This window comes from Flavobacterium sp. 38, assembly GCF_057799715.1.
Genome location: NZ_JBYNWZ010000010.1, coordinates 1 through 57,671 on the forward strand (window position 1 = coordinate 1; position 57,671 = coordinate 57,671).

Annotated in this window: 45 protein-coding genes and 1 tRNA gene (1 of these 46 running past the window's edge); 24 read left to right on the forward strand and 22 right to left on the reverse strand. The window is 34.5% G+C overall.

The genetic code is table 11. The features are described from left to right. Positions 1-217: 217 nt before the first annotated feature. Positions 218-290 (reverse strand) — tRNA-Met (locus AC3E9W_RS19235). A gap of 117 nt (positions 291-407) precedes the next feature. Here AC3E9W_RS19235 and era point away from each other — a divergent pair. From era to AC3E9W_RS19255, 4 genes are all read left to right on the forward strand, one after another. Beyond that, positions 408-1,289, forward strand: a complete 882-nt coding sequence (gene era / locus AC3E9W_RS19240) for a GTPase Era (protein ID WP_488769638.1) — start codon at positions 408-410, stop codon at positions 1,287-1,289. Positions 1,290-1,344: 55 nt separating this feature from the next. Next, a complete protein-coding gene (locus tag AC3E9W_RS19245; RefSeq protein ID WP_488769639.1) occupies positions 1,345-1,938 on the forward strand; it encodes a CHAP domain-containing protein in 594 nt (197 codons plus the stop codon). A 286-nt stretch (positions 1,939-2,224) separates the two neighbouring features. Then, positions 2,225-3,538 (forward strand): ribosome biogenesis GTPase Der, encoded by a 1,314-nt coding sequence (gene der, locus AC3E9W_RS19250; protein ID WP_306158481.1) that lies wholly within the window; start codon positions 2,225-2,227, stop codon positions 3,536-3,538. 157 nt (positions 3,539-3,695) lie between these two features. Further along, positions 3,696-6,449, forward strand: coding sequence for an outer membrane beta-barrel protein (locus AC3E9W_RS19255; RefSeq protein ID WP_488769640.1), 2,754 nt, complete (start codon positions 3,696-3,698; stop codon positions 6,447-6,449). Positions 6,450-6,688: 239 nt separating this feature from the next. On the opposite strand, the gene AC3E9W_RS19260 is transcribed toward AC3E9W_RS19255, so the two are convergent. From AC3E9W_RS19260 to AC3E9W_RS19300, 9 genes are all read right to left on the reverse strand, one after another. Then, positions 6,689-7,429 (reverse strand): DUF2490 domain-containing protein, encoded by a 741-nt coding sequence (locus tag AC3E9W_RS19260; protein WP_488769641.1) that lies wholly within the window; start codon positions 7,427-7,429, stop codon positions 6,689-6,691. A 121-nt stretch (positions 7,430-7,550) separates the two neighbouring features. Then, positions 7,551-8,105 carry a hypothetical protein gene (locus AC3E9W_RS19265; protein WP_488769642.1) on the reverse strand — a complete coding sequence of 185 codons (555 nt, stop codon included), beginning with the start codon at positions 8,103-8,105 and terminating at the stop codon, positions 7,551-7,553. A 167-nt stretch (positions 8,106-8,272) separates the two neighbouring features. Continuing rightward, positions 8,273-10,819: a TonB-dependent receptor gene (locus tag AC3E9W_RS19270; RefSeq protein ID WP_488769643.1), complete on the reverse strand. Its 2,547-nt coding sequence runs from the start codon at positions 10,817-10,819 to the stop codon at positions 8,273-8,275. Positions 10,820-11,066: 247 nt separating this feature from the next. After that, positions 11,067-11,480 (reverse strand): RrF2 family transcriptional regulator, encoded by a 414-nt coding sequence (locus AC3E9W_RS19275; RefSeq protein WP_125722517.1) that lies wholly within the window; start codon positions 11,478-11,480, stop codon positions 11,067-11,069. A gap of 109 nt (positions 11,481-11,589) precedes the next feature. After that, positions 11,590-12,432: a TPM domain-containing protein gene (locus AC3E9W_RS19280; protein WP_306158491.1), complete on the reverse strand. Its 843-nt coding sequence runs from the start codon at positions 12,430-12,432 to the stop codon at positions 11,590-11,592. 3 nt (positions 12,433-12,435) lie between these two features. Next, on the reverse strand, positions 12,436-12,873 hold the full coding sequence (locus AC3E9W_RS19285; RefSeq protein ID WP_306158493.1) for a TPM domain-containing protein: 438 nt from the start codon (positions 12,871-12,873) through the stop codon (positions 12,436-12,438). A 67-nt stretch (positions 12,874-12,940) separates the two neighbouring features. Further along, positions 12,941-13,525: a LemA family protein gene (locus tag AC3E9W_RS19290; protein WP_488769644.1), complete on the reverse strand. Its 585-nt coding sequence runs from the start codon at positions 13,523-13,525 to the stop codon at positions 12,941-12,943. 33 nt (positions 13,526-13,558) lie between these two features. After that, positions 13,559-13,891: a MerR family transcriptional regulator gene (locus tag AC3E9W_RS19295; protein WP_125722513.1), complete on the reverse strand. Its 333-nt coding sequence runs from the start codon at positions 13,889-13,891 to the stop codon at positions 13,559-13,561. A gap of 47 nt (positions 13,892-13,938) precedes the next feature. Next, the gene (locus tag AC3E9W_RS19300) at positions 13,939-14,916 is read right to left on the reverse strand and encodes a peptidoglycan DD-metalloendopeptidase family protein (RefSeq protein WP_488769645.1); all 978 of its coding nucleotides are present in this window, start codon (positions 14,914-14,916) and stop codon (positions 13,939-13,941) included. Between the two features lie 268 nt (positions 14,917-15,184). Here AC3E9W_RS19300 and alaS point away from each other — a divergent pair, with 268 nt between their 5' ends. Next, complete coding sequence (alaS, locus tag AC3E9W_RS19305; RefSeq protein ID WP_488769646.1) at positions 15,185-17,815, forward strand: alanine--tRNA ligase; 2,631 nt, start codon at positions 15,185-15,187, stop codon at positions 17,813-17,815. A gap of 385 nt (positions 17,816-18,200) precedes the next feature. On the opposite strand, the gene AC3E9W_RS19310 is transcribed toward alaS, so the two are convergent. Beyond that, positions 18,201-19,946 carry an ABC transporter ATP-binding protein gene (locus AC3E9W_RS19310; protein ID WP_488769647.1) on the reverse strand — a complete coding sequence of 582 codons (1,746 nt, stop codon included), beginning with the start codon at positions 19,944-19,946 and terminating at the stop codon, positions 18,201-18,203. 266 nt (positions 19,947-20,212) lie between these two features. On the opposite strand from AC3E9W_RS19310, the gene AC3E9W_RS19315 reads away from it, so the two are divergent. The 5 genes from AC3E9W_RS19315 (at position 20,213) to AC3E9W_RS19335 (ending at position 30,649) form a co-directional block, all read left to right on the forward strand. Further along, entirely contained in the window at positions 20,213-20,989 is a 777-nt protein-coding gene (locus AC3E9W_RS19315) for a hypothetical protein (RefSeq protein WP_306158503.1), read from the forward strand. 105 nt (positions 20,990-21,094) lie between these two features. Beyond that, positions 21,095-22,051: a GSCFA domain-containing protein gene (locus tag AC3E9W_RS19320; protein ID WP_488769648.1), complete on the forward strand. Its 957-nt coding sequence runs from the start codon at positions 21,095-21,097 to the stop codon at positions 22,049-22,051. Positions 22,052-22,422: 371 nt separating this feature from the next. Further along, the gene (locus tag AC3E9W_RS19325) at positions 22,423-27,534 is read left to right on the forward strand and encodes a translocation/assembly module TamB domain-containing protein (RefSeq protein ID WP_488769649.1); all 5,112 of its coding nucleotides are present in this window, start codon (positions 22,423-22,425) and stop codon (positions 27,532-27,534) included. After that, positions 27,518-29,833, forward strand: coding sequence for a translocation and assembly module lipoprotein TamL (gene tamL / locus AC3E9W_RS19330; RefSeq protein WP_488769650.1), 2,316 nt, complete (start codon positions 27,518-27,520; stop codon positions 29,831-29,833). Before AC3E9W_RS19325 ends, tamL begins: the two co-directional genes overlap by 17 nt. 186 nt (positions 29,834-30,019) lie before the next feature. Then, positions 30,020-30,649, forward strand: a complete 630-nt coding sequence (locus AC3E9W_RS19335) for a DUF4230 domain-containing protein (RefSeq protein ID WP_488769651.1) — start codon at positions 30,020-30,022, stop codon at positions 30,647-30,649. 557 nt (positions 30,650-31,206) lie between these two features. On the opposite strand, the gene AC3E9W_RS19340 is transcribed toward AC3E9W_RS19335, so the two are convergent. The 3 genes from AC3E9W_RS19340 to AC3E9W_RS19350 form a co-directional block, all read right to left on the reverse strand. After that, the gene (locus AC3E9W_RS19340; protein ID WP_488769652.1) at positions 31,207-32,964 is read right to left on the reverse strand and encodes an aromatic amino acid hydroxylase; all 1,758 of its coding nucleotides are present in this window, start codon (positions 32,962-32,964) and stop codon (positions 31,207-31,209) included. A 138-nt stretch (positions 32,965-33,102) separates the two neighbouring features. Continuing rightward, the gene (locus AC3E9W_RS19345) at positions 33,103-33,546 is read right to left on the reverse strand and encodes a hypothetical protein (RefSeq protein ID WP_488769653.1); all 444 of its coding nucleotides are present in this window, start codon (positions 33,544-33,546) and stop codon (positions 33,103-33,105) included. A gap of 75 nt (positions 33,547-33,621) precedes the next feature. After that, complete coding sequence (locus AC3E9W_RS19350; protein WP_488769654.1) at positions 33,622-34,032, reverse strand: group III truncated hemoglobin; 411 nt, start codon at positions 34,030-34,032, stop codon at positions 33,622-33,624. A 375-nt stretch (positions 34,033-34,407) separates the two neighbouring features. On the opposite strand from AC3E9W_RS19350, the gene AC3E9W_RS19355 reads away from it, so the two are divergent. Next, positions 34,408-36,825, forward strand: coding sequence for an RICIN domain-containing protein (locus AC3E9W_RS19355; protein WP_488769655.1), 2,418 nt, complete (start codon positions 34,408-34,410; stop codon positions 36,823-36,825). An 80-nt stretch (positions 36,826-36,905) separates the two neighbouring features. On the opposite strand, the gene ilvA is transcribed toward AC3E9W_RS19355, so the two are convergent. The 5 genes from ilvA to AC3E9W_RS19380 all read right to left on the reverse strand — a co-directional run bounded on the left by ilvA (position 36,906) and on the right by AC3E9W_RS19380 (position 42,830). Continuing rightward, positions 36,906-38,150 carry a threonine ammonia-lyase IlvA gene (gene ilvA, locus AC3E9W_RS19360; protein ID WP_488769656.1) on the reverse strand — a complete coding sequence of 415 codons (1,245 nt, stop codon included), beginning with the start codon at positions 38,148-38,150 and terminating at the stop codon, positions 36,906-36,908. Positions 38,151-38,549: 399 nt separating this feature from the next. Continuing rightward, on the reverse strand, positions 38,550-39,089 hold the full coding sequence (locus AC3E9W_RS19365; protein ID WP_306158521.1) for a DUF4136 domain-containing protein: 540 nt from the start codon (positions 39,087-39,089) through the stop codon (positions 38,550-38,552). A 29-nt stretch (positions 39,090-39,118) separates the two neighbouring features. Beyond that, a complete protein-coding gene (gene hutU, locus AC3E9W_RS19370; RefSeq protein WP_488769657.1) occupies positions 39,119-41,095 on the reverse strand; it encodes a urocanate hydratase in 1,977 nt (658 codons plus the stop codon). Between the two features lie 569 nt (positions 41,096-41,664). After that, entirely contained in the window at positions 41,665-42,639 is a 975-nt protein-coding gene (locus AC3E9W_RS19375) for a 2-hydroxyacid dehydrogenase (RefSeq protein ID WP_488769658.1), read from the reverse strand. 11 nt (positions 42,640-42,650) lie between these two features. Further along, positions 42,651-42,830 (reverse strand): C1orf53 family protein, encoded by a 180-nt coding sequence (locus tag AC3E9W_RS19380; protein ID WP_095928730.1) that lies wholly within the window; start codon positions 42,828-42,830, stop codon positions 42,651-42,653. Between the two features lie 114 nt (positions 42,831-42,944). Here AC3E9W_RS19380 and AC3E9W_RS19385 point away from each other — a divergent pair, with 114 nt between their 5' ends. The 4 genes from AC3E9W_RS19385 (at position 42,945) to hemL (ending at position 46,455) form a co-directional block, all read left to right on the forward strand. Beyond that, entirely contained in the window at positions 42,945-43,280 is a 336-nt protein-coding gene (locus tag AC3E9W_RS19385) for a hypothetical protein (protein WP_306158528.1), read from the forward strand. Then, entirely contained in the window at positions 43,277-44,185 is a 909-nt protein-coding gene (locus AC3E9W_RS19390; RefSeq protein ID WP_488769659.1) for a 1-aminocyclopropane-1-carboxylate deaminase/D-cysteine desulfhydrase, read from the forward strand. Before AC3E9W_RS19385 ends, AC3E9W_RS19390 begins: the two co-directional genes overlap by 4 nt. After that, the gene (locus AC3E9W_RS19395) at positions 44,178-45,077 is read left to right on the forward strand and encodes a glucosaminidase domain-containing protein (RefSeq protein ID WP_488769660.1); all 900 of its coding nucleotides are present in this window, start codon (positions 44,178-44,180) and stop codon (positions 45,075-45,077) included. Before AC3E9W_RS19390 ends, AC3E9W_RS19395 begins: the two co-directional genes overlap by 8 nt. Before the next feature lie 91 nt (positions 45,078-45,168). Beyond that, a complete protein-coding gene (gene hemL / locus AC3E9W_RS19400; RefSeq protein WP_488769661.1) occupies positions 45,169-46,455 on the forward strand; it encodes a glutamate-1-semialdehyde 2,1-aminomutase in 1,287 nt (428 codons plus the stop codon). A 41-nt stretch (positions 46,456-46,496) separates the two neighbouring features. On the opposite strand, the gene AC3E9W_RS19405 is transcribed toward hemL, so the two are convergent. After that, positions 46,497-46,937: a DUF4890 domain-containing protein gene (locus tag AC3E9W_RS19405; RefSeq protein WP_306158536.1), complete on the reverse strand. Its 441-nt coding sequence runs from the start codon at positions 46,935-46,937 to the stop codon at positions 46,497-46,499. Positions 46,938-47,224: 287 nt separating this feature from the next. On the opposite strand from AC3E9W_RS19405, the gene AC3E9W_RS19410 reads away from it, so the two are divergent. The 9 genes from AC3E9W_RS19410 to AC3E9W_RS19450 all read left to right on the forward strand — a co-directional run bounded on the left by AC3E9W_RS19410 (position 47,225) and on the right by AC3E9W_RS19450 (position 56,770). Continuing rightward, positions 47,225-48,697, forward strand: coding sequence for an MFS transporter (locus AC3E9W_RS19410; RefSeq protein WP_306158538.1), 1,473 nt, complete (start codon positions 47,225-47,227; stop codon positions 48,695-48,697). Between the two features lie 18 nt (positions 48,698-48,715). Further along, positions 48,716-50,308: a magnesium transporter MgtE N-terminal domain-containing protein gene (locus tag AC3E9W_RS19415; protein ID WP_488769662.1), complete on the forward strand. Its 1,593-nt coding sequence runs from the start codon at positions 48,716-48,718 to the stop codon at positions 50,306-50,308. Between the two features lie 27 nt (positions 50,309-50,335). After that, positions 50,336-51,385 (forward strand): MFS transporter, encoded by a 1,050-nt coding sequence (locus AC3E9W_RS19420; protein ID WP_488769663.1) that lies wholly within the window; start codon positions 50,336-50,338, stop codon positions 51,383-51,385. A gap of 90 nt (positions 51,386-51,475) precedes the next feature. Next, on the forward strand, positions 51,476-53,692 hold the full coding sequence (locus tag AC3E9W_RS19425) for a molybdopterin oxidoreductase family protein (protein WP_488769664.1): 2,217 nt from the start codon (positions 51,476-51,478) through the stop codon (positions 53,690-53,692). A gap of 19 nt (positions 53,693-53,711) precedes the next feature. Then, entirely contained in the window at positions 53,712-54,281 is a 570-nt protein-coding gene (locus AC3E9W_RS19430; protein ID WP_144215177.1) for a 4Fe-4S dicluster domain-containing protein, read from the forward strand. 12 nt (positions 54,282-54,293) lie between these two features. After that, positions 54,294-54,803, forward strand: a complete 510-nt coding sequence (locus tag AC3E9W_RS19435) for a QcrA and Rieske domain-containing protein (RefSeq protein WP_488769665.1) — start codon at positions 54,294-54,296, stop codon at positions 54,801-54,803. Between the two features lie 18 nt (positions 54,804-54,821). Continuing rightward, complete coding sequence (locus AC3E9W_RS19440) at positions 54,822-55,076, forward strand: DUF6755 family protein (protein ID WP_488769666.1); 255 nt, start codon at positions 54,822-54,824, stop codon at positions 55,074-55,076. Positions 55,077-55,080: 4 nt separating this feature from the next. Continuing rightward, positions 55,081-56,100 (forward strand): 2-hydroxyacid dehydrogenase, encoded by a 1,020-nt coding sequence (locus AC3E9W_RS19445; protein WP_488769667.1) that lies wholly within the window; start codon positions 55,081-55,083, stop codon positions 56,098-56,100. A gap of 73 nt (positions 56,101-56,173) precedes the next feature. After that, positions 56,174-56,770, forward strand: a complete 597-nt coding sequence (locus AC3E9W_RS19450) for a hypothetical protein (protein WP_488769668.1) — start codon at positions 56,174-56,176, stop codon at positions 56,768-56,770. Between the two features lie 57 nt (positions 56,771-56,827). Here the strand turns inward: AC3E9W_RS19450 and AC3E9W_RS19455 are convergent, their stop codons facing one another. Together AC3E9W_RS19455 and AC3E9W_RS19460 are read right to left on the reverse strand one after the other, a co-directional pair. Beyond that, positions 56,828-57,322: a hypothetical protein gene (locus AC3E9W_RS19455; protein WP_488769669.1), complete on the reverse strand. Its 495-nt coding sequence runs from the start codon at positions 57,320-57,322 to the stop codon at positions 56,828-56,830. After that, positions 57,319-57,671, reverse strand: the final stretch of a protein-coding gene (locus AC3E9W_RS19460) for an AAA family ATPase (protein WP_488769670.1). The gene runs 979 nt beyond the window's last position; the window shows 353 of its 1,332 coding nt (coding positions 980-1,332); its start codon lies off the right edge, out of view; the stop codon is at positions 57,319-57,321. The genes AC3E9W_RS19455 and AC3E9W_RS19460 overlap by 4 nt, the downstream gene beginning before the upstream one ends.

Consider the following 57,671-nt stretch of genomic DNA (forward strand, 5'->3'; position numbering starts at 1 on the left):
TTTCCCGAGAAAATACAGGCTTTTTATATTTGATAAGAAATATTATAAGATTTTTCGAATCATAAAAAAAGCCTGAGAAATCTAGATTTCTCAGGCTTTTACTTTAAAGTAGTAGCGGGAACAGGATTCGAACCTGTGTCCGCTGCGGCGGATATGATCCTTCTCACAAATAAATTAAATAAAAAAGCTCCAGATTTCTCTGAAGCTTTTGTCTTAGTAGCGGGAACAGGACTCGAACCTGTGACCTTCGGGTTATGAGCCCGACGAGCTGCCTACTGCTCTATCCCGCGATGTTTCGAGTGCAAAGATACGTCGATTTTTGAGAATTCCAACGAAAATATTAAAAAATGTTTTATTTTCTGTATTAACTTGATATGACTACCTTTGCAAAATAAATTTTACATAAAATGTCACACAAAGCAGGTTTCGTAAATATCATCGGAAATCCAAATGTTGGAAAATCAACATTGATGAACGCTTTCGTTGGAGAACGATTGTCGATCATTACATCAAAAGCACAAACTACACGTCATAGAATTTTAGGAATCGTAAACGGAGAAGACTTTCAATTGGTTTTGTCGGATACTCCTGGAATTATTAAACCGGCATACGAAATGCAGGAATCGATGATGAATTTTGTGAAATCGGCTTTTGAAGATGCTGACATTTTAATCTACATGGTCGAAATAGGAGAGCAAGATTTAAAAGATGAAGCTTTCTTTAATAAAATTATCTACGCAAAGATTCCGGTTTTATTGCTTTTAAATAAAATTGATAATTCGAACCAAGAACAATTGGAAGAGCAAGTGGCTTTCTGGAAAGAAAAAGTGCCAAATGCAGAAATTTTCCCGATTTCGGCTTTGCAGAACTTCAACGTTCCAGAAGTTTTCGGCAGAATTATCGAATTATTGCCAGAATCTCCAGCTTATTATCCTAAAGATCAATTAACAGACAAGCCAGAACGTTTCTTTGTTAACGAAACCATTCGTGAGAAAATCTTATTGAACTACAGTAAAGAGATTCCGTACGCGGTAGAAATTGTTACAGAAGAATTTCATGAAGACGAAAAAATTATCAGAATCCGTTCTGTGATTATGGTCGAGCGCGATACTCAAAAAGGAATTATTATCGGACATAAAGGTGCTGCTTTGAAAAAAGTAGGAACTGATGCCCGTGCTGATTTGGAGAAATTCTTCGGAAAACAAATTCACATTGAGCTTTATGTTAAAGTGAACAAAAATTGGAGAAGTAATGCTAATATGCTGAAACGATTCGGTTATAATCAATAATTTTTGTTTAACCGTTTATTCGTTAAACGAAAATGATTTTTGAAAATGAGACTCTATGAAAATTAAAAAGATTACAATTTTAATAATTACGATTTTAGCTTTAGTTTATGCAGGAATGACAATTATTAAAAAAGTTAATCTCAATAATGATTACAAAATAGGGCAGGCACTTGACAGTTTACATGGTGTAAAAGTTTATTATAATGGCGGTGTTGATAATGTTGAAGGAAGAAACGTTACAAAAGACAATTATAATTTAGGTCTGAAATACCAATGTGTAGAGTTCGTAAAAAGGTATTATTATGAGCATTATAATCATAAAATGCCAGATGCTTACGGTCATGCAAAAGATTTTTTTGATTCTAAAATTAAAGACGGCAACTTAAACGGCAATCGAAATTTAATTCAATATACAAATCCAAGTATGTCAAAACCAGAAACAGGAGATTTGGTTATTTTTTCTAGTTCGCTGTTAAACAGGTTTGGTCATGTGGCCATAATTTCGAAAGTTTCAGAAAATGAAATTGAAATCATTCAGCAGAATCCAGGGCCTTTCAGCGGTTCAAGAGAAGTTTTTGGTTTGAAAATTCAAGAAGGAAATTGTAAAATCGAGAGCAACAGAATTTTAGGGTGGTTGAGAAAAAAATAGAAACAAAATGTTCTTGAAACCTTAAAGCCCTAGCCCTGATAGAAGTGGAAATCCTTTTTTATTGTTTTTTTTACAATAAAAAAGATTGAAACGGATAGCAGGAAATAGCTCCTAAAAAAATAAAAAACTTAGTCCCGATAGCTATCGGGATAGAAACTTGGTAGTCAACAACTTTTTTTAACTACCTTTGCAAAAAATTTCAAATAAGCATTTTGGATGGTAAGAGACAGAATTTCAAGGAAATTGAAATCTGAAATCGGAAGTCTAAAATCTAAAATTCAAAAAAATGAATAATAACATTGTTGCGATAGTAGGAAGACCTAACGTGGGGAAATCGACCCTGTTTAATAGGCTGATACAAAGAAGAGAAGCTATTGTAGATTCTGTATCTGGGGTTACCCGTGATAGAAACTATGGTAAAAGCGAGTGGAACGGAAAAGAGTTTTCTGTCATTGATACAGGTGGATACGTTCGAGGGTCTGATGACATTTTCGAAGGTGAAATTCGTAAACAGGTAGAGCTTGCTATTGACGAAGCCGATGTTATTATTTTTGTGGTTGATGTTGAAGAAGGAATTACGCCAATGGATGAAACCGTTGCAAAATTGCTTCGTAAAGTAACAAAACCAGTTTTATTGGCCGTAAATAAGGTTGATAACGCAATGCGTGAGAAAGATGCGGTAGAGTTTTATAACCTTGGTTTAGGTGATTATTATACTTTTGCCAGTATTTCTGGAAGCGGAACTGGAGATTTATTAGATGCTTTAATCGAATCTTTTCCGGTAAAACCAGAACCAGTTCAGCCAGAAGTTGTTCTGCCTCGTTTTGCTGTAGTTGGTCGTCCAAATGCTGGTAAATCTAGCTTTATCAATGCATTAATTGGTCAAGATCGTTTTATGGTAACTGATATTGCAGGAACGACTCGTGATGCAATTGATACTAAATTTGACCGTTTTGGTTTCGAATTTAATTTGGTTGATACTGCGGGAATTCGCCGTAAAGCAAAAGTAAAAGAAGATTTAGAGTTTTATTCTGTAATGCGTTCTGTGCGTGCAATCGAACACGCTGATATTTGTATTTTGGTAATCGATGCAACCCGCGGATTCGAAGGTCAGGATCAGAGTATTTTCTGGTTGGCTGAGAAGAATAGAAAAGGTGTTGTAATCTTGGTAAATAAATGGGATTTGGTAGAAAAAGATACCATGTCTACAAGGGATTACGAAGAGAAAATCAAAAAAGAATTGATGCCATTTACAGATGTGCCAATTCTTTTCGTTTCGGCTTTAACGAAACAGCGTTTGTTAAAAGCGTTGGAAGCTACGGTTCAAGTTTTCGAAAATAGAAAACAAAGAATTTCGACTTCAAAATTCAACGAATATATGTTGAAAGTAATTGAAGCATATCCGCCACCAGCTACAAAAGGGAAATATGTAAAAATTAAATATTGCATGCAATTGCCAACTCAAACGCCTCAATTTGTATTTTTTGCTAATTTACCGCAGTATGTTAAAGAGCCTTATAAGCGATACCTTGAGAATAAAATTCGTGAAAAATGGGATTTTGCAGGAGTTCCAATCGATATTTACATAAGAGAAAAATAAAAAAATGAGTCCCCTAGAGTAGGGGACTTTTTTATGTTTTGTGTCTAGATAATTACAAGATCAATTTTTTATTGGCATTATATTTGAATAAATGTAAAAAATACAATTAAACCTTTTGCATTTTTTTAAGTCTTACTGATCTAACTAACCTAATTTTATGACCAAGATTTATTCATTTCTATTGTTTTTAGCCTTTGTTTATTCGGCAAGTGCACAAAACAATATTGTCGTTAAAGGAACTGTAGTAGATATTAATTCGCAGCTTCCGCTTGAACTCGCAACCGTTTATTTTACTACTGTAAAAGATTCTACAATTATTGAATATGCTACAACAGATAAAAACGGAAATTTTATTATCAATACTAAAAAGTATGATAAACCAGTTTTCTTAAAAGTAAATTATACTGGATACCAAGCGTATTACGAAGAGCAAAAAAATCTTACTGAAAGTAAAGATTTTGGTAAATTGTATATGCTTGAAAATGCAAATGTTTTGAATGAAGTGATTATTAAGAGCGAAGCACCGCCAATTACGATTAAAAAAGACACTTTAGAATTTAATGCTGGATCGTACAAAGTGCGTCCAGATGCCAATGTGGAGACATTGCTAAAACAGCTTCCAGGATTTGACGTAGATAATACAGGAAAAATTACGGTAAATGGGCGAGAAGTCAATCAGGTTTTAGTAAATGGAAAAGCATTTTTTGATAAAGATGGCGCTATTGCCATAAAGAATCTTCCTGCCGATATTATTAAAAAAGTTCAGGTTTCTGATTTTAAAACCAAAAAAGAAGAGCTTTCCAAACAAGAATCGACTTCAGATTATTCGAGTATAAATATTACCATTGACGAAAAGAAAAATAAAGGATATTTCGGTAAAGTCCTTGGCGGGTATGGTTCAGACGAACGTTACGAAAGCAGTTTGATGATGAACTTCTTCAAAAACAAACAAAAAATTAGTGTTTTGGCTTCGTCAAATAATATCAACTCAACCGGATTTTCTATGGATGATGTTTTTGATAATATGGGAGGCGGTCGAAATGCAAGAGGAGGCAGTCAAGGCGCTAGCAGTGGAGGAAAAGGAATTACGCAGTCGACTTTGGCTGGAATTAATTATTCCGATGATTGGACAGAGGATTTGGAGTTTATGAGCAGTTACAACTTTACCAATTCGGTGACTAAAAACGACAGTAAATCCAATCAGCTTAGTTTGTTGCCAACAGGAAATATTTTGACTGAAGCAGATTCTAAAACTAGAAATGAAAATACGGGTAATAAAGCCAATTTTGAATTAGAGTATAAAATCAATCCTACGATGCAGATTGTTGTGGCTCCAAAATTGAATTTGTCTGAATCGAACAGCAATTCTTCGTCTTCATCTTTTTCTGAGGATGAAAATGGAGAAGCATTGAACGAAAGTACAGCGACATCGCATACAGAAAGTTCAAATACGAGTTTTGCCAATAGCATTAATTTCAATAAAACTTTCGAAAAGAAATCTCGAAATTTAAGTGTTGTTTTTAATAACAATAACACGAAAAATGATTCGAACGGAATTAATATTTCGGAGACTATTTTTTATCAGGATTCAAAACCAAATGACGAAAGAAACCAGAATGCAAAAAATACTTCTAAAAGTGATGCATATTCGCTTGACTTAGAATATACGGAGCCTATTACAGATTCTCTTCGAGTTCGTTTTGGAACCGATTTTGACTGGCAGAGTTCGATGAACGATCAAAAGACATTTAATTTTGATGATGCATCACAGGAATATTCCGATTTGAATTTATCGCTGACGAATTATACAACATCCAAACAAAACTCAATTACCCCAAAAGTTGGGATTAGCTGGCAGAAAAGCAAATTATCGCTTAATGTAAACTCAAGAACCTCAATTGTAGAATTTGATAACCATTCTTTTTACTTAAATCAAGCGACTGATTTGAATAAAAGATATATGCTTCCGTACGGAACGGCACAGCTTCGATACAAATTTAACCGTTCTAAAAACTTAACGTTTAAATACGATTATTCTAATGCGCTTCCGTCAGCAACGCAGTTAATGCCAGTTGCAGATCTGAATAATCCGCTGAATAGTGTAATTGGTAATCCAAACTTAAATCCGATTGAGAAAAATACGGCGGGAATTGATTTTAAAAATTTTGATTTTAGAACACGTTCCGGCTATAGTTTATTCCTTAAAGGAGATTATTATAATAATGATATCGTTTCGACTTCTATTTATGATGACAGCGGAAAAAGAAATACTACTTATGTAAATATTTCAGGAACGTATTCGGCTTCGGTTGGAGGAAACTGGAATCAGCAGATTAAGAAAGATGCGCATACGATTAGATACGGTTTGCGTTTAAGCGGTAACTACAATTTTGATAAAGGATTTACAAATGCGGTTTTGTATTATGCCAAATCGGTTGTAATTACGCCTAGCGTTTATGCTTCGTACGATTATGGAGAAGTGCTTTCGATCGCACCGTCTTATAGTTTATCGTACAACGAAACGAGATACGAAAACTTTTCAAGAGATGCGACTTCAAACGTAATTCATAGAATTAATATGCAGACGACTTCTTACTGGCCAGCCAATTTGATTTTCGGAAATGATTTTGGATATACTTATAATTCGAATATTTCAGATGATTTCAAAAAAGATTTCTTCCTTTGGAACACCAGTTTGTCTTACGGATTTTTGGATAAAAAATTATACGCAAAAGTGAAAGTCTACGATGTCTTAAATCAGAATCAAAGCGCAACAAGAACTATTTCGCCAACTTCTATTAGAGACGAAGAAAACACCGTTTTAAAGCGATATGTAATGTTTTCTCTAGCTTATAAAATAGGAAACTTCGCCGAAAGCAAAAAAGGAGGAAAAAGACAAAGGGGATCGTAGTTTTTTTTGAGGGGCTGAGGAGCTGAGGAGCTGAGGTTCTGAGCTTCTAAGAAACAAAGAAACAAAGAAACAAAGAAACAAAGGGAATAATAAAAAAACCGAAAATCAAATTTTTGATTTTCGGTTTTTTTATTGGAAAATCTAAAATCTAAAATCTAAAATCTAAAATCTAAAATCTAAAATCTAAAATCTAAAATCTAAAATCTAAAATCTAAAATCTAAAATCTAAAATCTAAAATCTAAAATTTTCGATTGATCCTATGGTAAACCGTAAACCTGATAATATCCCGATCGTAAAAATCTACTCCGCTTGCGCGTCTCTGAAAGTTTTTTAAATAGCCCAATTCTAATCCAAGATTTGGATTAAAATGATAGCGTAAAGCAAAGTAAATACGATTTTGGTCAAAAGTATTTCTGCGATTGTCTTTTCCGAAATTGAATAAAATTTCATCAGAAATAGTTCCTTTTATACTTCGTTTTTCCTTTTCCCAAATCGTAAATTGAGACTGTAAACGATATCTAAATCTGTAAGCAAATGAAAATTCATTCAATAATCCATTTTTATCTGCTTTTTGAATAAACCGTTCTTCTAGCTGAAAACGGTTGTGAAAAGTGATTTTGGCAATATCATTAATCAAAGTAATATCTTGCTGCGCTCTATATTCGGGTACAGAGTAATCAGGATCAACATTCGGATTTTGTGTGTTTACATTAAAATAAGCAAATCCAGCTCCCAAATCGATCATTTTGTTTGCTCTGTAGCGAGCTTGAGATCTAATGACAAAAAGATTTTCGTGGACAGGATTTACAAAGCTTCGATTGTCAAATTCAGAATGAATAGCCCATTTTTCGCTTAACGGAAAAATATTATAGTATCGAATCCAGGTTAAAGTCTGCTGGTCGATTTTTCTTTGGTTTTGTCCGCTTAAAAGCTGACTCGTCAAGATTATAACAAAAAATATTCGCTGATACTTTTTCAATACTATAAATTCAGGCTGCGAATATATAGAAAACAGAATATACGAATTGAATTTAGGTTTGTTTTTTAAAATGCTTTTTGTTTGATTTTGTGATAGTTTTATTCTTTGAAAATTATTTCACTTAAATCGAAGTATCTTCAAAACCATAAAGCTGGTCTTTATTCTTATTGGTGTTTAAAAATAATTCTAATTGCGGAATGATTTCCAATTGTAAAAAACGAACTTCCGGATTGTTTCCATGACCGCTTTTTATTACAGAAGTAAAACGGAAGTTTTTGTTTGAGTTTTCATTTTTTATAGTCAACTGATAATAAAAAGAATTTGATTTCGATTTTGATGAAATAGCTAAAATACTGCTGAGATTGCAGATTTTCTTTTTAGCGATGGGTGTAATCTTGTAAAAAGAATCTATTTTTTTATCAAATTTGATAGTGGTTTTGTTTCGAATTAAAAACAAATAAAGACTATTCGAAATTAAAAGAAAAATAATAACAAAAGCAGTATATAAACCGATTAGAGAATTAATAAACTCCAATACAAGAAAACCAATAGTTAAAACTAAAACCCCTAAAATTAAATTTACGATATTATTCGATTTGCTGTACCAATAAGGATCAAATGAAATCTCATTTTCTGAAATAGTAAAATTGTAGTAAGTCTGTATTGTAGTGTTCAAATTATTGAAAATTTAAAAAGAACATTAAATTTCAATATTTTAAAAATCAAAAAAAGACTCTGGAAGTTTTTAAAATGACAGTTTAAGGTTTGTTTAAAAAATAAATAAAAAAAACGAGATGTATCTTAAAAATACATCTCGTTTTAATACTAAAACTAACTAACCACTTATAGAGAATACTTCAATGTAACTCCATAAGTTCTTTGATCACCAATAACTCCAGCATATTGTCCTGAGTTACCACCTGCAGGCAATAATTGCTCGTAGTAATCTTTATTTAAAAGATTGCGTCCCCAAAACTGAACAGATAAACCTTGCGAAGCACGGAAACCTAAACGGGCATTAAAGATTGCATAACCTTGTACAACTAAATATTTTGAAGCTGAAGGACTTGACGAAAATTCAGAACGTGCATAGCCGTCAGCAGCGAAGTAAATTTTTCCAGCATTTCCAAAGAATCTCGCATTGTCAGAAAGCTCACCTCCAAGAGAACCTGCCCATCTTGAAGCTCCTGGCAATTCAGTTCCAGAAACATCTTTAAAGGCAACTGGTGCTCCGGTTTCTTCTAAAGGAAGTGGTGCATTTGTAAATTTCACATATTTACCATCTGTATAAGTTGCAGCTCCATTTATTGTCAAGTGTGAATTGATAACAAAGCTAGCATCCAATTCTGCACCTCTTACACGAACTTTGTCTGCATTAGCAAGATAACCGCGGTTTACACCCAACTCAGCCGCCTGAACGTTGGTTTGAAAATCTTTGATATCGGTATTAAAGAACGTTAAGTTGAAAATTGAGTTTTTAAATGGAGACGTTTTTACTCCAATTTCATAATGGTTTACTTTTTCTGGCTTAACCACTGCAAGTTCAGTCAACGGCTGTCCAGCTGCATTGGTTGGAAGCCCAGCTACGTTAACTCCAACTGGCTTATAACTTTTAGCATAAGTAGCATAAGCATTGATTTTGTCTGATGCTTTGTAAGTAAGCGTTAAGTTTCCAGAAAAGTCTGTGTTATCTGTATCAGAATCAAATGCCTGATCGGAGTAAACTGATTTTTTTAAAGCCAATAAGGCTGGATCTGTAGTCTGAAGACCTCCGTATGTTTTACGAGAATAACTTGCATCTTTTTTATCAAAATTATATCTCAAACCCGGTAAAATGTGGAATCTCTCTGTAACAGCCCAATCAATCTGTCCGAATACAGCTGCACTAGAAGCTCTGATTCTTGCATCTGTTTTAATTCCGTAACCTTCAAAAAGGCCAGGAGTTTTCCATAACGGACTTGTTGAGCTTTGAGAGAATCTCCATTGTGCATTTCCAGATTCTTCTGTACCGTCTGTTTGAGAAGTTTGATCGATAAAGAATACTCCAGCAACACCGCTAATTTTTGAAGTTAACTGACCAGCATAACGAACTTCTTGTGTAATCTGAGTTTGTCTTGTTGGGTTTTGAGATTTAGCTAAAACCTGCAATCCCGTAAAATCTCTGTCATTTGACGGATCCCAGTTCCAGAAACGCCAAGCTGTTGTAGAAGTCAATGTTCCACCGCCAATTTTAGTGTCAATGTTTAATGAAACACCTCCTAAATCTTGTCCAGAACGCCAAGGCGTATCATGATCTATTTTACGGTCAAAAGCATTTAAACTTGGCAATTGATAATTTAAATCGGCAATAATAGCATCAAACTGACGGTATGCAGCCCTTTGAGTAGGGGCAACACCAGCAACAACCTGCGCATATCCGTCAGGACGCTGTGTTGTAAGATCTCCTGCAAAAATAATGTTTGTATTTTCGGTAGGAGTCCATAATAGTTGTCCTCTAAAACCTTGATTATTCAAAGTGTTGGTTGGTCTTCCAGTAGCAACGTTATCAATTAAACCGTCACGCTGAGTTCCAGAAAAAGATAAACGGCCAGCCACTTTTTTTCCTAATGCTCCAGTAATAGAAGCTTTAGCCTGCAAAAAGGCATAATTTCCATAACTTACTTCAAAATCGGCACCCGATGTAAAACTTGGTTTGCGAGAAGTAATATTAAAAGCCCCAGAAGTGGTATTTTTTCCAAATAAAGAACCTTGTGGTCCACGTAAAACTTCGATTTGTTCAACATCGATAAAATCTAAAGTTGTCGCTGCTGGACGTGCATAATAAACACCGTCAACGTAAAAACCAACTCCAGGATCGATACCATCATTTGTAAGTCCGAATGGAGAACCTAAACTTCTAATGTTGATTCCAGTATTTCTTGGGTTAGAAGAATACAATTGAACCGAAGGAACCAATTCTTTAATACGGTTTACGTTAAACGCTCCCGCTTGTTCTGCTTGTTTTCCTGTTACGACAGAAACGGCAATTGGCACATCCTGAACTTTTTCGATTCTTCTTCTTGAAGAAACTACAACTTCTACCAATTGGTTTTCCTCGCGTAAAGTTACCAATAAAGGAGAAGCAGGAATTGCTGTAATTTCAAGTTCGTTGGTTTTGTATCCAATGTATTGAACTAAAAGCGTAATAGGCAATTTTCCTTGAGATTCTATCGAAAAACGTCCTTCAGAATCTGTAATTGTGCTAAATGTTGTTCCTTTAATTACCACATTGGCTGCTTCTAAAGGAATATTTTGATCTGTAGTTACAACTCCTTCAATTTTTTGTGCGAATGAGATTGAGAACGTTAAAACTGCAAGTATTGTAAATATATTTTTTATAGATGTTTTCATTTTTATATTAAGTATATGTGATTAGTAGAATTTAGAATTAAATTTTTTTTACCAGCACATACACATCATAAATGAAGCAGTATTCACAGTTGTGAATTTGTTATTATAGTTTTGCAAAAGATTTTTTCCACCTGATTTACTAGAAGGTACTTTCATGAGTTAAAATTTTGTAAATGATTAGTTAATTATTTTTGGCAAATATATATAATTAATTCTATCGATTTACTAGGATTTAGAAAATATTTTTTTATTTCTTCACTAATGAAGCAATTGTGATACCTTCCATAGCCTTCAAAGTTTTATCTCTAATCAGCATTAAACCGTGACGCAGACTGCATTCGTCCTCGGTTTTGCAATCAGAGCAAGGCTCATAAAAATTTAGAGAAGCACATGGCAAAAGTGCAATTGCACCGTCAAATAATCGGTGAATTTCTGCCAAAGTAATGTCATTTTTAGATTTTATCAGGTAGTATCCGCCAAATTTTCCCTGCTTACTGCTTACAAAACGACCGCGTTTCAGATCTAATAAAATCTGTTCCAAAAACTTTTTAGGAATATTAGCGCCATCCGCAATTTCTACTGTTCTAGAAATGTGATTTTCGTCTTGTTCTGCTAAATAAAGTAAGGCCTTAAGGGCATATTTTGCTTTATGTGATAACATCTATTTTTTAATTATGAATTATAAATTATGAATTAAATTTTGAATTTAAAATATCTTCAAAGATAACTTGAAACTTTAAACAAAACTTAAAACATGAAACAAAATTTAATTACCAGCCTCCGCTAGATCCTCCGCCAGAGAAACCTCCACCGCCAAATCCGCCGCCGAAGCCACCGCCACCGCCGAAACCGCCTCCAGAAGATCCGCCACCGAATCCTCCAAATCCGCCGCCTCCGCCACTTCTTCCAAGATTACTTAGAATGATGACATCGAGCAGGCTAGGGCCACCGCCGCCATTGTTTCCTGAGTTTCCTCCACCGCCTCGTTTATTTCGAGAAAGTAGAATTAAAACAATAACAACAATTACGATAAAAGGAAGAATAGGAAAGTCTTGTCCTTTATTGGTTGTTTTGCGTTCGCCTTTAAATTTTCCTTTAAAAACGTCAATAATAGCATCAGTTCCTTTGTCAAGACCGTTGTAAAAACTTCCCGCCTTGAATTCTGGTATGATAATATTTCTAATAATAGTTCCACCAATACCTGCCGTTAAACGATCTTCAAGACCGTAACCTGGATTGATGGCAATTTTCTTTTCATTTTTAGCTAAAAGAATTACAACGCCATTATCGTCTTCTTTTGTTCCTCCAATTCCCCAAGTTTGTCCCCATTTTGTTGCTAGCTGGCTTACATCTTCTCCTTTTAAACTTTCAATAGTAATTACCACAATTTGAGTAGTTGTAGAATCGGAGTAGCGAACTAGTTTTTCTTCTAATTGTGCTTTTTCTGTTGAACTTAAAATGTTGGCATAATCATAAACAGAAGTCTGAAAACTTGGTTTTGGCGGAATCTCAAATTGCGCAAAAATAGCATTGCTGATAAATAATGCGATAAACAAAAAAGTAATCTGAAAAATTCTATTGGAATTTGTGATTTTGTTTTTAGAAATTTTCATTATTTATCCTTTTGAGATTTCGTTAGATAATTCGTTTACATCATCTTCCTGAGAAGGAAAATATTTTTTAAGCTGTGTTCCGGCATTTAAGATGCCCTCAACAATTCCTTGTTTAAAGTTTCCAGCTTTAAAGTGGTTGGTCATAATGTCTTTGGTACAATCCCAAAAATCATTGGCTACCAAATCATTAATTCCTTTATCTCCACAAATTACAAAGTTTTTGTCGTCAACTGCAAAATAGAGCAATACGCCATTTTTTAGTTTCGTTTCGTCCATTCGCAATTCATGAAAAACTTCTAAAGCCCTGTCAAAATGGACTTTAGAAGTTGTTTTTTCTATATGAACTCTAATTTCGCCAGAAGTATTATTTTCGGCCATGCGAATAGCTTCAACAATTTCTTGCTCTTCTTCTTTGGTTAAAAAATCTTCTACTTTTGACATTTTTTGATTTTAGAGTTAAGATTGTAGATTTTAGATTGAAAATGGATTCTCAATTAAATCTTTGATATTAGAATTTTACTTCAACAGGTTTGTCTGCTCCAGTCGATGCTTCAAAGTATGGTTTTTCTTTGTATTCGCTCAAGAACCAGTTGTTCGGAATTTTTAAAACATATCCGTTGTAAACTTGTACAGATTCGTTAAAACGAGTTCTGGCTGTTAGAATCTGGTTTTCAGTACTTGCCAATTCGTCTTGTAATTTCAAGAAGTTTTCGTTTGCTTTTAAAGTTGGATATTGTTCAACAGAAACCAATAATCTTGATAAAGATGAACTTACTCCACTTTGCGCTTGGTTAAATGCTGCTAATTGTTCTGGAGTTACATTACTTGGATCAATAGTTACCGAAGTAGCTTTTGCACGAGCTTCGATTACTGCGGTTAAAGTTCCTTTTTCAAAATCTGCAGCACCTTTTACAGTGTTTACTAAATTCCCGATAAGATCATTACGTCTTTGGTAAGCCGTCTGAACATTTCCCCATTCTTTATTTACAGCTTGACTGTGTTGCAAAGCAGTATTTTTAATACCAATCGACCAAAATGCGATAATAGCAATAAGTGCTACAATAATTCCTACAGGGATTAACCACTTTTTCATATTTGTTTAATTTAGGTTTATTTCAATTTTTAATTACAATTCGTTTTTGATGTCGTTCAGTTGCGTTTTTATCGACTCTAATTTACGTATTATTTCGAATTTATCTAACGTTTTCTTCTGACCTTCTTTTAAGTGTATTTTCGCACCATCAAGCGTAAATCCTCTTTCTTTTACTAAGTGATAGATTAATTGAAGATTGGTAATATCTTCTGGGGTGAACATTCTATTTCCCTTTGCATTTTTTTTAGGTTTCAGAATATCAAATTCGCTGTCCCAAAATCGTATCAAAGAAGCATTGACATTAAAAGCTTTGGCAACTTCGCCAATACTGTAATATCTTTTGTCTTTAGAAAGTTCAATATGCATGGTTCGTTTTTTTCTATTTTATTTCAAAAATAGTATTTTTTGTACTATTAATCTAATGATTGGTTTTCTTGATTTGCCATTTGTGAAATTGCGACATATTCTACAGCCGAAATATTTCCGTAATAAAAATTCAGCGGATTTACCACTTTTCCGTCTTTGTGCACTTCATAATGACAATGCGGACCTTCTGATCTTCCTGTACTTCCGACATAACCAATAACATCGCCGCGTTTTACTCGCTGTCCCGGACGGCAGTTGTATTTGCTTAAATGCGCATACAAACTTTCATATCCAAAACCGTGCCTGATCACAACATGGTTTCCGTATCCAGAAGCAGTGTTGTCTGCTCTTTCTACAACGCCATCTCCTGTTGCGTAGATTGGAGCGCCTGTATTGGCAGTAAAATCCATTCCGTTATGCATTTTTCGCACTTTCGTGAAAGGATCAATGCGGTATCCAAAACCTGACGCAACACGTTTTAAATTTTCATTTCGGACTGGCTGAATGGCAGGAATTGCCAATAATAAGTTTTCTTTAGCTCCAGCTAATTTTAAAATCTCATCTAAAGATTTGGATTGAATGGCCAATTGCTTCGAAAGCTTATCAATTCTTTTTGTGGTATTTAGAACCAATTGCGAATTATTGTATCCTTCTAAAATTTTATATCGGTCAGAATTTTTAAAACCTGCTTTTCGAATAGAATCTGGAATTTCGGCTTTGTTAAAATAAATGCGGTAAATATTATTGTCACGTTCTTCTAAAGCATCTGCAGCTTCATCAATTTCGTCTAATTTTTTATTCAAAATAGCATATTGCAGTTTTAAATTTTCAATCTCTCGGGCCTGCAAACGATCTTTGGGAGTTTCGAAATAAGGAGTGTTTATTAAAAGGACAAAAACTAAAAAGCCAAATAGTGCCGAAGCGACTAAAAACAGGAATGCGTAACCAATTTTTATTCTTTTTCTGGTTTTTATTTTCGTATAAGCCAGATTTTCTGAGTCGTAATAATATTTTACTTTCGCCATATTTTAAAATACGCTATTTTTGCAGCTTGTAAAATAACTTAGACGAACAATATTGCAAAATGTTGCAGTCATAAAGGCTTTTTACAAGAAGATAGGTTAATTATATAATTGGGGTAATTATATAATGCGCAAAATAAGGAATTTATTGTTTTAAACGATTAGTTTTTTATTATCGATTTCGAAATTAACGCATTATCAAATTCACAGATTATCTAATTGTCTAATTATCAAATTGACACATTAAACAGACACATTTTCTAATTAAAATATGAAATCACAAGACGTACGTAAACAATTTTTAGATTTTTTTGAGAGTAAAGGGCATACAATTGTCCCATCGGCTCCTATTGTCCTTAAAGACGACCCAACCTTAATGTTCAATAACTCGGGAATGGCCCAGTTTAAAGAATTTTTCTTAGGGAACGGAACTCCAAAAAGTCCAAGAATAGCCGATACGCAAAAATGTCTTCGTGTTTCAGGAAAACATAATGATCTTGAGGAGGTTGGTATTGATACGTACCACCATACGATGTTTGAAATGTTAGGAAACTGGTCTTTTGGAGATTACTTCAAAAAAGAGGCAATCAACTGGGCTTGGGAATTATTGACTGAGGTTTATAAAATTCCTAAAGAAAATCTTTATGTTTCTGTTTTTGAAGGAAGCAAAGAAGATAACGTTCCGTTTGACCAAGAAGCTTGGGATATCTGGAAAACTTTAATTGACGAGGACAGAATTATTTTAGGAAACAAAAAAGATAATTTCTGGGAAATGGGAGATCAAGGACCTTGTGGACCTTGTTCTGAAATTCACGTTGATTTACGTTCTGCAGAAGAAAAAGCTCAGGTTTCTGGAAAAAGTTTAGTAAATAATGATCACCCGCAAGTAGTTGAAATTTGGAATAATGTATTCATGGAATTCAACCGTAAAGCGGATGGTTCTCTTGAAAAACTTCCTGCACAGCACGTAGATACCGGAATGGGATTTGAGCGTTTGTGTATGGCTTTACAAGGAAAAACATCTAATTATGATACAGATGTTTTCATGCCATTAATTAGAGAAATCGAAACAATTACGGGAGCAACTTATACAGTTAAAGCTTCAAACGAAGCAGAAGAAAAAGTAAATATTGCAATTCGTGTTGTAGCAGATCACGTTCGTGCGGTAGCTTTTGCTATTGCTGACGGTCAGTTGCCTTCTAACACTGGTGCTGGTTATGTAATTCGTAGAATTTTGCGTCGTGCTATTCGTTACGGATTTACTTTCCTAAATACTAAAGAAGCTTTTATCTATAAATTGGTAGAAACTTTAAGCGAACAGATGGGAGATTCTTTCCCAGAAATCAGAACGCAGAAAGCGCTTTGTTCAAATGTTATTCGTGAAGAAGAAAATTCATTTTTAAGAACCTTAGATCAAGGATTAATTCTTTTAGATGCTGTAATTTTAAATAATACAGGCGATACAATCGATGGTAAAAAAGCATTCGAATTGTATGATACTTACGGATTTCCAATCGATTTAACGGCTTTGATTCTTTCAGAAAAAGGATTGAAACTAGACGAAAAAGGATTCCAAGAGCAATTGCAATTGCAAAAAGAGAGATCTCGTGCAGCTTCTAAAGTAACTGCTGGAGACTGGCATGTAATTGTTGAAGATGATATTCAGGAATTTGTGGGTTATGACAGATTGTCGCATCAGGTTAAAATCACAAAATACCGTAGAGTAGAAAGTGCAAAAGATGGTGAGATTTTTCAATTGGTTTTCAATGCAACGCCTTTTTATGGAGAAAGCGGAGGACAAACTGGGGACAAAGGATATTTAGAAGCACAAAACGGTGATATCGTTTACATTATTGATACGAAAAAAGAAAATAACCAAACGATACATTTAGCTAAATCGTTACCAGAAAACTTAACTGGAACTTTTAATGCTGTTGTTGATGCGATTCAAAGAGCTAAAACTTCGTCAAATCACTCGGCTACGCATTTATTGCACCAAGGTTTGCGTAAGATTTTAGGAACGCATATCGAACAGAAAGGTTCGATGGTACGTAATGCTTCATTGCGTTTTGACTTTTCTCACTTTGCAAAAGTTACAGACGAAGAATTACTAGAGGTTGAAAACTTTGTTAACGCAAGAATTCGTGAAAGTTTACCATTAATTGAAAAAAGAGCAATTCCGAAAGAGCAGGCTTTAGAAGATGGAGCAATTGCTTTGTTTGGTGAAAAATATGGAGATTTAGTTCGTACGATTAAATTTGGAGATTCTGTCGAATTATGCGGAGGAACACACGTTGCCAATACATCTGATATCTGGCACTTTAAAATCGTTTCTGAAGGAGCTGTTGCAGCTGGAATTAGAAGAATTGAGGCAATTACAAGCGAAGCCGCAAAAGAATATTTTGAGTCTCAGGCGCTTTCTTTTGGCGAAATTAAAGAAGCACTTAAAAATGCTCCAGATCCTGTAAAAGCGATTCACGCATTGCAAGACGAGAATGCTCAGTTGAAAAAACAATTGGAAGCTTTGTTAAAAGATAAAGCCAAAAATATGAAAGCTGACTTGGCTAAAGAATTACAAGAAATTAACGGAGTTCAATTCTTGGCAAAACAAGTTGATTTAAACCCTGAGGGAGCAAAAGATTTGGCTTACGAATTAGGAAATTCATACCAAAATCTATTTGTAGTTTTCGGAACGGTTAACGACGGAAAACCAATGTTAACTTGTTATGTTTCTAAAGAAATTGTGGCAAGCAAAAATCTAAACGCAGGACAAGTGGTTCGCGAATTGGGTAAATACATTCAAGGAGGCGGAGGAGGTCAGCCTTTCTTCGCAACTGCAGGAGGTAAAAACGCTGATGGAATTGCTGAGGCACTTTCTAAAGCTGCCGATTTTGTTAAATAAAAAAAAGATGCTAAGAAGCTAAGATACTAAGGTTCTAAGTTTTTTATAATTCAAAAATAAACCCGACAGATTTTTTAAAATCTGTCGGGTTTTGTTTTTTCCTCATTTTATGTCATTTCGACGAAGGAGAAATCTTCGCGAGAAACTCGCCAAAGATTTGACATGCTTTACGGAGCTACTTACGAAGATTTCTCCTTCGTCGAAATGACAAAACGATGCGTTTAAAAAAGATTTTTAAACAAAAAGTAAAGTCTATTTCAAAAAATAAACCCGATAGATTTTTAATCTATCGGGTTATTTTATGTAGCCATTAATTAATCTTTTAATCAGTAGCAGAAAAACTTAGAAGCTTAGAACCTTAGATCTTAGTAGCTTAAAAAAAAAACTATTTTCGCTCCCCAATTTGCTGGCGCCACATAGCATAGTACAATCCTTTCTCCACAATAAGATCATCGTGTTTACCTTGTTCGATAATTTTACCTTGTTCTAAAACGAAAATTCTATCTGCATGCATAACAGTAGATAAACGATGCGCGATTAAAACGGTGATTCTGTTTTTGTCAGAGATATTTCTGATGGTATCATTAATTTCTTCTTCAGTAATCGAATCCAAAGCTGAAGTTGCTTCGTCAAAAATCAATAAATTCGGATTTCTTAAGATGGCTCTGGCAATAGACAAACGCTGTTTTTCTCCACCCGAAACTTTAATTCCGCCTTCGCCGATTGTTGTATTTAGACCGTCTTCTGCACGTCTTAAAAGTTTGTCACAGCTAGCTCTTTTTAGCGCATCGTACAAATCTTCGTCGGTTGCATTTGGCTTAACGAATAATAAGTTTTCGCGAATTGTTCCTGAGAATAATTGAGCATCCTGAGTTACAAAACCAAGCTGTTTTCTTAAATCTAATAAATCAATTTCGGTGGAATCGATGTCATTATATAAAACCTGGCCTTCCGCTGGAGTATATAATCCGACTAACAATTTTACCAATGTTGTTTTTCCAGATCCCGACGGACCGACAAAAGCAACAGTTTGTCCTTGTTGAATTTCGAAATTAATATTTTCAACCGCTTTAAATTTTGCCGTTTTATGTTGAAAACTAACATTTTCGAAAAATAATTTCTGAATCGCTCCAATATGTTTAGGTGTCTTTGGACGAAATTCTTTTGGAGCATTCAGTAAGTTTTTGAAATTCTCCATTGAAACTTTCGTTTCATTCAAAGCAATAATAAAGTTTCCAAGCTCTTGTAAAGGGCCAAAAATAAAGAAGGTAAAAAATACCATTGTCAATAAATCTCCGACAATGATTTTTCCTCCGAATAAGAAATAATACAAAGCAAAAACCACACACGTTCTTAAAAAGTGAACAGTAGTTCCTTGTATAAAACTTAAACTTCTAATAAATCGGATTTTCTGTAATTCTAATTGAAGGATTTTAAACGTATTCAGATTTAAACGCTTCTCTTCTTGATAAGTTAACCCGAGACTTTTTACCAATTCGATATTTCGTAAACTTTCAGTCGTAGAACCGGCAAGTGCATTGGTTTGGTTTACGATTTTTCTAGAAACTATTTTAATCTTTTTTCCCAAATACAAACTCACCAAAGCAATAATTGGAGCTGTAATTAAAAAGATAATGGAGATTCTTAAATCAATTCGGGCAACATAAACGATAACAAAAATAAACCCGATTATGGTCTGGAAAATCAAAGAAATCGAAAGCGTAATCAGTTTTTCAGAATCAATTCTCACTTTGGTTAATTTACTTAAAGTTTCACCGCTTCGCTGATCTTCAAATTCAGCATACGGAAGGTCGAGAGATTTTTTGATTCCGTCTGTGTACATCTGGGCGCCAGTACGCTGAATGACAACATTGGTAAAATAATCCTGAAAGTTTTTGGTAATTCTCGAAATCATGGCTGCTCCAAGTGAAAGTCCCAGCCAGAATGCCAGAGATTTAATAAAGCCGATTTCGTTTCCTTTGTATTTTGTGAGACCAACGCCGCAGTCCTGCATTAATTTTCCTGTAATTACAGAATCTGACAAACTAAAACAAATGTTGATGGTAGCCATTATCAAAGCAAAAAACAAAAGCATTTTATGTCTGATGATGTAGGTATATAATAATTTCATATAAGATTAAAAAATAATGGAAGATGCAAAAATAAGGAATTGTTTGGGTTTGTGATTACGTTTTTTGTTATTAAAAATGTAATTTTTTAACGCTGTTAAGTTGCAGTAAAAGTTGGTGATTATAGTTTTTTCTATAAAAGGTGTTTTTTGAAAATTGAATGCTAAAAAAAAAGAAAAAAATATTTGTTACGAATGCGGAATCACGTAAGGTTTTGGTTTTTGGTTGTAGTACGTTTGCGGTAATAACATTTAATACCATAAACAAAATGAAAAAATTTTTATGCCTTTTTAGTGCATTAACACTTTCTTTAACTTCTTGCTCTAGTGATGATAATGGTTCAGAAGAAGGATCTGCAGCATTATTACCAACAAAAATTACCGAAACAGTTGTTGAAAACGGAAAATCTGGAACTCTTGATTACACATTAACTTATGATGGAAATAAATTAAAGCAAATTTCCCTATCAGATGCTTCAAAATCTGTTTACACTTACACAGGAGATCTTATTACTAAAGTAGAGTATTTTAAGTCAGGAGTTTTACAATGGACTGATGTTTATGCTTACGAGGGAACAAAACTAGTTTCTAAAATTACTACAGATGCTTTTAATACCACATCTCAAGAAAAATTGACTTTTGTATATAACGCAAACGGAACTGTAAATGTAAATGAGTCAGAAATAATCAACAGACAGGAAATTAAATACGATACGACGACCCTATACACATTCGCAAATGGAAATATCATTTCTACTGAATTTATAGACGGAGTGAAAGAAAAAATAACTAGTACATATGACGATAAGAAAAGCCCGTTTGTGAACATTACAGGTCTAAAACTTTTATTAGACTTAGACAATGAATTTGATTTCTATTCTGCAAATAATGCATTGACAAGTGTAACCGTAACTTATAATGCTGACGGAAAAGCAGTTCAAACTGCTAGTGTAGATTACAAATTGAAATACAATTCTAGTAATTTCTTAAGTGAGATATTTGCTGGAGATGCAAATGATTCTTTCAAAGTTCAAATTACTTATTAATTAGTTTCCAATAAAATAAAGTCCCCAATTAGCTATTTTGAGTTAATTGGGGATTTTTTTTGATGAATAAGTGGGTATTAAGCTGTATTTTTGAATAAAAAAGCCATGCAATTCAGAACTCAAATCCCAATTTCAAAAAGTAACAATCCGATCGATTACAATTCGAAAGTACTTTCTATTGGTTCTTGTTTTGCAGAAAATATGGCGGATAAGTTCGATTATTTTAAATTTCAGAATGAAACCAATCCGTTTGGGATTATTTTCAATCCAGTTTCTATTGAGAAATTATTTAATCGAATTTGGAAGCAAGAATGGTTTGAAGAAAAAGATGTTTTCTTTTATAACGAACTTTGGCATAGTTATGAAGTGCATTCTGATTTGAGCAATTCAGATCGTCAGGAATTGCTAGAAACACTTAACAAAGCAGTTGCAGAAACCTACAAACAAGTAAAAGAAGCAACTCATATTATCATCACTTTTGGAACTTCTTGGATTTATAGAAACTTGGAGAAAGATCAAATTGTAGCCAATTGCCACAAAGTGCCTCAAAAACAGTTTTCAAAAGAATTATTATCAGCAGAAGTAATTCAAAAAAGTATTCAAAATACAATTGAGTCGATTCAGACTTTAAATCCAAATATCAATTTCATATTTACCATTTCTCCTGTACGCCATATAAAAGATGGTTTTGTAGAAAATCAGCTTAGTAAATCGCATTTGTTTACAGCACTCCATTCCAATCTAAAATCTAAAATCAACAATCTAAAATTAGAATACTTTCCTTCTTACGAAATCATGATGGATGAACTTCGCGACTATCGTTTTTATGCAGAAGATATGCTGCATCCTAACCAAATCGCGGTTGACTATATTTGGAAGCTTTTCAGCGAAAATAATATCTCAGAAAATAGTTTTCTTCTCATGAAGGAAGTAGACGAAATCCAGAAAAGCCTACGCCACAGAAGCTTCAATCCAGACTCAGAACAACATCAAAAATTCTTAGCCAAATTACAGCAGAAAATTGACGCTTTAGGAAAAAAACTGCCACATATTAAGTTTTAATTTTTTTGCCATTGCTTTTTTTTCAACCACAAATTACACAAATTATCACAAATTAATTTTATTCTGCATGGAATAATTTTTACTCTTCAAGATACCTTGTTGAGTGATTTATTTATGGTTATCTAATTAGAAAAAATTTGTGATAATTTGTGTAATTTGTGGCTAAAGATTTTTCTAATCAATCTAATTCATGGCAAAAAAACTTCGTGCTTTAGCTACTCGGTGGTACTAAAACAACTATTTCTCCGTAAAATTTTAGAATAATTCCTCATAATTATGTAAATTGTTAAGGTTTAAATTTTACATTTTTGTAAGATGTGTAATCCTGCTTTTTCCAGAAGCAATTTAATCTTAAACGATTTTATTGACGTATGAATAAGAAAACCATTCATTATTTAAAAAAAACACTTCGTATACTGCTTTGGTGTGTGGGTTCTGTGGTTACATTATTATTACTTCTTATCATTTTAATTCAGGTTCCTTCTGTTCAAAACTTCGTTAAGGACAAAGCCATTACCTATCTTCAAGGCAAGATAAAAACCAAAGTTTCTTTGGATAAAATCTTGATCAAATTTCCAAAAGATGTAGTGCTGGAAGGTTTCTATTTTGAAGATCAAAAAAAAGATACTTTGCTGGCAGGTAAACGATTAGAAGTTGATGTTGACCTTTTTAAATTGGTAAGCAGCGAATTGGAAATCAATTCGGTTTCGCTAGAAAATGTAAAAGCCAATATTTCTAGAAACAAAGACGGCGTTTTCAATTTCGATTACATCATAAAAGCATTCGAATCTAAAGAGCCGAAAGTAGAAGATCCTGATGCAAAACCATTTAAGATATCGGTGGTAAAAGTAAATCTCGATCAGGTAAAATTTAATTTCAAAGATGATTATTCTAAAAACGACATTCGAGTAAACTTGACCCATTTTGATACCAAATTCAAGAAATTCGATTTGGACGGAATGGATTTTAATATTCCGAATATCAACTTGAACGGACTGAAAGTTATTTTAAACCAAGATGTTGTCGAGAAAATTGCAGAAGTTTCAATTCAAACAGTAGATACCGTTTCAAAACGCCCAGATTTTAAATTAAAACTAGACAAAATTGCTTTGTCGAAAATTGATATAGCTTATGATAATAAAGATTCCAGATTAGATTCTGGAATAAAATTAGGAAACTTAAATTTAACAGTAAATGAAATCGATCTTACAAAACAGCTTTTGGATTTTGATACTTTTGAAGTTAAAAATCTTAAAGGAAATCTACGTTTGGGTGCAAAAGATAAGCAAATCGAAGCACCAAACCTCGACACAACAGCCATAAAACAAGCAGGCTGGAAAGTAAAACTAAATCAAGTTGATTTAGAAAATATCGCTTTCAAATTTGATGACATGCAATCGAAACCTGTTTCAAAAGGGATTGATTATGCGCACATGGATTTGAGTAAATTCAACTTCGAAGCAGAGAAATTATATTACGGAAATGATACAATTTCTGGAAATATCAAAGCCTTAACCGTTAACGAAAAAAGCGGTTTGCAGATTCAAGCTTTAAAAACCAATTTCTTTTACGGTCCTAAAAAAGCTTCGTTGGAGAATTTGTATTTGAAAACGCCACAAACGCTTGTACAAGATAAAGTTAAGGCGCAATACAAATCATTGGAATCGCTTCAGAAAGATTTGGGGAATCTTGCCATTGATGCCAATTTAAAACAGTCAAAAATTGGTTTTAAAGATATTTTGCTTTTTGTTCCAGATTTGCAAAAACAGAATCCGTTTAAAAGCAATCCAAATGCGATTCTGCATGTGGATAGCCGCGTAAGTGGAAAAGTAAATAATTTGGATATTTCGAAATTTGAAATGAGCGGAATCGGTACTACAAAAGTTTCCCTTTCGGGGAAAATTGCTGGACTTCCTGATGCTCAAAAAGCCTTTTATGATTTGAATATCAAGAAGATTTCTAGTACTTCAAAAGACATTAATATGTTTGTGCCAGCAGGAACAATTCCGAAAAACATTCAATTGCCTTCGCAGTTAAATCTTCAAGGAAAATTCAAAGGTTCGGTACAGAATTTCAAAACTAATCTGGCTTTAAACAGCAGTTTTGGAAATGCAAAAGTGGATGCTTTGTTTGATCAGCGCATTAAAAAAAGAGAAAAATACGATGCAACGGTTTCGCTGCAAGAATTTGATTTAGGACGTTTAATAAAAAACGATTCCATCGGAAAAATTACGCTTAAAGCGAAAGTTAAAGGAAATGGTTTAGATCCAAAAACCGCAAATGCAGCGATTGATGGTTTGGTACAGAAAGCGGTTTTTAATCGATATACTTATAAAGATTTGGCTTTAAAAGGAAATATCGAAAATGGCTCTTTTGCAGTAAAATCTGGAATGAAAGATCCAAACTTGAATTTTGAATTAACCGCTAGCGGAGATACAAAAGAGAAATACCCGACTGTAAAATTAAAACTGAATTTGGATATTGCCGATTTGGAAAAACTGAATCTGCATGCCGGCCCGATGAAACTTCGCGGAAATGTTGACGCCGATATCACCAATAGCAATCCTGATTTCTTAAACGGAAAAGTGTTTCTATCTAATATTCAGATTCTGCAAGCTGCCGAACCAATTGTCTTAGATTCTATTCGTGTTTTTGCTTTCGCGGATAAAGACAGCAATTCGATAAAAATTTCGTCTCAGTTTCTAAAAGCAGAAGTGGTTGGAAAATATAAATTGACGACTTTGGCCAATTCCATTCAAAAATCATTATCGAAATATATTGATTTGAAAAACCCGAAAGTCAACGCAGAATCTGATGAACAAAGATTAGCATTTATGCTGAAGGTTGATAATGATCCAGTCCTTTTTAAATTACTGCCAAAATTGACAGGTTTAGAGCCATTTACAATCAGCGGAAAGTTTAATAATCAGACAGATTCTTTAGAAGTAAAAGGAACGATTCCGAGAATTGTTTATGCCAGCAACACTATTTCTGATGGGAAAATCAATATTGAAGCCAAAGAAAATGCTTTAGAATATTCCGTTTCCGTGGCTACAATTGAGAGCGGTTCTTTAAAAATTCCGTTTACAAGTCTGAGTGGAGAGGTTCAGAATAATATTCTGACTTACGCTCTTGAGGTTCAAGATGCCAAGCAAAAACAGCAATATTTTATTGCGGGCGAATTTAAAGCTGAAGATTCTAAAAACATTGTAAAACTGAATCCTGAGAGCTTTATTCTAAATTACGACAAATGGAATGTCGATCCAGAAAACGCAATTGAAATTGGAGATAAACGACTTTATGTCAATAAATTTATTTTGAGTAATGACGGAAATGAGTTAAAAATTCAGTCTCAAGGAACGCAGGACAACGCGCCTTTGCAAGTCGATTTTGTAAACTTCAAAATTGAGACCATTATGAACATGGTTAAAAAAGACGAATTACTAATGCAAGGTATGCTGAATGGAAACGCGGTGGTTGAAAACGTAATGACGAGCCCGACTTTTACTTCAGATTTAAAAATTGATGATTTTACTTTTAAAGGATCAAAAGTTGGTGATTTAGAAATAAAAGTAGATAATAAAACAGCCAATACGCTTGCGGCAAATGTAATGTTGAGTGACGAAGGAAATGACTTAAAACTAACTGGAGATTATCAGCTAGATGCAGGAAATTTTGATTTGGATTTAGTGATAAACAGACTGAATATCAAAAGCATTCAAGGTTTCAGTATGGATAATATTACAGAAGGAACCGGTTATTTGTCTGGAAATTTTAAAGTCACTGGAAATACGTCAGCACCTCAAGTTAATGGAGAATTAAATTTTAATGATGCTGGTTTTAGAGTGACTCAGCTGAATTCTTATTTCAAGGTAAAACAAGAAAAAATAGCCATTAATAACGGAACTATTTCTTTTGATAAATTCTCGCTTTTAGATGAAAATGACAACGAATTATTTGTAAACGGAGACATTAAAACGACTGATTTTAAAGCATACAATTTTGATTTATTAGTACAAGCAGACGATTTTAGAGCGATAAATTCTAAAGCAAAAGACAACGATTTGTTCTATGGAGATTTATTTTTAGATACAAAATTAAATATCAAAGGTAATCTGGACAGTCCTGTTGTAGACGGAACAGTTAAAATAAATAAAGAGACCAAATTTACAGTGGTGCTGCCTCAGTCAGATCCTTCAATTGCAGATCGTGAAGGAATTGTAGAGTTTGTGGATGAAGATAATATGTATCTGAAACAAACGGTTGAAATGCAGAACAAACTGAATCAGTCGGAGCTAAAAGGCATGAACGTGAACGTTGCCATTACTATCAACAAAGAAGCCGAACTGAATTTGATTATCGATAAAGGAAATGGTGACTATCTAAGATTAAAAGGCGAAGCAGAATTGGTTGGAGGAATCGATCAGTCGGGTAAAACTACTTTGACAGGAAAATACGAGTTCAATGAAGGTGCGTACGAAATGAACTTTAATGGAATTAAAAGAAAATTCGATCTTCAAAAAGGCAGTTATATTACTTGGAATGGCGAACCGACACTAGCCAATGTAAATATTACGGCAATCTATAAAGTAGAGACGGCTCCAATTGATTTGCTTGGAAATCAATTGGCAAGTGTAGAACCTGCAATTCGAAATACGTATAAACAAAAATTGCCATTTAATACTTTATTAAAAATGAATGGCGAATTGATGAAACCAGAAATTTCTTTTGGAATTGAACTTCCAGATGGAAATTATAATGTTTCTTCAGACGTTGTTTCGGCTACACAAACCAAGTTAAAACAGCTCGAGCAAGATCCGGCAGAATTAAACAAACAGGTTTTTGCACTTTTATTATTAAACCGATTTGTAGGCGAAAATCCGTTTGCGAGCGAGAGTGGCGGTACAAGCGCAGAAACGTTGGCAAGACAGAGTGTGAGTAAAATACTTTCGCAACAATTGAACAATTTGGCAAGTGATCTTATTACAGGTTTTGAAGTCAATTTTGATTTAGAATCTACAGAAGATTACACTACAGGTACTATGGAAAACCGTACCGACCTGAATGTGGAAGTTTCGAAACGATTATTAGACGACCGATTGAAAGTAACCGTAGGAAGCAGTTTTGGTGTTGAAGGGCAGGAGCGTGCAAATGAAGAAAGTACCAATATTGCCGGCGACGTTGCTCTAGATTATCAGTTGACTAAGGACGGGCGTTATGTTGTTCGTGCCTACAGAAAAAACCAATATCAGGTTGCCGTTGAGGGGCAAGTGGTTGAAACGGGTGTTGGTTTTATTATCACGATGAGTTACAATAAATTCAGAGAACTTTTCCACCGTACCGAGGCTGAGAAAGAATTGATTAAAGAAGAAAAAATCAGAAAAGAGAAAGAAAAGCAGAAAAAAAAGGAAGCAAAGGAAAAAGAGAAACTGCAGGAAAATCAGGAAGAAAACAAAATTGAAGGTAATGAGCAAAAAACATAAACATACAACAAACTATTTTAAAAAATGTGTGGCACTGTTTTCCTTATTTTTTGTTTTAGGATGCAGCAACACAAAATATCTTCCAGAAGGTGATTTTTTATATGTGGGAGGTTCAGTAAAAGTCAAAGATTCGGTCATTAAAAAGAAAGATAGAAAAGCACTAGAGACTGAATTGGAAGGTTTATTGCGTCCAAAACCAAATAAAACCTTCTTAGGTTTACGTCCAAAATTATGGTTTTATAATATTGCAGGAACGCCTAAAAAAGAAAAAGGATTTAGATATTGGCTTAAAAATAAAGTAGGAGAAGAGCCAGTGCTTTTTAGTAAAGTCGATTTAGATTACAATGCATCGGTTTTACGAAATTATGCTGAAAACAAAGGCTATTTTAAAACCCGTGTAAGTGCCGATTCTACAGTTAGAAACAAAAGAGCAACCGCAGAATATGTCGTAACGCCAAGAAAACAATACATTATCAAAAGTGTGACTTTTCCAGATGATTCGCTTAAAATGTCAAAAATAATTGGTCGTTCAAGCCGAAGAAGTCTTTTAAAAGTTGGAAAACCTTATGATTTAGATCTAATAAAAGCCGAAAGAGAACGTATTGATGCGAGATTAAAAGAGAAGGGATATTATTATTTTAATCCAGATTACCTTCTGGCGCAGGTTGACAGCAGTAAAGGCGATCATGAAGTGAAGATTAAAATCGTAATCAAAAATGAAACGCCTGCAAAAGCACTCAGAGCTTATAAAATCAATAAAATATTTGTGTACCCAAATTATTCGCTGGCAAACGATAGTATGGTTTACAGGCAGAGAGACATTAAACAATACAAAGATTTTACCATAATTGATACGGCAGATACTTTCAAACCAAGAGTTTTTGACCGAACTATTTATTTCAAAAAAGGCGATTTATACAATAGAAAAGATCATAATCTAACATTGAATCGTTTCGTCAATCTTGGAACATTCAGTTTTGTTAAAAACGAATTTAAACCTTCTGACAGTATTGATAATGCGTTAGATTCGTATTATTTCCTAACACTTTTGCCAAAGAAATTCATTCGAGTTGAGGTTTTAGGGAAAACCAATTCGGCAAGTTATACGGGAACGGAAGTGAACCTGAATTGGAATAATAGAAACTTTCTGAAAGGAGCAGAAGTGTTTACAGCTTCAGTTTTTGGAGGTGCCGATTTCCAGCTTGGAGGACCAAATAAAGGAAAAAACATTTATAAACTTGGAGCTGAAGTTAGCCTCACTTGGCCAAGATTTATTACGCCATTTAATATCGAAGGAAATAGCGAATATGTGCCAAGAACCAAAGCAACAATTCGTTACGAATATCAAAAAAGAACACAGCTTTATGCGTTGAATTCTTTCAATACTTCGTTTGGTTATCTATGGAAAGAAAACATTCGAAAAGAACATCAATTGAATGTAATCGATGTGACCTATGTTAGTCCAAATCATGTGACACCAGAATATCAGCAAGATATTGATGAAGATCCAGCATTAGGAAAAGTGATTGAAAAACAATTGATTTTTGGCCCAACTTACAATTATACGTATACCAATACGATGCAGAAAAGAAGAAAGCATACCATATATTTTAATGGCGAATTGGATTTAGCAGGAAATATTACAGGTTTGGTCACAGGAGCAGATTATAATAATAATCAAAAAACAATTTTTGATGTGCCATTTAGCCAATATGTCAAAATAAGATCCGATTTTAGACATTATATGAAGCTTGGAAAAGAAAGTGAATTGGCCAGCCGATTAATTGTGGGTGCAGGATTTGCATACGGAAATTCCCGAACGCTGCCAACATCAAAACAATTTGTTGTAGGAGGAACCAACAGTATTCGTGCCTTTAGAGCGCGAACATTGGGACCTGGAAGTTATGTTATACCAGAAAGTACAAATATTAATTATACACCCGATCAATCTGCCGATTTAAAGCTGGAATTCAATACTGAATATCGTGCTAAATTGTTTAGCATTGTAAGAGGAGCAGTATTTTTTGATGCAGGAAATATTTGGCTTTTGCATGCCGATCCAGATAAAGCAGGCGCTGAAATCTCAAAAGATTTTATGAAAGAAATCGCCATAGGAGCGGGAGTAGGTTTAAGATTCGATTTGTCGTTTTTAGTTTTAAGAACCGATTTAGCCATCCCGCTTCGAAATCCTGCATTGCCAGACGGACAAAGATGGGTAATTGATGATATTAATTTTGGAAGCAGTTCTTGGAGAAAAGACAATCTGATTCTAAATATCGCAATTGGATATCCGTTCTAGTTTTTTGCCACGAATTACACTAATTGGCACGAATTTCTGTTTTGCAAAATTTTAATTTCTCAAATTTCAATTTGAGAAATTAAAATTAATTCAAGTAAAATAATTAGTGTAATTGGTGTAATTCGTGGCAAAAAAGAAAAGAAATTCGTGGCAAAATAACTAAATTGGTCTAAAATATTTTAGAGAATGCAAAACTTGATCAAGAGAATTATAGGTGTTGGTGTTATTGTTTTATTGATTGTTCTGGCTTTTAAATATTGCCAATTCAAAAAAGAAGACGATTCTGATATCGAATACAATACCAATTTGATTCAGCAACAGATACTTAACGTTGGAAAACTGGTGGTTACCGAAGGACATTTCTCTGAAGTTGTGACGTATAAAAACCAGCAGAAGTATTTTCTAGATATGATTTCTTTTGAAAAGAAAGCGCTAATTGTGGTCAATGCCGATGTTACAGTTGCTTACGATTTGCATCAAATGAAATATGATATTGATGAGAAAAACAAAACCATCACGATTTTAAATATTCCTAAAGAAGAAATTAAAATCAATCCCGATATTAAGTTTTACGATGTAGAACAAAGCAAACTCAACCCTTTTACGGGAGACGATTACAATAAAATCAACAAATCGGTAAAAGCGAATCTGGCTAAAAAAATCGAAAATTCTACACTTAAAAAAAATGCCCAAAACCGACTAATCAGCGAGTTGTCTAAGATTTTAATTCTAACCAATTCAATGGGTTGGAAACTTCAATACAACGGAAAAACTATAGAATCTGAAAAAGAATTTAAAGAAGATCTTAAATTGTAGGGTTTTGCCACGAAGGCACTAAGACGCGAAGTTTTTGTTTTTAAAAGATAAAAGTTCAAAGCAGCAGAGCTACAAAGATTTTCTCTCAATCTTGTCATTTCGATTTATATAATAAAGCCAAATGTTTTTTAGGAGCTAATCCCGCTATACGTTACAATCTTTTTTATTTTTAAAGAAAAAATAAAAAAGGATTTCCACTTCTATCGGGGCTAGGATATCCATTTCATAAAAGTTTTCGTTTTTTATCAGAAATGACAACGTTGAGTGAAAACTCTGCGACTTCGCGACTTTGCGAGATTAAAAAAATCTGCACACATCAGCATAAATCAATAAAAATCTGCGCGAAATAAAAAAACTTCGCGACTTCGCGACTTTGCGAGATTAAAAAAATCTGCACACATCAGCATAAATCAATAAAAATCTGCGTGAAATAAAAAACTTTGCGACTTCGCGACTTTGCGAGATTAAAAAAAATCTGCAAACATCAGCATAAATCAATAAAAATCTGCGTGAAATAAAAAAACTTTGCGTCTTAATGCCTTCGTGGCAAAAAAACGTTAAACTTTCGCAGTAGAAAAAATCAAATCCAAACCGCCAGAAATCAAGTGAGCGACTTCAGGGCGTTTTGCTTTTAATTGCTCTAAATGATTTAAAACTTCTTGTAATAATTCCGTTTCATTAGAATCTCTTAGAAGTTCAACTATTTCAACAGAAAGCAACCAGTCATTTTTATGATTTTCTTTTAATTTGTTAAAGATATTTTGAAGCTCCGTTTTGTTTTCTTTGTTTTCACGAATGGTACGAACAGAAGCATATAAAATCTCCAATTCATCACGTTCATCCGTATGTTTTGCTTTGATTGTTTTAGTTGAAGGAACAATATTAATTAAATCAAAACTATTGACATCAGCTGGGCCAGAAAAAGCAGAAATCACTTTTTTACCAATCGCCATATCATAATTGCCCCATTCTGGTTGGAACAAAATCGTTTCTCCATGGGTTACGGTACAATTTCTAAAACTAATTAAAATGATTTCACCGTGTAGATTTCGAGATCCTGTAATGATTTCACCTTCAACAATAATATTGCCTTCAAATTCTAGTTTTACAGTTTCATTTTCAACAATGCTATAAGCTTGCAAATCTTTCGGACTCATATCTTCAATTGCTAGATTAAACCCTTTCAATTTCCCGATCGGACTACCGAATCCATGCAGATGCGTTAGAGTTCCGTGGCCGACTAATTCTTTTTCGCGATAAGATAATGCTGTTTTTCCAGTAGTCTGAATATAAACCGGTTTATGATCTTCTTCAATTACATTAGTAAAAACTCCTGAAATTTGTAAACCAGTACTCAATTCAATTGTTCCTAAAGCATTTGATTGGATCAATTTCTGAATTCCAGAAAGCCCTCCAGTTCGTAAAGCCATTTTATTGGCAAATTCTTCCAAAATCAAACTCAAATAAGAAAAAGTAGGCGTTACATAAAGCTGAGGCTGCAATTGCGTAATATCAAAATTCTGATTGGCAGCCGAAATATCGTAAGGGATTTTCTTCACATTATCGGTCATGCAATGGGCGCTTTCGCCAATTGAAGAAAGCAATCCTGCACCGTAAATTTTCGGATTTTCAACAGTTCCAATCAATCCGTATTCAACTGTCCACCAATGCAGGTTTCTAATTTGAGCCATTTCAGACAATTCGCCCATATCATTTTGCAAATCGGCAACCGCTTTTTCAGCCGCATCGATTTTTTCCTGTTGCGTATCTTCTGCTTCTTTCAAAATAGAAAGCAGACGAATCGCTTCGTACATCTGATAATCTTTATGTGAAGAAATCGCTTTGCATCCAATTTCGCCAAAACGTCTCAAATATTCAGCATATTCAGGATTGGCAATAATAGGAGCGTGGCCAGCACCTTCGTGAATAATATCTGGAGCTGGAGTATATTCAATATGTTCTAATTGTCTAATGTCTGAAGCAATCACCAAAACATTATACGCTTGAAATTCCATAAAAGCATTTGGCGGAATAAATCCGTCAACGGCAACCGCAGCCCAGCCTATTTCGCTCAGAATTCGGTTCATGCCGTACATGCTCGGAATAGAATCAATTTCGATTCCTGTTTTGCGTAAACCTTCCAAATAAGAGTGATGCGCTACTTTAGAGAGATAATCTACATTTTTACGCATAACATATCGCCAAACCGCCTGATTGATAGGAGTGTAATCGCTATAATCTTGAGGTTTAATAAATTGCTGTAAATGCTTTGGCAATCGCTCTAGTAACGGATTAGTTTCAATATTTGGATTCATTTCGAAAACGATGTAGATTAGATTGTAAAATTACGAATTTACAGCTCGATTTTTTACCATCTGTCACAAAATTTTTATTCGAAAGTGGGTTTTGTTGCGTTTTTACTGATTTTGAAGTTTTAGAAGAAAAGTGTTTTTTTAACAATCGTTATTGTCAAAACTTACTCTTTCCATTTCGCTGGTATATTTTTCAATCTCTTTTTTTGTCATTGAAACTTCTTTCAATTCAATTTTCAACTGTTTTTTGGTGTCGGGACTAATCCATAGACCGGAAAAAGTATTACCAACCTTCTTTAAAATCAAAACACCGCTGAAACCGTGTTCGACCATAACAAATTCATTTTCAACCTTTTTATTTTGAGTGATATAAACCTGAATCCATTTGTTTGATTTATAACGATACATTGAGGCATAATCCAGTTCGGCATTACATTGGTTTTCACTTGTTTGAATATATAATGTAATGGGAGTTTTTCCGTCAAAAGTTCCTTTGTATAGATTAGAGGCAGGAGTTTGAGATTGTGCTTTTGATTGACTTAAAAAAGAGAAACAGGTAATAATAAGTAGGATTACTTTTTTCATAAATAAAAGAATATAGATTTGGGTTAATTCATTTATTCAAATATAAAGCTCTGGTTGTTATTTGAAAGAAAATTTCTAAGATTTTTTTGTTGAGTTCCTAAGCTCGTTCTCTGCATTTCTAAAATATTCAATTTTATGGCTAAACATAAAAGCCATATTGGTTGCGCGCATTTTGGCTTCTTCTGTAATTGGCCCTGCAAACTGGGCATCAATTGTAGAATTAAAAATGGTAATCCAGCGGTCAAAATGGGTTTTGTCTACAGGCAATTGCTTGTGCGGAGGGAATGGAGTTCCAGAATAAGCGCGAACATCAAACAAAATGGTTTGCCAAAAACCATACATTTTTTGTAAATGCGGCTCCCAACGATCTTGCAGTTTGTCATTAAATATTGGACCAATTAAATCGTCTTTTCTAACATTAGCATAAAAGCTGTTTACCATTTGCTGAATGTCTTCTATAGTAGAAATATCTTTTAAAGCTGTCATTTTATTGTATTTAAGGTAAACTGCAAAAATACAATTTATCTTTCTTTTGCTTAACTGATAATTGTCATATACCCTTTAATTGCTGGTAAAATGACAATTTGTAAGGATTTGTATAGATTTTTTATTTTATGATGAGTTATTTCGGTTTTTACAGGTAAGTTTTTTATGATTTTTTGTTTTTTAAAATATTGTTTTTCAGTATTTTGAAAAACAATTCGATGAGTTTTTGTTATATCAATTTTTTTAAATTGATGTGTATTTGTAAAGTTTAAAAAATAAGAATGCTGTAAAAATACTCTTAATATTGTGATGTTTTAGTAAAATAAAACGGATTAAATAAGAAAAAAACTAATTATCAAACCAAAACCACAAAAAATGCACAAAACTCCTCAAACACCTACAGATCGGGTATGTAAAGCGTTGAAACTTGTATGTTGCAGTACGCTTTTATTTATGAACAGCTTAAATGCTCAGACGGTAACTCCTTGGATAACCTCAGGAGATCAAAGTAAACTGCTTCAACAACAGTCAACAGTAAGTTTCGGAACCAATTCAGGAACCAATCCTTCCACTGTAACAGTAAATGCAGGAACTACTTATCAAACTATGGACGGCTTCGGTTATACCCTTACCGAAGGAAGCTGTGAAGTCATTTCTGGAATGGCCACCACTCAGCAAAACCAATTACTGAATGATTTATACAACCCTACTACTGGATTAAACGCTAGTGTAGTTCGTATTAGTATTGCCGCTTCAGACTTAAGCAGTTCTTCCTATAGTTACAATGAAACTTCTGGAGATACAAATATGAACAATTTTAGTTTAAATGGGCCAGATTTGACGTATTTAATTCCTATCATTAAAAAAATCCAGCTGATAAATCCAAACATTAAAATTCTAGCAACACCATGGTCAGCGCCAAGATGGATGAAAACGAATGGTTCATGGATAGGAGGAAGTCTGCAAACACAATATTATGCCGCTTATGCAAAATATTTTGTAAAATACCTTCAGGCAATGCAGGCACAGGGAATTCCGATTTGGGCCATTACTCCTCAAAACGAACCTGAAAATCCGCACAACGAGCCGAGTATGCTGATGAATTCTACAGAACAAAAGAATTTTATCAATCAGCAATTAGGGCCTCAAATGGCGGCAGCTGGTTTCGGAAATGTAAAAATTATTGCTTTCGATCATAATTGCGATAATACAGCTTATCCAATTGATGTTTTAAATAATAGCAGTTATGTTGATGGCGCAGCATTTCACTTGTATTTAGGAAATATTTCAGCAATGTCAACTGTAAAGAATGCTACTAATAAAAACGTTTATTTTACAGAACAATATACAGGTTCTGGCGGAAACTTTGGCGGTGATTTTGGCTGGCACATGCAAAATGTAGTTATCGGAAGCACAACAAACTGGTCTAAAACAGTTTTAGAATGGAACGCGGCAAATAATCCAAGCATGGGGCCGAGAACACCTGGAGGCTGCACCACTTGCTTAGGAGCAATTACCGTAAACAATAGTACCAGTTATACTAAAAATGTGGCGTATTATATTATTGGTCAAATTTCAAAATTTGTTAAGCCAGGTGCTGTGCGAATTGCAGCTTCAAGCTCAAGCGGAAGCATTCTTTCTGTCGGTTTTAAAAATCCTGATGGATCTACCGCATTGTTAGTTTACAATTCAGGCGGATCAGCCAATACGATAAAAGTGGTTTCAGGATCGTCAGCATTCAACTATGCAGTTCCAGCTTCTTCTGCGGTGACATTTAATTGGGGAGCATCAAATCCGGTAGCAGTTACAGGAGTTAGTGTAAGTCCAACCTCAGCGACAATTGCGGCAGGGCAGTCACAACAATTGACAGCGACAGTTTCGCCAAGCAATGCAACGAATACAGCTGTAAATTGGAGTTCAAGCAATACTTCCGTAGCGACGGTAAATTCAAACGGATTGGTGTCTGCAATTGCTGCAGGAAATGCTACTATTACTGCAACAACTGTTGATGGAGCTAAAACGGCTACAAGTGCGATTACGGTAACGGCTGCCTCTACAGGTTTTCCAGGTTATTACAATATTATTTCTAGAAATAGTAACAAAGGTTTAGATGTTGCCGATAATGCTACAACAAGTGGAAGCAGAATTCAGCAATACGATATTACAAACGGAGGAGGAAGCAACCAACGCTGGAAATTTGTTTCTGACGGAAGCGGCAATTATTATATTATCGTAAAATCGACAGGAATGTATTTGGCTGTTGAAAATAATGGAACTGGCGATGGCTTAAAAGTACAACAGAAAAGCTTCTCATCTTCAAACGAATTTAAATGGACGGTAACAAGTCTTGGTACTGGATATTATAAAATTATAAATGTAAACAGCGGCAAATCGCTAGATGTGGAGAATGTTTCTACAGCAAATGGCGCTAACATTCAGGTTTGGGCTTATACTGGAGGTTTAAATCAGCAATGGCAATTGGTGCAAGTTGAATCTTCGGCTGCAAAAAGTGCTTTGGCGGTAGAAACTGCCGAGGTTGAAAACACAAGTTCAAATGATATGACGGTTTTTGTCGATGAAGCAGACGATGCTTTAAAAATCGATACCAATCATGAAGGAGATGCTGATGTTCAGATTTTCAATATCACTGGACAACCTGTTTTAAAAAAGAATGTAAATTTTGTAAAAGGAAATCAAGCTAAAATTGAAATTTCTAGATTGCCAAAAGGCGTTTACATTGTAAAAGTGAATGATAGTAAAGGCTCTTATTCGAAAAAAATCTTGAAGCAATAATTACATTCACAATTCAATTAGTAATTTGTATTGAATTTGAAAAGGCTGCCATCCCATCTGGCAGCCTTTGTTTTTTTATTTTATCCAATTAATTGTGTAAACAAATCCTGATTGTCGTTCAAGTATTGAAATTCAAAGCCATTTTCGGTCATTTTCAGTTTGATTGGCATAATATCATTTTTGTTTTTCAATTCTAAACCAACTACAACAGAACCTACTTCGCGGCTGTTTTTCTTAGCAAATTGAAAATAAGTGATGTCATCATCTGGACCTAAAATATTATTGACAAATTCTTTTAATGCTCCAGGTCGTTGCGGAAACTGAATCATAAAATAATGCATCAAGCCTTCGTAAAGCAAAGAACGCTCTTTTATTTCGGCAGTTCTTTCAATATCATTATTGCTTCCGCTAACAATGCAAACTACATTTTTGCCTTTAATTTTTTCTTTATAAAAATCCAAAGCAGCAATTGTCAAAGCGCCTGCGGGTTCTACAACCATTGCTTCTTCATTATACAATCTTAAAATTGTGGTGCAGACTTTGCCTTCTGGAACCAGAATAATATCTTCTAAATTGTATCGGCAGATTTCAAAAGTTTTATCGCCAACTTGTTTTACCGCTGCGCCATCCACAAATTTATCAATTGTTTTTAGTGGCGTATTTTTGTTTTCTTCAATAGAAGTTTTCATAGAAGGCGCTCCTTTGGGTTCAACGCCAATTATTTTGGTATGCGGACTTAAATGCCTGAAAACTTCAGACAAACCAGATGCCAGTCCACCGCCGCCAATAGGAACAAAAACATAATCGATTGGTTCTTTAAAACTTTCTAAGATTTCTAATCCGACAGTTCCTTGTCCAGCAATTACTTTTTCATCATCAAAAGGATGGATAAAGGTTTTATGATTTTTGATGGCATCTGCTGTTGCAGAAGCATAAGCATCATCAAAAGTATCTCCCGTCAAAACAATTTCAACAAACGATTTTCCGAATAATTGAACTTGTTTTACTTTTTGCTTCGGAGTGGTTTTTGGCATGTAAATTTTACCATGAATCTTTAAAAGATTGCAGGAATAAGCAACACCCTGTGCATGATTTCCAGCACTAGCGCAAACAATTCCGTTGGCGCTTTCTTTTTCATTTAACGAAGAAATCTTATTGTACGCACCCCGAATTTTATACGAACGAACAATTTGTAAATCTTCTCTTTTTAATAAAATAGTAGATTCAAATTCGTCTGAAAGATTTAAATTTTGAGTCAGTGGAGTGGCAGCAACGACATCCTCGAGCTGCTTTTTTGCGTTTAATACTTCGTTAAATAGATTCATAGTATTTAGGTTTTTTTGCCACAAATAATATTGTTTTTTTGCCACGAATTGCACGAATGTTCACTAATTTTTTTCATATGCAGAAAAATAATTTTGCGAAAATTTGTGCAATTTGTGGTTAAATATCTTTTCTCTTTTGCCACAAATTTCACGAATACGAACGAATTTTTTATTCTCATACAGAATAAAAATTAGTGAAATTAGTGAAATTAGTGGCTAACTTTTTTTAATTATAGAAATAAAAAAACCTCCCAATTGGGAGGTTTCTATACATTATATTTTACATATTTATATAACACCTCGCCACTACTGCTGAATTGCAATAATGCTAATAATAGCGATAATAATGTTGTTAAAGTTTTTCATTTTTCTAGCTGATTGAAAAGCAAATGTAAATAATTATTTTTTTACTGGCGGATATTGAGCTAAAATTTTGCCTACAAACTCAGCAATTCTTTCATCTTTTTTATCGATGTTTCTTGTCAAAGTTCCAATTCCTTCACCTTGCCAGATCATTTCTTTCTTTTTAGCATCGATTAAATCAATGTATAAAGTCCCTTCAGTAGAAGTAGAAACAGTTGTCTGGTTTCCTCCGTACATCATCCACGGATTCCAACCCCAGCCCCAGCCGTAACCCCAGCCAGCACTAAATTGGTTTACATCTACTTGCTCCCTTGATTTAGTAAAAATGTTTATCAATAAATCAGGATTTTCGCTTTTCGTAAAACCTTTAGCCTGCATTTGATCATCGATAGCGCGTAGAATTCTTCTTTTGTCTAAATCTGATATTTCAACCTTGTCAATTCCGGGCTTAAAATAAGCGTATGTTTTATAAGGTGCAAAATCGACAGTTTTGTCATAATCAGAATAAACAGTCACAGTACTGCATGAAGTAAGTACCAGCAGCAGTAAAATCGGAATTAACTTTAGTGTTTTCATATATTCAAAAATTAAATGTTCAGTTTTAGTTAAAGCAAACTTTCGTCGACTAGATTCGGCAAAGTTACTTTCAATAAAGGCTCAACTTCCATGGCACGTTTTATAGCAAAAACAGCCCCTTCATTTCGAGCCCAGCTTCTTCTTGAAATTCCGTTATTAACATCCCAGAAAAGCATTGATGCTAAACGCTTTGAAGCCTCAGTAGAACCATCAAGAACCATACCAAAGCCACCATTTATAACCTCTCCCCAGCCAACTCCGCCGCCGTTATGAATAGAAACCCAAGTTGCTCCTCTAAAACTATCTCCAATTACGTTATGAATTGCCATATCGGCCGTAAAGCGAGATCCGTCATAGATGTTAGAAGTCTCTCTGTAAGGAGAATCGGTTCCAGAAACATCGTGATGATCGCGTCCTAAAACCACAGCACCAATTTCTCCTTTTGCAATGGCCTGATTAAAAGCTTCGGCAATTTTGATTCGACCTTCTGCATCGGCATATAAAATACGAGCTTGTGAACCTACTACCAATTTATTTTCCTGTGCGCCTTTAATCCATTTAATGTTATCCTGCATTTGTTGCTGAATTTCATTTGGAGCCGTTTTTGCCATTTCTTCTAAAACCTGACACGCAATGGCATCTGTTCTTAATAAATCTTCAGGTTTTCCAGAAGTACAAACCCAGCGGAAAGGCCCAAATCCGTAATCGAAACACATTGGTCCCATAATATCTTGAACATAACTAGGATATTTAAAATCGATATTATTTGGAGCCATAACATCAGCTCCAGCGCGTGAAGCTTCTAATAAAAAGGCATTTCCATAATCAAAGAAGTATGTTCCTTTTGCAGTATGTTTGTTAATCGCATCAGCATGACGACGCAAAGATTCCTGAACTTTTTCTTTGAATAAATCTGGGTTTTCAGCCATCATTTTGTTAGCGTCTTCAAACGAAATTCCGACAGGATAATAACCTCCAGCCCACGGATTATGAAGTGAAGTCTGGTCTGATCCTAAATCAATTTTGATATTTTCTTTATCGAAACATTCCCAAACATCTACTACATTTCCTAAATAAGCAATAGAAACCGTTTCTTTTTTTGCTTTCGCCGAATGCACTCTGGCAACCAATTCTTCGGTAGAAGTCACCACTTCATTAATCCAACCTTGTTCGTGACGAATTTTAGTAATCTTCGGATTTACCTCAGCACAAACCGTAATGCAACCCGCAATATTTCCTGCTTTTGGCTGTGCGCCAGACATCCCGCCAAGACCTGAAGTTACAAATAAATTTCCTTCTGGATTTTGTTTTATTTTTCTAAAACCGTTTAAAACCGTAATAGTCGTTCCGTGAACAATTCCCTGTGGGCCAATGTACATATAACTTCCCGCAGTCATTTGCCCGTATTGCGAAACTCCCAAAGCATTCATTTTTTCCCAATCATCAGGTTTCGAATAGTTTGGAATCACCATTCCGTTGGTAACCACAACTCTAGGCGCTTCTTTATGCGAAGGGAACAATCCCATTGGATGTCCAGAATACATCGTTAAAGTCTGCTCATCTGTCATTTCAGACAAATACTGCATCGTCAATAAATATTGCGCCCAATTCTGAAAAACAGCTCCGTTTCCGCCATATGTAATCAATTCGTGCGGATGCTGTGCTACGGCATAATCCAGATTGTTCTGAATCATATGCATAATCGCTTTTGCCTGCAAAGATTTTCCAGGATATTCGTCAATTGGTCTTGCGTACATTTTATAATCCGGACGAAGACGGTACATGTAAATACGTCCGTACGTTTCTAATTCTTCTGAAAATTCAGGAATTAATTCGGCATGATGTTTTGGATCGAAATAACGCAAAGCATTTTTTAAAGCCAGTTTTTTTTCTTCTGCCGAAAGAATTTCTTTTCGTTTCGGAGCATGATTGATTGCGGGATCGAATGTTTGCTTTGGCGGTAATATAGAAGGTATTCCTTGTTGTATTTGTTCTCTGAAAGTCATTTTTTTAATTTTAGATTTATGAGTTTAGATTTTAGATTTTTCTAACTGTCGCTTAACTCATTGTTGCTTGAAAATATGTCGCCCCGGTGTGGCTTTTTCTACGTGTGACTGTTGTAATTCTATAAATATTAAACTCCTCTGGAGTTTTCATCCTTGAATTTTGTGTGTGAAATATACTTCTATACAAATTAATTCCTAATGAAGTTTCTCAGCCTTGGAAAGGCGAAATATTTATAGAGAAATTATAATCATTAACATAAAGCTCCAGCGGAGCGAAATATTAGATTTTTAATTGGAATTTGGTACCAAAGCCTCGGGATAAAAATTGGAATTTTCCAATAATTATCTAATTCACAAATTATCACATTTTCTAATTAAAAAACTAGGGATAACGGATATCCGACCGATGATACGACTTATAAATCGTAATCTTAAACTTTCTTGAACGAATATCCATGTCTATATTTTAGATTTTAGATTGTTGATTTCTGATTTTAGATTGGAATTTGGAATTTAAAAAATTGGAATTTTAAATAATTATCTAATTCCCAAATTGACACATTATCTCATTAAAAATAAACTTCCTCATTTACACAAAACGGCATTTTCTTATTTTCAAAAAGCGCAATTATGTTTTGTGCGGCGCAAATTGCCATTCCGTTTCTAGCTTCATAAGTTGCGGAACCAATATGAGGCAAAACGCAACAATTCGGAAGCGATAATAACGGATTATCCGCTTTCATAGGTTCGGGATTGGTCACATCCAATCCAGCGCCCCAAATAATATTGTTAGTTAAAGCTTCGAATAAATCTTCCTCATTTTGAAATTTTCCTCTTGCTGTGTTGATGAAAATCGCATTATTTTTCATTTTTGCGAAAGCATCTTTATTGAAAAGCTCATTGTTTTCTTCGCTATAGTTAGAATGAATGCTCAAAACATCACTTTCTTTAAGTAACGTTTCAAAATCTACATATTTTGCGTCAAGTTCTTTCTCGGCTTCTTGATTATGAGAACGATTATGATAAATAATGTTCATTCCAAATGCGGCTTTGCATTTTTTAGCCATTTCAAAACCAATTCTTCCTAAACCAAAAATTCCCAGCGTTTTGCCGTAAAGTTCTTGTCCTAAATTGGCTAACGGATCGAAACTTCCCCAATCATTATTTAGAATTCTTTTATGATTAAAGAATGATTTTCTTGCCACACTTTGCATTAATAGAAAAGCAACATCAGAAGTGGCTCTGCTTAAAACATCAGGCGTATTGCCAACAGGAATTTTTCTTTTGTTTGCTGATGGAATATTAACCGAATCAAATCCGACAGAGAACAAAGCAATTCCTTTTAAATTCGGACATTGTTCAAAAAAATCTTCATCCAATTTATTAGTTCCAACATTCAAAAGCGCATCATTTTTCTGGCAGATTTTAATGAATTCCTCTCTAGATAAAACATTTTCTGTTGGGTTTATCGTAAGGTTGATTCCTTTTTGCTCAAGCAGTTTAATGCCAGCTTCTGGTATATTTTTATTGATGAAAACCTTCATTTTGTGGTATTCTAATTTTTATTTATTCTTCCTGTTTTTTTATCATATCCATACGGACAATGGCGGCAGCCACTTTTACAGCAGTAACCGCGTTTTAAATGGTGTTTTTCGGTAAAGCATTTGTAACCTTCGGGCGTATAGTAAAAATCTTCGCCTTCGATTAATTTATTTTCATTACTTTGCTCTTTCATAAATCTGCTTCGTGTTCTTTTTCGAATAACTAAAATCAAAAATAAAAATATTTGATTATGATTTTATTGAAATCGAACAATTTTATAGCTACAAATTTATAAATTTTACAGCCAATGTTTCTGATTGTTGCTAAATATTTAATTCCGAAAGGATATCGAGGAATGGCTTTATTTCCTTTCGTTTTGGTTAAATATGATTTTGATAAAGCAAACGGTGCATTCGTCAATCATGAAAAAATACATTTGAGACAACAGCTTGAAATGCTAGTTCTTCCGTTTTTTATCTGGTACATTTTAGAATTTTTTATTCGACTTATTCAATACAAAAACAAAGATTTAGCGTACCGAAATATTAGTTTTGAAAGAGAAGCCTATACTAAAGAAACGGATTTAAATTATCTGAAAAACAGATCTTTTTTCCAATTTCTGAATTACATAAAATCAAAATGAATCCAGTTTTCAATCAATCCATAAACATTCAGTTTCCAAATGCTATTTCGTTGACTATAAAGCGCGAAGATTTAATTCATCCGTTTGTATCGGGAAATAAATTTAGAAAACTAAAGTACAATTTACTTCAGGCAAAAGCAGAAAATAAAAACACTTTGCTGACTTTTGGCGGTGCATTTTCCAATCATATTGCGGCTGTGGCGTACGCTGGAAAAGAACAAGGTTTTAAAACTATCGGAATTATTCGCGGAGACGAACTTTTAGATAAAATTGAAGAAAATCCAACGCTGAAATTTGCTCAAGAAAACGGAATGAAATTTGAATTTGTTTCGAGAGAAGAGTATCGATTAAAAAGCGAAAACTCTTTTATAGATAAACTAAAAGAAAAGTTTGGCGATTTCTATTTGGTTCCGGAAGGCGGGACAAACGAACTGGCAATAAAAGGCTGTGAAGAAATTTTGACCGACGAAGATTCTGTTTTTGATTTCGTTTGCTGTGCGGTTGGAACAGGCGGCACGATTTCGGGATTAATTAATAGTTCGCTGCCAAATCAGAAAATTTTGGGCTTTCCAGCGTTAAAAGGTGACTTTTTAACCGATGAAATTCGTATTTTTGCAAAAAAAGATAACTGGAATTTAATTTCTGACTATCATTTTGGAGGCTATGGCAAGATAAATTTAGAATTAATTGAATTTATCAATACTTTTTTTGAAGAGACAAAAGTGCCTTTAGATCCAATTTATACAGGAAAGATGGTTTTTGGCGTTATAGATTTAATCGGTAAAAATTATTTTCCTGCACATTCAAAAATTTTACTCATTCACACAGGCGGATTGCAGGGAATTGACGGAATGAATATAAAGTTGAAGCAGAAGAAATTACCAATACTCACAACCAATGATTAAAAAAATTGTATTACTTCTCGTAATATTAGCTTTAGCAAGCTGCTCTTCTAGTAAGCCTGCCATCGCGACGACTAAAAAAGCGGCTGCAGTTCAATCTAGAACAGCTGCTACAAAAAGAGGCACTCCTGCAAAACCAATCGGTAAAAATTATCCTTCTACAAATAATACAACAGAGGTTATTCAATCAACTTCAAAAACAGTTGTAACCAGCGATTTAATCAATAATTACATTTTACAGTATAAAGAAATTGCGGTAGGAAACATGAAAACTTATGGAATTCCAGCGAGTATTATTCTAGCGCAGGGAATTTTAGAATCGGGTGCAGGACGCGGTGATTTGGCTGTAGAAGCAAACAATCACTTCGGAATTAAATGTCATAAAGATTGGCTTGGCGAAAGTGTTCGTCATGATGATGATTCTGCACAAGAATGTTTTAGAAAATATCCTCAAGCATCTGAATCTTACAGAGACCATGCCTTATTTTTAGTTGGCAAAAAAAGATATGAATCGCTTTTTACGTATGAAAAAGACGATTACAAAGCTTGGGCAAAAGGTTTAAGAGCTTGCGGCTATGCAACTGACCCGAAATATCCAGACAAACTAATTAGTTACATTGAGCGCTATAATCTTCATCAATACGATTGTCAGGTTACAGGAAAAAACTATGTGCCAATTAATACTTCGGCTCCAACAAGAAGTTCATCTTCAGTAGCTATTTCAGATCCGAAAATAAATATGAATCAATATGATCCCAATTTGTACGAAGTTCAAAAAGGAGATACACTATATTCAATTTCAAAAAAATTCAATTTATTGGTTGAAGATTTAAAGAAAAAAAACAATCTAACTGATAATGCTATTTCGATAGGACAGAGGCTGAAAGTGAAATAAGTGTTCAGTTTTTTAGTGTTCAGTCTTAGCGACAGTTTTCAGATTCAGTTTGAATCAATCTAAAATCTAAAATCAGAAATCTAATATTATAATGTTATATAAAAGAAGTAGTCAGCTTTTTGCTGAAGCAGAAAAAGTAATTCCGGGAGGAGTAAATTCACCAGTAAGAGCATTTAAAGCCGTTGGCGGAACTCCGATTTTTGTAAAAAGCGCTAAAGGTGCTTATTTATATGATGAAGACGGAAACAAATTAATCGATTATATTAATTCTTGGGGGCCAATGGTTTTAGGTCATGCGTATCAGCCAGTTGTTGACGCTGTGATCGAAAAAGCGAAGTTGGGAACTTCATTTGGTATGCCAACTGAATTGGAAACTGAAATCGCTGCTTTGGCCGTTTCTATGGTTCCAAATATCGATAAAATTCGTTTTGTAAATTCAGGAACAGAAGCTTGTATGAGTGCGATTCGTTTGGCTCGCGGTTTTACAAAAAGAGATAAAATCATCAAATTTGCTGGCTGTTATCACGGACATTCTGATTCATTCTTGATTCAGGCAGGAAGTGGCGCTGTAACTTTTGGTTCGCCAAACAGTCCAGGAGTGACAGAAGGAACTGCAAAAGATACTCTGTTAGCAAAATACAATGATTTAGAAAATGTAAAAACATTGGTTGAAGCTAATAAAGGAGAAATTGCTGCCATTATTATTGAAGCCGTTGCCGGAAATATGGGATGTATTGTACCAAAAGAAGGTTTCTTGCAAGGGTTAAGAGACTTGTGTACAGCAAACGGAATTTTACTGATTTTTGATGAGGTAATGACAGGTTTCCGTTTGGCTCGCGGCGGTGTTCAGGAATTATATGGCATTGATGCCGATATTGTGACTTTCGGAAAAGTGATCGGTGGCGGATTGCCAGTTGGAGCTTTTGCTGCACGTGAAGAAATCATGAATCATTTAGCGCCTCTTGGACCAGTTTACCAAGCAGGAACATTATCAGGAAATCCGTTGGCAATGGCGGCTGGATTGGCAATGTTAAAAGCACTAGATTCTGATAAAGAAATTTTTACTCGTTTAGAAGAAAAAACAGCTTATTTAGAAGTAGGAATTGACAGAGTTTTAAAAGCGAACAATGTTGTGTTTACAATCAATAGAGTGGGTTCTATGATTTCGGTTCACTTTGATGCAGATCCAGTTATTGATTTTCAAACTGCAGCAAAAGGGGATAACGAAACCTTCAAAAAATTCTTCCACGGATTATTGCAAGAAGGCGTCTATATTGCACCATCTGCTTATGAAACGTGGTTTATTACAGATGCATTGACTTATGAAGATTTAGATTTTACAATCAATGCGATTGATAAAGTTTCAAAAACATTTTAATACAAAAAGGAGGCTTAAAGCCTCCTTTTTTTTGCTGCAAATTAATCATTGCTTTTTCTATGCTCTTTTGCTTTTTCTCGCATTTTGTCTTTTTTCTCTTCTTGCAAGCTTTTCCATTTTGTGTACTGATCAGCTTTTAAGATCGATTTCATTTTAGCATCGTTAGCTGCAACTTCATCTTCCATTTGTTTTTTGAAAGCCGCTTTTTCTTCAGCAGTAGGTTTTACATTGCTGTCTTTTCTTTCTTTGCGTGCTTCTTTAAATTTCTCTGCTTTAGCACTTCTGTCAGCCAAAAGTTGTTTCACTTGCGCTTGCTGATTAGCGTCTAAACTTAATTCGGTTGTCAATTTTTGAAGCTGTTTTTCATTACGTTGTTCCGGAGTCATTCTTTCTTTGTGCTCACGTGATGGTTTCTGATCTGTTTCTTGTGCAAAACTTGCTATTCCAACAAATAACATAGCCGCGATAAATAATTTTTTCATGTTAAGTTTTTTTTAATTGTTATACCGATTAGACTTTAGGAATAGAAACAGGTTTAATCTGACTTTTAAAATTATAGATTATTTAACAAATTGAAGATCAGTTCTTTTTAAGAATGAGTTTAAATAAGATTAATATTTAGCTAAATATAGAATTGTAAGTGTTTTACTTAAGATATTTTTTATAATTTTAGAAAACTATTGCTATTCAGTTATTTACGAATGGTTTTTTTAGGTTATCCCATATTTCAGTAATAGATTTTCAAAAACATAATTTAATACTTTATTCTATGGCAGATCTTTCCTTATCGCATCGTATTCTTTTTTTAAACACTTTAGCATTTACAATTTGTTTTGCCTGCTGGACACTTAACGGAGTACTGGTCACTTTTTTAGTTGATAAGGAGATTTTTGACTGGAATGTTGTGCAGATTGGATGGCTTTTAGGAATTCCCGTGCTTACAGGATCGATTATGAGATTGCCAGTAGGAATTTTAACTGATAAATATGGCGGAAAAATAATATTTTCTGTATTGCTTTTACTGTGTTCCATTCCGCTTTTTCTTTTGCCTTTTGCTAATTCATTCTGGAGTTTTGCCGTTCTGAGTTTTTTCTTCGGGTTAGTAGGAACAAGCTTTGCTGTTGGAATTGGCTATACTTCAATTTGGTATCCAAAAGAATGGCAAGGTAGAGCTTTGGGAATCTTTGGAATGGGAAACGCTGGTGCAGCAATTACTACTTTCATTGCACCTACTTTATTAAATAATTTTTCAGAAAAAGATCCAGTAAACGGCTGGAAAATGCTCCCGATTATTTATGGTGCTTCGCTCGTAATTATAGGTTTGTTATTCATTGTTTTTGCTAAAAATAAGACCAATCAAGGTGTTTCAAAAACAATGGGCGAACTGCTTTCTCCATTAAAGAAAACTAGAGTTTGGCGTTTTGGAACGTACTACTTTTTAGTTTTCGGTTTTTTTGTTGCCTATTCACAATGGCTGCTTCCTAATTTTATGAATGTTTACGGTACAACTCTAGTAATGGGTGGAATGTTTGCGACAATGTTCAGTCTGCCTTCTGGTATCATTAGAGCTTTTGGAGGTTATCTTTCAGATAAATTTGGAGCAAGAAAAGTGATGTATTGGGTGCTCGGATCTTCCATAATTATAAGTTTTCTGCTCATGTTTCCAAAGATGGAAATATTTACCGCTGGGCCTGGCGTTCTGGCATCAAATAACGGAACGGTTACAGAAATTGCTGCTGATAAAATTGTCGTAAATGGAAAAGTCCATCAAATTACGGCTAAGAAAAAAACAGATACAGAAAATAATGCTGTTTTTCCCGTAAAAAACTCTTGGCAGGAAATCGTTGTCAAACAAAATCAAGAAGTTAAAAAGAAAGAATTATTAGCGCGAGGAATTACCCAGATTAACTTCAGCGCCAATCTTTGGGTATATCTTGTTTTGGTGATACTTATCGGTATTTCGTGGGGAATTGGAAAAGCGGCTGTCTATAAACATATTCCCGAATATTTTCCTAACGAAATTGGAGTAGTGGGCGGAATGGTCGGTCTTATTGGCGGGTTAGGCGGTTTCTTTGGACCGATAATCTTTGGCTACTTACTCGATTATACTGGACTTTGGACCAGTTCATGGATTTTCATTTTTATACTTTCTGTGCTCTGCCTTTTATGGATGCATAGGACAATCATTAAGGCTATGAGAAGGAAATCACCAGATTTTACAAGACATATAGAGGATCATTAATTATAAAAAAGGAAAAAAATGAAAACTTGGTTAGACAAATGGGAACCAGAAGACGAAACCTTTTGGAATAATGGCGGAAGTAAAATAGCATGGCGGACGCTGGTAATTACTACAGCAACGCTAACCTTGTCATTTGCTTCTTGGTTTATGATGAGCGTTATTGCTGTAAAATTACCAGGCTTAGGCTTTAATTTTTCTAAAGATCAGCTGTTTTGGCTAACCGCAATTCCAGGGATAGCAGCAGGATTTCTTCGAATCATCCACACCTTTATATTACCCATATTTGGTACAAGACATGTAATATCATTTGCAACACTGCTAAAATTAATTCCCGTAATCGGAATTGGTTTTGCTATTATGAATGTAAATACGCCATTTTGGGTTTTTGCAGTTTTAGCTTTTACAACAGGTTTTGGCGGAGGAGATTTCTCTTCCTACATGCCCAGTACAAGTCTGTTTTTTCCGCAGCGATTAAAAGGAACGGCTTTGGGTTTACAGGCCGGAATTGGAAATTTTGGGGTTTCAATCGCGCAATTCGTAACACCTCTCATAATCGGTGTTGGAATTTATGGCGCGGCATCTACTTTTACAAGTGTTGATCCTAAAGAGACGTTGGCACTTTTACAAACATCAAGTTTAGAAAAACAAAAAGAAGTTTTTGCAACTTTTGATGTAGAAATGCAATCAAAAATACTTGCTAACATAAAGCAAGATGTCAAAGATTCAGTAAGTAATGCCGTAAACTCTACTGATAATGTAGCTATTTTTAACGCTTTACCTATAAAAGCAAAAGCAAAAGCCATTGCCAATGCAAATCCGAAATTGGCTGAAAAAATATTAGATAACATTAAACCTGATAATACGGCAGTTAAAAAATCAGAAATCTACTTGCAGTCTGCAGCATTTTGGTATGTTCCCTTTTTAATAATTATGGCAATTTTAAGCTGGTTTTATTTAAAAAGTATTCCAATGATGGCGTCTGTAAAAGAGCAGATGGATATTTTTTCCAATAAACATACGTGGTATTGCACTATTACCTATATCATGACTTTTGGAACTTTCGCAGGTTTATCGGCAGCTTTTCCTTTAATGATAAAATTTCTTTACGGAGATTTTCCAAATCCGCCAGATCCTTTGGTATATGCATTTTACGGCCCATTATTAGGTTCAGCCAGCCGAATTGCATTTGGGTTTGTTGCTGATAAAGTTGGAGGAGCAATTTTAACGACCATTACAGGTCTGGGAATTTTAGCGGGATCGATAATTTTAGTAACGCAAGGGTTAGTTGCCCCTGCAAGTATGGAGCAGTTTCCACTTTTTGTAACGGTAATTCTAGCCATGTTCTTTTTTACAGGAATTGGAAATGCAGGAACCTTTAGACAATATCCAATCATTTTTAAAGAAAATGCGCGCCAAGCTGCAGGAGTTATCGGTTGGACAGCTGCAATCGCGGCTTTTGGACCTTTTATTTTTTCTAAATTGATAGGGAATAATATTTCTGCAAATGGTACTGTAAATCAGTTTTTTATTGGCGTTGCTTTATATACTGTATTGGCAACGGCTATCAATTGGTGGTTTTACAATCGTAAAAATTGTGAGAAGCCAAGTTAATAGGCAATCATTAAATTTTAATTTAAGATGAAAGAAAGAACATTTAATACGAAAGCGTTATTAATTGCGACGGCAGCTTCTGCTTTTATGGTTGTATTGGTTTTCTATGGATCAAGAGAACTGCAGAATTTTGATGCCGCTTTAGTAACTTATCTCTTCGGGACTTTATTTGCATTTTTTGGAGTTGTCTATCGATATACGGTTTGGCTGCAGCGCCCGCCAACGTGGATGTATTTTAAACGCGGCATCAATTTTCTATTTACAGGAAAAGTATTCTCGCATTTATGGTTTCTGACGAAAGAGTCGGTTGAGAATATTGCTTTTCAAAAATTTATTTATCCTAGAGGGAAATACCGCTGGATAGCACATTTCTGTATTGCAATTGGCTGTTTATCTGCTTTTGCCATAACTTTTCCGCTGACATTTGGATGGATTCATTTTACTTTGGCTCCCAATTCCATTTCAGTTTACGAAGCCCATTTTTTTGGTTTTAAAGTAATGGATTTTGAATTAGGATCCATAATGGCTTTTTTGACTTTTCATGCCTTAAATTGGTCTTCTTATTTGGTTATTATTGGCTCTCTTTATTATTTGAGACGCCGTTTGACTAATCCAGGATTAATTGCCACACAAACTTTTGAAGGCGATTTACTGCCGCTTCTTTTACTAATTGCAATTTCAGTAACAGGTTTATGTCTGACGTATTCTTATCAGTTCATGAAAGGATTTGCGTATGATTTTCTGGCTGTAATTCACGCCGTTACTGTTATTATGTTTCTGATCTGGATTCCGTTTGGGAAATTCTTTCATATCATTCAGCGCCCTGCTCAGATTGGCGCGCATATTTATAAAAAAGAAGGAATAAAAAAAGGAATGGCAATCTGTAAAGAAACAGGAAAGCCTTTTGCAACACAGCTTCATATCGATGACTTAAAAATAGTGACAAAACAATTAGGTTTTGATTTTAGTGATGATGAAGGCAATTCGCATCTTGACTTAAGTCCAGAAGGAAAAAGAGACCGTCTGGCAAAAGCACATTTAAAAGCAAGATTAGAAGGCGGAAATTTATTTGGATAGGAAAAAAAGTTTCAGGTTTAAAGTTTAAAGTTTCAAGTCACGCACAGAACCTGAAACTTGAAACTTGAAACAAAAAAAACAAAATTAGACATGGCAAAACTACCTGTATCAACTGAAAAAATAATCGAAGATTTTGGTCCGCATTTGAATTATTCACCAAAAGAAGGATACCCTGGGCGTGACGAGCCAGACAAAACGGTAAAAACACATTGCTGCTTTTGCGGTATGCAGTGCGGAATCCAATTAACGGTAAAAGACAATAAAGTGGTCGGTTTTGAACCTTGGATGGAATTTCCTTTCAATGAAGGCCGTCTGTGCCCAAAAGGAGTGCAGCGCTATCTTCAAAACAATCATCCCGACAGACTTTTACATCCAATAAAAAGAGTGGAAGGTAAAGGTTTTGAAAAAATGTCTTGGGATGATGCAATGGATAAAACTGTTTCTGAAATAAAAAGAATTCAGGAAAAATACGGGAAGCATGCCTTTTCTATGCTATCGGGTGTTTCGCTTACGAATGAGAAAAGCTATTTGGTTGGAAAATTTGCCAGAGTTGCTTTAAAAACCAGAAACTTAGATTATAATGGACGTTTGTGCATGGTAAGTGCAGGTGCAGGAAATAAAAAAGCATTTGGACTAGATCGCGCATCCAACAATTATTCCGATTTAGAATACGCTGAGGTAATTGTTGTTGCAGGAGCGAATATCAGCGAAACATTTCCAACTTTAACCCATTGGATCTGGAAAGCTAGAGATCGGGGAGCAAAACTCATTGTAGTAGATCCGCGTGTTATTCCATTGGCAAGAACAGCCGATATTCATCTCGATGTAAGACCGGGAACAGATTCAGCTTTATATGGAGCGATGCTGAAATATCTCGTAGATCACGATATGCTCGATCATGATTTTATTGATAATCATACTTCGGGATTTCAGGAAACAATTGATGCTGTAAAAGACTATACTTTAGAATGGGCAGAAGAAATTACGGGAATTTCTAAAGAAAAAATTAAAGCAGCTGCCGAGTTGTGGGGTAAAGCAAAAACAAGCTTTCTGCTTCACGCTCGCGGAATTGAACATCACTCAAAAGGAGTCGATAATGTGGTAGGCTGCATTAATCTGGTTTTGGCAACAGGCAGAATCGGAAAACCTTATTGCGGTTACGGAACTATTACGGGACAAGGAAATGGACAGGGAGGAAGAGAACACGGACATAAATGCGATCAGTTGCCGGGAAATAGAGACATTGAAAATCCGGAACATAGAAAGTACATTTCTGAGGTCTGGGGAATCGATGAAAAAGATCTCCCTGGAAAAGGGCTTACGGCTTATGAAATTATTGAAGCGATTCACAGAGACGAAATTAAGGGATTGATTTCGATTTGTTTCAATCCGCTGGTTTCGCTTCCAAACAATAATTATGTTCGTTCGGCCCTTGAAAAATTAGAGTTTTACGTCTGTATCGATTTCTTTTTGAATGAAACCGCGCGCCACGCCGATATTGTTCTCGCTGGATCTTTACAGGAAGAAGAAGAAGGAACCACAACTTCTGCAGAAGGACGCGTAATTCGAATCAGACAAGCGGTTACGCCTCCAGGTGAAGCAAGAACCGATACATCTATTTTATTGGAAATCGCTGAAAGATTGGGAGAAAAAGACAAGTTTACTTATGCCAATAGCGAAGCTATTTTTAATGAACTTCGTGTAGCTTCAAAAGGAGGAACAGCAGATTATTTTGGAATTACCTATAAAAAAGTTGAAGACCATATGGGCGTTTTTTGGCCCTGTCCAACGGAAGATCATCCAGGAACACCGAGATTGTGGGAAGACAGGAAATTTAAAACTCCAGACGGAAAAGCGCATTTCAATCCCGCACCGTACAAACTGCCGGGCGAAGTTACTGACGAAGAATATCCGATAACCTTAACAACAGGACGTGTGGTTTCGCAATATTTAAGCGGAACACAAACTAGAAGAATTGGAAAACTCGTAGATCAGTTTCCAGAACCAATGTTGGAAATTCACCCAGAAATGGCTCAGAAATACAATATTCAGCAGAGAGAATTGGTAAAAGTTTCTACAAGAAGAGGAGAAGGAATTTTTCCAGCCAATATTGTAGAAACCATTCGAAAGGATACTGTTTTTATCCCGTACCACTGGCCAGGGAAAAAATCGGCCAATCAATTAACGCCTGGAACTTTAGATCCGATTTCTAAAATTCCGGAGTTTAAAGTCTGCGCCTGTAAATTGGAACCATTAGGAGAAATAGAAAATTCATCAGAGAATTCCAATGCTTATGCAAGTGTTTAATCTATAAAAACAAGTAATTATGAATGTAACTAATTATAATAAAAACGAAGAGTTTTTTGTAGACTTACAAAGATGCATAGGCTGTAAAGCTTGCGAAATGGCTTGTGCAGAATGTGAAACCAACGGCCAAGAATCGATGATTCATGTCAATTATGTAGAACGTGAAGTTACGATTCAAACCACAGTTCAGGTTTGTATGCACTGCGAAGATCCAGTTTGTGCGAATGTTTGTCCAGCGGATGCAATTTCGCAAGACGAATTTGGAGTGGTTCATACTGCCAATACAGAACGCTGCATTGGCTGTTCCAACTGTGTAATGGCCTGTCCGTTTGGAGTTCCGAAGAAAATGGAAGAATACGATTTAATGATGAAATGTACCATGTGTTACGACAGAACCAGTGTTGGCAAAAAACCAATGTGTGCAACGGTTTGCCCGAGTGGTGCCTTGTTTTATGGAACTCGCGCTCAAATCGAAGAAATGCGTCCAAATAGTACTCCAGTAAACTCATTTGTTTTTGGAAAAGAACGCGTAAATACAAAAGTAAATATCATGATGCCAAAAGGCAGTACGGAATTACGAATATTCTAAATCTAAAATCCAATGTCTAAAGAAGATAATTTACAAGAAAACTGGAAGAAGGATTTTCCATATAAAAAACAAGAATCCACGCAAGTGAGCCGGCGCGATTTTGCCAAATTCCTAACGCTGGTTTCTGGCGGTTTAATGGTTGGCAGCGGATTGGTGGCTGCAAAAGCGTATCTATTGACAGGTGAAGAAGTTGTCGGCGAACATTTTGTATGTGAAATAAAAGATATTCCGTTAGGCGGAACAAGAGGTTTTGTGATTGAAGGAAGCACTATTCCGTATATTTTGGTGCATTTGGAGAGCGGTATGTTTAGAGCTTTCGAGCAAAAATGTACGCATCTTTCGTGTGCGGTTTATTATAAACCAAATTCAGGAATTATTCATTGTCCGTGCCATGAAGGTTCTTTTGATGCTTTGACTGGTGATGTTATCGCGGGACCTCCGCCGAGAGCGTTGCCTCAATTAGAAGTAGTTTTAAAAGGCGAAAAGATTTTTGTTAAAGCATTTGAAAATAAAGAAAGTTAATAGTTTAAAATAAAAATTATGAGTACATTTAGAAGAAGCCAAAATCAGGCAAATCCGAATAAGTTGAATGTTATTCTGTCTACTTTAATATTTGTTTTAATCTTAAATGTAAGTATTCAAATCTGGTTATTGTATGCTGCTTTAAATAATGCATTAGATCATAATAAAGAAATTTTAATTCCAGCATTTGTAGGTTCTCTTATTTTATTTTTGATTGGTTTTGGATGGCTGTATTATCTGCCAAAAGGAAATTTTAGAAATAATAAAACATAAAATTATGAGCTCAAATCTTGGCGCAAACAAAATTGCTTTTTTCTCGACCCAGCCTTACGATAAAACGTTTTTTAATCAATACAATGAAAATTTTGGTTTTCAATTGAATTTTTTTGAAACACAGCTTAACCCGCAAACAGTTGCTTTAATTGAAGAATGCGAAATTGTTTGTGTGTTTGTAAATGATATTGTGAACGAAATTGTGATAAGACAGCTTGCCGAAAAAAAGGTAAAAATAATTGCTTTGCGTTGTGCAGGATTTAATAATGTTGATTTAGAAGCAGCAAAAAAACACCAGATAAAAGTTTGTCGTGTTCCTGCTTATTCTCCGCAAGCAGTTGCAGAACACGCAATGGCCATGATTTTAACTTTAAACAGAAAAACACATAAAGCTTATAATCGAGTTCGTGAACAGAATTTCTCTCTAAATGGATTGTTGGGTTTTGATTTGTTCGGAAAAACAATCGGAATTATCGGAACTGGAAATATCGGAAAAGCATTTTCTAAAATAGCATTAGGCTTTGGCTGTAAAGTTTTGGCATATGATATTGTAGAAAGTGAAGAAATGAAAAAAGATGGCGTTTCTTTTGTAGGTTTAGAAGAGATTTTCAAATCAAGCGATATCATCTCGCTTCATTGTCCGTTAAACGATCAGACCAAACATGTAATCAATACAACCTCAATTTCTTTTATGAAAGAAAGTGTTATGATTATCAACACAAGCCGTGGCGGATTAATAGAAACTTCATCTGTCATTGAAGGATTGAAGGAAGGGAAAATTGGCTATTTAGGAATTGACGTTTACGAACAAGAAGAGAAATTATTCTTCAGAGATCTTTCTGCCGATATTATTCAGGACGATGCCATTCAGCGTTTAATGAGTTTTCCGAATGTTCTAGTAACAGCACATCAAGCCTTTTTTACCAACGAAGCTTTAACGCAGATTGCATTGGTGACTTTCAATAATATAAAATCATTATTGGCAGAAAACGATATTGAAAATAAAGCTGCTCTTTTGGTTTAGAAAACGCTTTGTCGAATATTTTTTGTAATTTAAAGTGATGAAAAGGAGTTTATGAAATTTAAAACGGCAAATCATGAAAAATATAATCTTACTTTTAGTTGCAGTTTTAGTATTGCATTCCTGTCAAAATAAAGACAATTCAAAAAATATTGTAAAAACTATTGTTCAAGATACATTGTCTAAAACACTTGGCGGTACAGCAGATTTAAATGCTAAGCCTGTAAAAGATATAGAAACAGTGAAAATGATCAGAGAGCAGCTTTTGATTCTCTTAAAAACTGATCTGCCATCATTAAAGAAAGAAGAGCGTTTTTTCTTTTATGATGCTTTCGATTTAAATAAAGACAAGAAAGACGAATATTTTGTCGGCTTCTCCAATTCCTATTTCTGCGGAAGCGGCGGCTGTTCAGGCTTCATTTTAAATAACAATGGAAGTTTGATCAATAAGTTCTCCGTAACCGATTTTCCGATTTTAATTGGTCCAACTTCAACCGAAAATTTTTCTGATCTCTTAATGAAAAGTGGAGGATTGTACCATTTAGTAAAAATGAAAAACGGTAAGTATCCAGCCAATCCTTCTATAGAAGAAAAATGGAATGGCGAAGTTCCAAAAGAAAGCACAAAGGTTTTGGATATTTATGAGAAGAAAATGGAGAAGTATTCGTTTTAATGCCAACGCAAAAAAAATAAACCCGACAGGTTTTTAAAACCTGTCGGGTTGGAAATTTTATTCGAAAGAAATGTAATTGCTTTCAATAAGATTTAATTTATATAAATCTTTGAATTCTTTTCTCTTTGTGGAAGCACTAGCTTTTATAATTCTTCTTTTACTTGGAAAGCAAACAACAGCGTTCAAAGCATAAGGCTCAAAATCTATGAGATTTGAATAATGTTTAAATGTATTTTCTAATTGAGAATAAGCATCTTTTCTATGATTGGCTTGATTTCCTTTCGCAACTTTAACTTCTGTAAAAAAAACTTCTTGAGAATTACAAATAACATAATCACATTGGCCGCCTTTCACAGTTTTCATTACGCAATTATCGTTTTGAATAAAATAGAATCCGTCATTTGATTTGTTTTCTATATATAAATGCCAAGGTTCTTTTACTTTGACAAATAAAACGGTTTCAGCTTCAAAAACATATGTATGTTTGTCTGTGATTGTTTTTAAGCAATTTGATTCAATGTCAGGAAATGCTTCTCTAAGGCGTCGAATCATAAATCAAGCAATTTATCGAATTCATTCGCAAAAGCATCTGAAACTCCATCAATCATATTTTCTGAAATCTGCCCTAATTTATCGTTCATTATTTTTTTTGCTTTTCCATTTTTCAATTCGTATGCAATAAAATTTTTAGGATTTAACCAAGATTCCTTTTTTATAATTTTATTTACCTCTTTTGGATTTATTTGCCCCTTGTCATAAGCTAATAATAAATTATTTATAGATGCTAAAACAAAAGGACTGTGAGTAGTAAGAATTAAATTCTTTCTATCAAATAGACAATTTTTGATTAAGTATTTAATAAGTTCATGTTGTGCTTTTGGATATAAATTTAGTTCTGGCT

Bases quoted from the DNA above. Each gene is read 5' to 3' on its own strand.
- AC3E9W_RS19410 (WP_306158538.1), top strand. From the start codon at position 47,225: ATGGCAGATCTTTCCTTATCGCATCGTATTCTTTTTTTAAACACTTTA.
- AC3E9W_RS19445 (WP_488769667.1), top strand. From the start codon at position 55,081: ATGAGCTCAAATCTTGGCGCAAACAAAATTGCTTTTTTCTCGACCCAG.
- AC3E9W_RS19420 (WP_488769663.1), top strand. From the start codon at position 50,336: ATGAAAGAAAGAACATTTAATACGAAAGCGTTATTAATTGCGACGGCA.
- AC3E9W_RS19350 (WP_488769654.1), bottom strand. From the start codon at position 34,032: ATGACAGCTTTAAAAGATATTTCTACTATAGAAGACATTCAGCAAATG.
- der (WP_306158481.1), top strand. From the start codon at position 2,225: ATGAATAATAACATTGTTGCGATAGTAGGAAGACCTAACGTGGGGAAA.
- AC3E9W_RS19255 (WP_488769640.1), top strand. From the start codon at position 3,696: ATGACCAAGATTTATTCATTTCTATTGTTTTTAGCCTTTGTTTATTCG.
- AC3E9W_RS19275 (WP_125722517.1), bottom strand. From the start codon at position 11,480: ATGTTATCACATAAAGCAAAATATGCCCTTAAGGCCTTACTTTATTTA.
- AC3E9W_RS19325 (WP_488769649.1), top strand. From the start codon at position 22,423: ATGAATAAGAAAACCATTCATTATTTAAAAAAAACACTTCGTATACTG.
- AC3E9W_RS19315 (WP_306158503.1), top strand. From the start codon at position 20,213: ATGAAAAAATTTTTATGCCTTTTTAGTGCATTAACACTTTCTTTAACT.
- AC3E9W_RS19380 (WP_095928730.1), bottom strand. From the start codon at position 42,830: ATGAAAGAGCAAAGTAATGAAAATAAATTAATCGAAGGCGAAGATTTT.
- AC3E9W_RS19430 (WP_144215177.1), top strand. From the start codon at position 53,712: ATGAATGTAACTAATTATAATAAAAACGAAGAGTTTTTTGTAGACTTA.
- AC3E9W_RS19300 (WP_488769645.1), bottom strand. From the start codon at position 14,916: ATGGCGAAAGTAAAATATTATTACGACTCAGAAAATCTGGCTTATACG.
- AC3E9W_RS19345 (WP_488769653.1), bottom strand. From the start codon at position 33,546: ATGAAAAAAGTAATCCTACTTATTATTACCTGTTTCTCTTTTTTAAGT.
- AC3E9W_RS19310 (WP_488769647.1), bottom strand. From the start codon at position 19,946: ATGAAATTATTATATACCTACATCATCAGACATAAAATGCTTTTGTTT.
- hutU (WP_488769657.1), bottom strand. From the start codon at position 41,095: ATGACTTTCAGAGAACAAATACAACAAGGAATACCTTCTATATTACCG.
- AC3E9W_RS19425 (WP_488769664.1), top strand. From the start codon at position 51,476: ATGGCAAAACTACCTGTATCAACTGAAAAAATAATCGAAGATTTTGGT.
- AC3E9W_RS19340 (WP_488769652.1), bottom strand. From the start codon at position 32,964: ATGAATCCAAATATTGAAACTAATCCGTTACTAGAGCGATTGCCAAAG.
- AC3E9W_RS19355 (WP_488769655.1), top strand. From the start codon at position 34,408: ATGCACAAAACTCCTCAAACACCTACAGATCGGGTATGTAAAGCGTTG.
- AC3E9W_RS19385 (WP_306158528.1), top strand. From the start codon at position 42,945: ATGTTTCTGATTGTTGCTAAATATTTAATTCCGAAAGGATATCGAGGA.
- ilvA (WP_488769656.1), bottom strand. From the start codon at position 38,150: ATGAATCTATTTAACGAAGTATTAAACGCAAAAAAGCAGCTCGAGGAT.
- AC3E9W_RS19270 (WP_488769643.1), bottom strand. From the start codon at position 10,819: ATGAAAACATCTATAAAAAATATATTTACAATACTTGCAGTTTTAACG.
- AC3E9W_RS19375 (WP_488769658.1), bottom strand. From the start codon at position 42,639: ATGAAGGTTTTCATCAATAAAAATATACCAGAAGCTGGCATTAAACTG.
- AC3E9W_RS19245 (WP_488769639.1), top strand. From the start codon at position 1,345: ATGAAAATTAAAAAGATTACAATTTTAATAATTACGATTTTAGCTTTA.
- AC3E9W_RS19455 (WP_488769669.1), bottom strand. From the start codon at position 57,322: ATGATTCGACGCCTTAGAGAAGCATTTCCTGACATTGAATCAAATTGC.
- AC3E9W_RS19440 (WP_488769666.1), top strand. From the start codon at position 54,822: ATGAGTACATTTAGAAGAAGCCAAAATCAGGCAAATCCGAATAAGTTG.
- AC3E9W_RS19295 (WP_125722513.1), bottom strand. From the start codon at position 13,891: ATGCATATTGAACTTTCTAAAGACAAAAGATATTACAGTATTGGCGAA.
- tamL (WP_488769650.1), top strand. From the start codon at position 27,518: ATGAGCAAAAAACATAAACATACAACAAACTATTTTAAAAAATGTGTG.
- alaS (WP_488769646.1), top strand. From the start codon at position 15,185: ATGAAATCACAAGACGTACGTAAACAATTTTTAGATTTTTTTGAGAGT.
- AC3E9W_RS19450 (WP_488769668.1), top strand. From the start codon at position 56,174: ATGAAAAATATAATCTTACTTTTAGTTGCAGTTTTAGTATTGCATTCC.
- hemL (WP_488769661.1), top strand. From the start codon at position 45,169: ATGTTATATAAAAGAAGTAGTCAGCTTTTTGCTGAAGCAGAAAAAGTA.
- AC3E9W_RS19280 (WP_306158491.1), bottom strand. From the start codon at position 12,432: ATGAAAATTTCTAAAAACAAAATCACAAATTCCAATAGAATTTTTCAG.
- era (WP_488769638.1), top strand. From the start codon at position 408: ATGTCACACAAAGCAGGTTTCGTAAATATCATCGGAAATCCAAATGTT.
- AC3E9W_RS19415 (WP_488769662.1), top strand. From the start codon at position 48,716: ATGAAAACTTGGTTAGACAAATGGGAACCAGAAGACGAAACCTTTTGG.
- AC3E9W_RS19335 (WP_488769651.1), top strand. From the start codon at position 30,020: ATGCAAAACTTGATCAAGAGAATTATAGGTGTTGGTGTTATTGTTTTA.
- AC3E9W_RS19285 (WP_306158493.1), bottom strand. From the start codon at position 12,873: ATGTCAAAAGTAGAAGATTTTTTAACCAAAGAAGAAGAGCAAGAAATT.
- AC3E9W_RS19395 (WP_488769660.1), top strand. From the start codon at position 44,178: ATGATTAAAAAAATTGTATTACTTCTCGTAATATTAGCTTTAGCAAGC.
- AC3E9W_RS19320 (WP_488769648.1), top strand. From the start codon at position 21,095: ATGCAATTCAGAACTCAAATCCCAATTTCAAAAAGTAACAATCCGATC.
- AC3E9W_RS19365 (WP_306158521.1), bottom strand. From the start codon at position 39,089: ATGAAAACACTAAAGTTAATTCCGATTTTACTGCTGCTGGTACTTACT.
- AC3E9W_RS19435 (WP_488769665.1), top strand. From the start codon at position 54,294: ATGTCTAAAGAAGATAATTTACAAGAAAACTGGAAGAAGGATTTTCCA.
- AC3E9W_RS19290 (WP_488769644.1), bottom strand. From the start codon at position 13,525: ATGAAAAAGTGGTTAATCCCTGTAGGAATTATTGTAGCACTTATTGCT.
- AC3E9W_RS19390 (WP_488769659.1), top strand. From the start codon at position 43,277: ATGAATCCAGTTTTCAATCAATCCATAAACATTCAGTTTCCAAATGCT.
- AC3E9W_RS19405 (WP_306158536.1), bottom strand. From the start codon at position 46,937: ATGAAAAAATTATTTATCGCGGCTATGTTATTTGTTGGAATAGCAAGT.